Below are 57,671 nucleotides of genomic sequence, written 5' to 3'. Positions count from 1 at the left end.
CAGCTTGCGCCGCTTCATCGCCATGACACCGTCACCTCGTCTCCGAATATCCGTAGCCGAACATATCGCGACTGAGCGAAACCGTCAACACACGCGATGTATCGCGCTTCCAGGCCACCCGCGAGGACGTGAGGACTTAGGCCCGCCGCGGACATGGCCGCGTCACGCGAGCGAAACAGGCCCTCCCTAATTTCTGTCACCCGACAGGAATACCGCCGGACTACCGCCCGCCCACCCTTCCGCGCCGAAGGCAGGTGCCACCGTGACCACCACCGCCCCTTCCGACGTACGCCCGGACCCACCCGAGTCCCCCGGCGACCAATCCCTCGCCGAGTTCGGCTACCGCCAGGAACTGCACCGCAGTCTCGGCCGGTACGCCTCGTTCGCCGCCGGGTTCTCCTTCATCTCCGTACTGACGACCGTCTTCCAGTTCTTCGCCTTCGGGTACGCGTTCGGCGGCCCCGTCTTCTTCTGGACCTGGCCGGCCGTCCTGGTGGGCCAGTTGTTGGTGGCCGCGTGCTTCGCCGAACTGGCCGCCCGCTATCCGATCTCGGGCGCGATCTACCAGTGGTCCTCGCGGCTCTCGAACCTCTCCTTCGGCTGGTTCGCCGGCTGGATCATGGTGATCGGACAGATCGTGGTGGTCGCGGCGGCGGCGCTCGCACTGCAGATGGTGTTGCCCGCGATCTGGTCCGGTTTCCAGCTGGTGGGCAGCGATCCGACGCCCACCGGTGCCGACGGCGCGGCCAACGCGGCGGTCTTCGGGGTGATCCTGCTCGTCCTGACCACGCTGGTGAACCTCCTCGACAACCGGGTGATGTCCCTGGTCAACCGGGTCGGCGTGACCGCCGAAATCATCGGCGCGGTCCTGATCATCGTGCTGCTGCTGACCCACTCCGAGCGCTCCCCCGGCATCACCTTCCACACCGCCGAGGGCAGCACCGGTCTGTTCGGGGCACTGATGGTGGGCTCCTTCATGGCGGCGTACGTGATGATCGGCTTCGACAGCGCGGGCGAGATGAGCGAGGAGACCCGCGATCCACGCCGTACGGCGCCCCGTACGATCCTCACCGCGCTCGGCGCGGCGGGTCTGCTCGGCGGACTGATCGTCCTCGGCGGACTGCTCGCGGCCCCGAGCCTCACGGACGGCCGCCTCGGGGTGGAGGGCCTGAGCTACGTGCTGACGAGCACCCTCGGCGACGGAGTCGGCCGCGCCCTGCTCGCCGACGTGGTGGTGGCCATCGCGGTGGCGACCCTGGCGATCCAGACGGCCGCCTCCCGCATGCTGTTCTCCATGGCCCGCGACGGCCGACTCCCCTTCTCCGCCCGCCTCGCCAAGGTCAACCCGCGCACCGGTATGCCGAACGCCCCGGCCCTGGTCGTCGGCGTCCTCGCCGCCGCCGTACTCCTCCTCAACTTCGCCTCCCCGGAAGCCTTTCTGGCCATCGGCACCACCTGCATCGTGATGCTGTACCTGGCGTACGCGATGGTCACCGGACCACTCCTTGTGCGACGACTGCGCGGGCAGTTCCCCGGCCCTGACGGCGTCGACGAGGAGGGCCGCCCCCTCTTCTCCCTCGGCCGCTGGGGTGTCCCGGTCAACGCGATCGCTCTCGTCTACGGCCTTTTCATGACCGTCAACCTCGCCTGGCCCCGCGCCGCGGTGTACGACCCGGCGGGCGGGCACTGGTACTTCCAGTGGTTCACCGTGCTGTTCCTGCTGGTCACCGTAGGGCTCGGCTTCCTGTGGAGGGCTGTAGAGGCCCAACGACGGCGCTCGACCTCAGAACTTGCCCCTGCGGAATCCCTCCCGGCACCGACTCAATAGCGTCCGCGGTGACGTCCTCGCCCTCGGCCAGACTCCCGGCCGTCCTAAACCGCGACACCCTCACCGGAGGCGGAACGCGACTAAACACGGCGGAGTGGGGCGGGCCCCGGCCGACCGGTCGGGGCTCTGCCCTGCCTAGAACCGGTTTGTGCAGGTCAGGCAGATGCGTGCCGCACCCCACTCGGCGAACGCCATCCGGTACCGGGCCACTGTGGCCTGTATGACCGCGCCCCCCACCAAACCGCCGACCGCGACCAGCAGGCCGAGCAGGATCTCGCCCGACGCCATGAACGCGATACCCGCCAGCACAGCCAGCAGCGCCATCCACACCTTGACGTCAGGCTCCGAGGGCGGCGCGTACTCGCGCCGCAGCGGCGACTCGGCCGGCAGGCTCTGCCAGTAGTGGGCGAGCTTCTCTATGTTCCCCGACTGGCACTTCATGCAGTGCATGCCAACCCCCCGAGATTCAGCGGCAGTTGAGCGAAGGTTCGGGGGCTGGGGAGGGGGTGGCAAGGGCTACCGCCGAGTGTGTGAGCGGGGCCACAGGCCGGGCGCGGCAAGAGCCCCATATGCATCAGGCATGACCCTCGGGTAGTTGCGCGGTCACACCTCGGGAAGCTCCGGCCCAACCTTCGCGGACAGGGCCACAGGCGAGGAAAGGAGCCAAGCCGCTATGACACCCGACCCGGAGCGGGAGCGGGAGCGGGAGCGCTGGAGCGGAAGCGCTGGAGCCAGCCTCTGGACACTGGCACCACTTGGGCTGTCAGCCAGGCCTTCTTGCCGATGCCCTCGGTCGCTACGACCGTCACACCAAGTCGAGTACGACGGTCACCGAGGCCCAGGACGCGGTTCCGGCCTCGTACGCTTGACCAGGTGAGACGCAAATCCCGGATCCCGCCCTCCCCCCTGTCGCAGCGTGACGGGGTCGACCCCGTGCGGATCAGGCTGCCTGCGGGCGGGGGGTGGGTCACTGTGCGGGAGCATCTGGTGGAACGGCTCGCGCCGCGGGCCGAGGTGATCGACCGGATGCTCGGGGACGGGCTGATCGTCGGGGCGGACGGGCGGCCGGTGGCAGGCGACACGGCGTATGTGCCGGGGATGTTCGTGTGGTTCCACCGTGAGCCCCCCGACGAGGAGCGAGTGCCGTTCGCGCTCGACGTCGTGTACCGCGACGAGCACATCGTGGTGGTCGACAAGCCACACTTCCTCGCCACCAATCCGCGCGGCAGTCACGTAAGGGAGACCGCCCTCGCCCGACTGCGAGTGGACCTCGGTATCCCGGCGCTCGGCGCCGCACACCGCCTCGACCGGCTGACGGCCGGGCTCCTGCTGTTCACGGTGCGGCCCGAGGAGCGCGGCGCATACCAGTCGCTGTTCGGCGCGAGGCTGGTCAGGAAGGAGTACGAGGCCCTCGCCCCGTACTCCCCCGGCCTCGCTCTGCCACGTACCGTCCGCAGCCGGATCCTGAAGGAGCGCGGGGTGATGGCCGCCCGGGAGATCGAGGGCGAGCCGAACGCCGTCACCCGGGTCGAGCTGCGCGACCGTCGCGACGGCGTCGGGCGCTACCGGCTGACGCCCGGCACTGGGCAGACCCATCAACTCCGGGTCCATATGAACGCGTTGGGCGTGCCGATCCTCGGCGATCCCCTCTACCCGGTGGTGACCGGCCCCGTGCCATCCGATGACTTCCGGCGTCCGCTCCAACTGCTGGCGCGGAGGCTGGAGTTCACCGATCCGGTCACGGGGCACGAGCACCGGTTCGTCAGCGGGCGGGTGCTCAAGGCCTGGTCCTCGTACGACGACTGGGCGTCCCCGGGCCCTCTGGAGGAGTCGGCTCAGTAACCCCGCCACCAGCGCAGGAACCGCTGCCAGGCGCCTAGGCGGTGGGCGGGCTCCGGTGCCGGCGCGGGCTGCGGGGCCACCGGCTGCGGCGCGGGCGACTCCGTGCTCTCCGTCGTGACCTGCCAGTTCGGCCGCTGGCGCGGCATCGCGTGGAGGGCGGGCAACTGCGTGACGTCCTGCGGGGGTTTCGGCTCGAAGCGCACCGGCAGCTCCACCAGGTGGCGCGAGGACATCGACCCCCGCCAGCGCAACTCGTCCTCCTCGCAGTCGAGTTGGATGTCGGGTACGCGCATCAGCAGCGCGTCGACACCGACGTCGGCGATGGCACGGCCGATGTCCTGGCCCGGGCACTCGTGGGGGCCGCCGCCGAAGGCGAGGTGGGACCGGTTGCCCTGCATGTTGGCGGCGAGGTCGGGCCGTACCCTCGGGTCGACGTTGCCCGGCGCGATCCCGAAGAGCAGTCCGTCACCCTTGCGGATGTGCTTGCCGCCCAACTCCGTGTCCTGCTTGGCGAAGTAGCCGAGTACGGCGCTGAACGGCGGCTCGTCCCACAGGGACTGCTCGACCGCCTCGGGCACCGTCATCTGCCCGCCGTTCAACTGGGCGCGGAAACGCGGGTCGGTGAGGACCATGCGCAGCACGTTGGCGATCAGGTTGGCGGTGGCCTCGTACGCGGCGAGCAGCACGAGCCACAGGTGCTGGGTGACCTCGTCGTCGGTGAGCCGCGCCGGGTGGTTGATGAGGTGGCTGGTGAAGTCCTCCTCGGGCTGGGCGCGGCGGCGGGCTGTCTGCCGTGCCAGGACGCCCTGGACGTACTCGTTGCTGGCGATCGCCGTCTCGGTGCCCTTGAGCAGGTCGCGGGTGGCCTGCACGATGCGGTCGTTGTACTCCTCGGCCATGCCGAGGATCTCGCACATCACGGCCATCGGCAGGTGCTCGGCGAACTGGCCGACCAGGTCGGCCCTGCCCTGCTCGCAGAACTCGTTGACGAGACGCTGGGTGGCACGGTTGATGTGGCGCCGCAGACTGCGGTGGTCGATGGTCGACATGGCGCCGGTGACCGCACCGCGCAGCCGCAGATGCTCGTCGCCCTCGGCGTGGGAGCAGATGGGCTGCCAGGCGATGTGCGGCGCGAGGGGATGGTCGGGGCCCGCCGTGCCGTCCTGGACCGCGGTCCACAGACGGCTGTCGCGCGCGTAGTGCGAGGGGGTGCTCACCATGTGCAGGTTCTCGCCGTGGCCGAGCACGACCCAGATCGGCAGGTCGTTGTGGAGCAGCACGGGGGCGACGGCACCGTGTTCGGCGCGGAGTTTCTCGTACAGGGCCCCCAGGTCCTCGGCCTCGGGTCCGTACAGCCGGCGCAGCCCGCCGGGACCGAGGCCGTGGGCGGGGCAGCCGGGCGGCGGGTCGAGCGTGAGGTCGTCCGTGCCGGTCGCGGACATACCGGTCGGGGAGGGGGATTCAGGCGTCACGGTGATCGCTCCGAAGCTGAAGTGGATCCGGTGTCTTGGGAGTTGGTGTATGTGCCGGTGCGGAGGGCGCGTCTTTGTCGGTTCCGTACGGGGCTCAGGCGCTCGACGGGGTCATCGCCAGCGAGTGCAGGAAGCGCATCAGCGTCATCAGGACGTCCCGGCTGGAGGCCCTGCGCCGCGCGTCGCACTGCACGATCGGGATCTCCTCGGCCAGGTCGAGTGCGGCCCGTAGGTCCTCGATCGGGTAGTCGGGGGCGTCCGGGAAGGTGTTTATGGCGACGACGAACGGCACACCGCGTTCCTCCAGGCGGCCGATCACGTCGAAGCTGACCTCCAGGCGGCGGGCGTCGATCAGGACGACCGCGCCGAGCGCTCCTTCGAAGAGGCCGTTCCACAGGAACCAGAAGCGCTCCTGGCCCGGCGTTCCGAAGAGGTAGAGCACCAGCTGTTCCGTGATCGAGATACGGCCGAAGTCCATGGCGACGGTGGTGGCCGTCTTGGTCTCGGAGCCGTAGTTGTCGTCGACTCCGATCCCGGCCTGTGTCATGGTCTCCTCCGTGGTCAGCGGCTTGATCTCGCTGACGGAGCCCACCATGGTCGTCTTGCCGACTCCGAAGCCGCCGACGATGACGATCTTCACGGCTGCCTGGGTGGTGTGCGGCAGATGGTCCTCGGCGCGAGGGCCCGTGATGGTGTCAGAGCTTTTGAAGTCCATGCATCACCGCTTCGAGGAGGGAACGGTCGGGGAGCGCCGAGCGGACGATCGGGGCGCGCGCCTGTACCAGTTCGGCCGCCAGCAACTCGGTGAGCAGCACGGTCACCACGCTGACCGGCAGGTTGAGATAGGCCGAGAGTTCGGCCACGGACAGGGGGGCCGTACAGAGCCGGACCAGCGCCGACTTCTCCGGCTGAGCATTGGGCGGCGGCGCCTCGGCGCGCGCCACGATCAACGTGACCAGGTCGAGGGCGGCGCGGTCGCCGCCCTCGGCCCCGCCCGTGAGCAGGTACAGCCGCTCGGGGTTCTTCGGGTCCTGGCCCTCCTGGGGAGATCCCTCGTTCGGAGGTCCCCCCTGGGAGGGATTCTCGGTGGGGAGTCCCTCTCCGGGGGGTCCCGCGGGTTCTTCCTTGGGGTAGCGCCGTCGGCGTTGCGGAGGAGTCATACGGTCTGCCCGTTGCGCCGGGGCGGGCTCGTCAGATGGGCTCCGATCCGGACGACCAGGTCGCGCATGCGGTTGCTCATCAGTCCGGGCTCGGCCGTCTGGTTGGCGAGGACCGCGAGATAGGCGTTGGGCCCTGCCGACATCAGGTAGAAGTAGCCGCCGTTGATCTCGATGATGACCATGCGCATCCGGCCGTCGCTGTTGGGGATCTCGCCCGCGACGGCTCCGGCCAGGCTCTGCAGGCCCGCGCAGGCCGCGGCGACGCGGTCGGCAGCGTCCGGGTCACCGCCGTACCGGGCGATACGCAGTCCGTCGGCGGAGAGCACCACGATCTGCTGGACACCCGGTACGCCGTCTGCGAGTTCCTTCAGCATCCAGTCGAAGTTGGCGCGCTGCTGGATCACTTGAGGTCCCCTTCGTCGTCGGCCTCCACAGGGGCCGGCTTGGTATTCGTGCCGGATGCGGCCGCCGGGTCCGGGTCGCCCTTGAGCCCTTCCATGAACGCCTCGACCCACAGGCCGGGTTCGGGCTCCTTCTCCTCCGGCACGGGTGCGGCCGCCCACGCGGGCGCCGCCGCGGCGGCCGCTTCCGCGGCCTCGGCGTCCGCCCGAGCCTCGGCGATCCGCTGGCTGAAGGAGACCTTGACCCGACTGCGGCGCTGCGGCAGGCCGTTGGCCGTCCACTCGGTGACCTGCGGGACGTCGTCCTCCATGGCGCCGAGCGGGGTGGAGACCCGGGGGCCGGTGGTCGGGCGGCGCTTCTTGGGCTTGCGGTTGGGGCCCTCGACTCCGTCGGTGTCCATGGTCGGGACGGAGGCGATGCCGATGCCGTGCGCGAGACCGGGGGCGTCGTCGGTGGTGAGCATGACCCGCGGCGCGACGAGGACGGCGCGGACACCGCCGTACGCGGACTGCCTGAGGGAGACCTGCAGGTTGTACATCTTGGAGAGGCGGCCGACGACGGCCATGCCGAGCCGCGGGTTCGCGCCGAGGGAGTCCATGTCGACGCCGAGGGCGGCCTGCCGGAGCATTTCCTCGGCCTTGCCGCGGGCCTCGTCGCTGAGGCTGACGCCGCCGTCCTCGATCTCGATGGCGATGCCGGTCTGCACCTCCAGGGCGGTGACGTGCACCTTGGTGTGCGGCGGCGAGTAGCGCGTGGCGTTGTCGAGGAGTTCGGCGACGGCGTGGATGAGCGGTTCGACGGACACGCCGTTGACGGCGACCTCGACGACGTTGTGCAGCTCGATGCGGCGGTACTCCAGGATGCGTGACATCGCGCCGCGCAGCACGCTGAACAGCGGTACGGGCTCGGGCCATTGACGTCCTGGACGGCCGCCGCCGAGCACCGCGATGGAGTCGGCGAGGCGGCCGATCAGCGCAGTGCCGTGGTCGATGCGCAGGAGGTCGTCGAAGACCTCCGGGTTGCGGCCGTGGTCCTCCTCCATCTCGCGGAGTTCCTTGTTCTGCTGGTGGACGATCGCCTGGACGCGCCGGGCGATGTTGACGAAGGCGCGCTGCGCGGAGTCGCGCATCGCCTCCTCACGGTCGATGATCTTGAGCACGGTCTTCAGCAACTCGCGCTGCGGCCCGGGGAGTTCACCGAGGTCCGGATCGGTCTCGGGGAGGGTGCGGATCACCTCCGCCGGATTCGCGCCGGCGTGCAGCCGGGCGAGCCCGACGGGCAGCACCTCGTGGGTGAAGAACAGGATCTCCTGGTCATGGGCGGCGATGCGCTGTTCCAGGTATGCGGTGCGCCGGGCCAGATCCGCGCGCAGATCGCGGGCGACGCGGCCGCGCCGGACGGCTTCGGCGCCGATCGCGATGACCAGGAGCGTCGCGATGGCTCCGCACCAGCCGACGGCGGCACGGGCCGGATCGGTCACCACCGCGACGGCGGCTCCGGTCGCCACGGCCATCACTATGGCCGGCAGCAACAACACGCGCGCGTAGGGAAGTTCGCGGCCACCGGGAGGCGATTGAACACTCACCATGTATGCCCTCTGAGACAAGTCGACTGGGGGATCGGGGAGGTTTGCCGGTAAAACGGCATGGATCAAACCGAATCTTCGTAACTTTTGGGAACAAGCGCACGAATACATCTCAACTCGGTGCGCTGCGGGCGAGCTTAGTCCGACCGGATCATCGCCGTGTCATATTCAGCAAGCACCTGAAATCACCCTCGGGACTGGAGTACTCTCGGCCCCATTTACACGCTACGGGTCCATTCGAACACGGCGTGTGACGACGTACGGGCATGCGAAAGCGCACGCCGAGCGTCCCGAGTGGTCAGACTCCGGCGATGCGGAGCGCCGCGTCCGCGGTGGCCTCGGCGAACGCGGACACCGGCCGTTCAGGATCGGAGCGGTGCACGAGGATCACGCCCTCGATGAGGCCGAACACCAGATCCGTCCGAAGGTCCAGCTCACCCTTGGCGAGCACCCCCCCGGCCGCCGTGGTCGCGAGCAACTGCCGGTAGGTGTCCTTGAGTTCGGCCCGTACGGCATGGAAGCCGGCGAAGCGTTCGGCGCGCACCTCGGGCAGCAGATAGAGCCCGCCCAGATTGTGCGGACCGTCGCAGAGCAACTCGACGTCCGTGCGGCACAGCTCCCAGAGGCGGCCCTCCGCCGGGATCGCGTCGTCCGCGAGAAGTTGCCGGGCAAGGGCGAGTGAGGGCGTGACCGTGGACTCCAGGAGCTCGGCGAGGAGCTCCTCCTTGCCGGAGACGTAGTGGTACATCGACGCCTGGCGCATGCCCGCCCGTTCGGCGACGGCACGCGTGGTCGTGGCGGCGTATCCCCGGGTCGTGAACAACTCGGCGGCTGCGTCGAGCAGTTCGTCGCGCGGCGACAGACCACTGTCCGGCCGCTGATCCGCCCGCGGTCGGCCGACCCGTCGTCCACCACCGGTTCCCATGTGTTCGATCCTCGCACACCGGGTCACGCGGCGATCACCGTGAGGGATCGGTAACCGGACAGCAACGCACGAGACACGGCTCCGACTCTCCCCGCTCCTAATTTCTGTCGGGCGACAGAAATTACGTCGACCGACAGAACCACCGGAGAGCGTCGACCGACAGAACCACCCGAGAACGTCGACCGACAGAATCATCGGAGCCGGAGGACCCGCGATGGCGACAGCAACCCCACACGGCGCACGCGCCCACGCCCGCTCCCAGGACGGGACCCGCACCGAGGCCATGCCCGTGGTCCCGGCGAGCGGCTGGCCCGCGCCGCCCTGCGAGGCGGGCCATCTGGTGTGGGCGGAGACGGTGGCGGGCGGCAACTACACGCACCGGGTGCTGGCCCGCGGCACCGAGCTGCGCCTCACCGACCTGACCGGCGATGCCTGCGCACATCTGCTCCTGTACGTCGCCGACCGCCCGTGGGAGCGCCTGAACGTGGCGGACACGGTCAAGGTCCAGTGGAATGCGTACCTGGGCGAGGGACAGCTCCTGCTGTCCGACCAGGGCCGCGTGCTCGCCTCGCTGATCGCCGACACCTCCGGCCGGCACGACGCGCTGTGCGGCACCTCCACACTCGTACGCAACACCGAGCGGTACGGGGACGGGGCGCCGCAGTCCGCGTCCCCGGCCGGCCGTGAGCTGTTCAAACTGGCCGCGGCCAAGAACGGACTCGAACCGCGCGATCTGCCGCCCTCGCTCTCCTTCTTCCAGGGCGTGGAGGTACGCGACGACGGCTCCCTCGACTTCACCGGCTCGGCCGGTGAGGGCGGCAGCGTGACCCTGCGCACCGAGCAGGACGTCACCGTGCTGCTGGCGAACGTGCCGCACCCGGCCGATCCGCGTGCGGGGTACGTCAGTTCACCGCTGGAGGTGCTCGCCTGGCGCTCGGAGGCGACCAAGCCGGGCGATCCGCTGTGGGAGGCCGCACCCGAGGGCCGCCGCGCCTTCCTGAACACCGCCGAATTCCTTGCCGCGAGGGGGCTCATATGAAGACCGTGGAAGTGCCGGCCCGCGCCGCCTGGTCCGCCGTCCTGCGCGAGGGCGAGACGCTCACCATCACCGACCTGCACGGCAACCAGGCCGTCGACTTCCTGGCGTACGACGCCCACGACACGGCCGTCCGCTACAGCGCGCCCGACACGATCCACGCGCAGGGCAACCTCTTCCTCACCACCGGCAGCGTGCTCATGTCGAACGAGCACACCCCGCTGATGACCGTCGTCGAGGACGAGGTCGGCCGGCACGACACGGTCGGCGGCGCCTGCTCCAAGGAGTCGAACACCCTCCGGTACGGGCATCACACCTGGTCGCAACACGCGTGCGTGGACAACTTCCTCGCGGAGGGCGCCAAGCACGGCCTGGGCAAGCGGGATCTGGTCTCGAACATCAACTGGTACATGAACGTGCCGGTCGAGAAGGACGGCACCCTCGGCATCGTGGACGGCATCTCCGCCCCCGGGCTGAAGCTGACCCTGCGCGCCGAGCGCGATGTGCTCGTGCTGGTCTCCAACTGCCCCCAGATCAACAACCCTTGCAACGGCTTCGAGCCGACCGCGGTCCAGATGACCCTTGGGGCTCCGGAATGACCTTCGACACCCTGCTGATCGCCAACCGGGGCGAGATCGCGGTCCGGATCATCCGGACCGCGCGCGAACTCGGCCTGCGCACGGTGGCGGTGTACTCCGACCCGGACCGCTCGGCACCTCACGTACGCCTCGCGGACGAGGCGGTACGGCTCGGACCCGCGCCCGCCAAGGAGTCGTACCTCGACGCCGAACTCGTCCTCAAGGCGGCGAAGGACACCGGCGCCGGGGCGATCCACCCCGGCTACGGCTTCCTCTCCGAGGACGCGGCCTTCGCGCGGCGCTGTGAGGAGGCGGGAATCGTCTTCGTGGGCCCGACGCCGGAGCAGCTGGAGCTGTTCGGGGCCAAGCACACGGCGCGTGCGGCGGCGCAGGCGGCCGGAGTGCCCCTGGCGCCGGGCACGGGACTGCTCGCCGACCTGCCCGAGGCCCTGCGCGAGGCCGGGCGCATCGGCTATCCCGTGATGCTCAAGGCTACCGGTGGCGGCGGTGGCATCGGCATGTCGGCCTGTCGCTCGGCCGATGAGCTGGCCGCGGCCTGGGAGAGCGTGCAGCGCGTCGCCGCGGCCTCCTTCTCCTCGGCAGGGGTGTTCCTGGAGCGGCTCGTGGAGCGCGCCCGCCATGTCGAGGTGCAGGTCTTCGGTGACGGCCAGGGCCGCGTCGTCACCTTCGGCGACCGCGACTGCTCGCTCCAGCGCCGCAACCAGAAGGTGCTGGAGGAGGCCCCCGCACCCGGCCTCCCTCCCTCCGTGCGCAAGCAACTCGCCTTGGCAGCACGCGACTTGTGCGCGTCGGTGGACTACCGCTCGGCCGGCACCGTCGAGTTCGTGTACGACGCCGTCCGCGAGGAGGCGTACTTCCTGGAGGTCAACACCCGTCTCCAGGTGGAGCACCCGGTCACCGAGGAGATCTACGGGGTCGATCTCGTCGCCTGGATGCTGCGACTGGCGCGGGGGGAGTCGGATGTCGTACGGGACCCCGGGGCGCCGCGCGGTCATGCCGTCGAGGCGCGGGTGTACGCCGAGGATCCCACGCGCGAACACCGGCCCAGCGCGGGCCTGTTGACGCGGGTCGAGTTCCCCGGGGGCGTCCGCGTGGACGGCTGGGTCGAGACGGGGACGGAGGTCACCACCTCGTACGACCCGATGCTCGCGAAGGTCATCGCGTACGGCTCGGACCGGGCGCACGCGCTGGAACGGCTGGACGAGGCGCTGGCCAGGACCCGGGTCGACGGTATCGAGACGAACCTCGGGCTGGTGCGCGCGGCGCTGTCGCAGGAGTCCTTCCGGGCCGCCACACATTCGACGGCGACGCTCGCCGAGGTCGCCGATCCGACCCCGCGGGTCGAGGTCGTCTCGGGCGGAACGCTCACCACCGTCCAGGACTGGCCGGGCCGCACGGGCTACTGGCAGGTCGGAGTGCCCCCGTGCGGACCGATGGACGACCTGTCCTTCCGCCTCGGCAACCGGGCCCTCGGCAACCACGAGGGCGCACCCGGTCTGGAGTGCACGCTCCAGGGCCCGGCCCTGCGCTTCACCCACGCCACGACCGTATGCGTGACGGGCGCTCCGGCGCCGGTCACCGTGGACGGTAAGGCAGTTGCGCAGTGGGAGCCGGTCACGGTGCCTGCGGGGGCCGTCCTGAAGATCGGCGCTCCCGCCGAACACGGACTGCGCACGTACGTTCTCCTCGCGGGCGGCGGCCTGGACGTGCCCGCGTTCCTGGGCAGCGCGTCCACCTTCACGCTGGGCCGGTTCGGCGGCCACGGGGGGCGGGCGCTGCGGACGGGCGACGTACTGCACGGGGGCTCGGTGGTCCCGGGCACTCCGGTGCCGGCTGCCGACCGACCGGTCTTCGGCGCGCGCTGGTACGTCGGCGCGCTCGAAGGGCCGCACGCCGCACCGGAGTTCTTCACCGAGGAGGACATCCACGACTTCTACGCCGCCGACTGGAAGGTCCATTTCAACTCGGCGCGCACGGGCGTACGGCTGGTCGGTCCGAAGCCCCGCTGGGCACGCAAGGACGGCGGTGAGGCGGGCCTGCACCCGTCCAACATCCACGACACGCCCTACTCGGTGGGCGCCGTCGACTACACCGGCGACATGCCGGTGCTGCTCGGCCCGGACGGCCCCTCGCTCGGCGGCTTCGTCTGCCCGGCGACGGTCGCCAGCTCGGAGCGCTGGAAGCTGGGGCAGCTGCGCCCCGGTGACACAGTACGGTTCGCGCCGGTCGCCGAGGACGGCTCGACGCGGGCCGCGATCGTCGACGGCGGCGTCCTCGCGCGGGACGGCGACGTGACGTACCGGCGCAGCGGCGACGACAACCTGCTGGTCGAATTCGGCCCCATGCAGCTGGACTTGGCCTTGCGCATGCGCGTGCACGCCCTCATGGAGGCGGTGGCCGAAGCCGCACTGGACGGTGTCACGGACCTCACCCCGGGCATCCGTTCGCTGCAGATCCAGCTGGATCCGCGACGCCTCCCACAGCGCGAACTCCTCGCGGCCGTACGGCAGATCGTCGAGGACCTCCCACCGAGCGACCAACTGGTGGTCCCCTCCCGCACCGTTCATCTCCCCCTCTCCTGGGACGACCCCGTCACCCGTGAGGCGATCGCCCGCTACATGGCGGGCGTCCGCGACGACGCGCCCTGGTGCCCGTGGAACATCGAGTTCATCCGCCGTGTGAACGGCCTCGACTCGGTGGACGACGTGTACCGCACGGTCTTCGACGCCGAATACCTCGTACTCGGCCTGGGCGACGTGTACTTGGGAGCCCCGGTGGCGACACCACTGGACCCGCGGCACCGTCTCGTCACCACCAAGTACAACCCGGCACGCACCTGGACCGCCGAGAACTCGGTCGGCATCGGCGGCGCCTACCTCTGTATCTACGGCATGGAAGGTCCCGGCGGCTACCAGTTCGTCGGCCGTACGACCCAGGTGTGGTCGCCCTGGCAGCAGCGCGGCGCGTTCGAGCCGGGCTCGCCCTGGCTGCTGCGCTTCTTCGACCGCGTCAAGTGGTACCCCGTCGAGCCCGACGAACTCCTCGACCTGCGCGCCGACATCCTCTCCGGCCGCTTCGTCCCACGCATCGAGGAGGGCGAGTTCTCCCTCGCCGCGTACGAGTCCTTCCTCGCCGGGAACGCCGACTCCATCGGGGAGTTCCGGGCCCGGCAGGGCAGCGCCTTCTCCGCGGAGCGGGACGCCTGGGAGGCGGCCGGCGAGTTCACCCGGGCGGAGGCCGTGTCGGCTCCGGCATCTCCGGCCGCCGAGGTGACCGTCCCCGCGGGCGGCCGCCTCATCGAAGCCGAATTCGCCGCATCCGTATGGCAGTTGAACGTCCGCCCCGGCGACGAGGTGACCCTCGGCCAGCCCCTTCTCTCCCTGGAGGCCATGAAGATGGAGTCCAGAGTCCCCGCCCCGATGAGCGGCGTGGTGGCAGAAATCCTGGCAAAACCGGGGGACCAGGTGGAGGCGGGGACCGCTCTGATGGTGCTGGCGCCGGCGAGTCTGACAGTGTTTTGAAGTCCCCCTGGGTGTGGTGTGCGGGCAGCACCCTGAATCCCGCCGCACGACGTCCGGGCAACACCCTGAATCCCGCCGCACGACGTCCGGCCAGGCATTCCGCAGGGCGGAACGGGTGGGCACACGCCACCCACCGGCCCGCAGCCGAGCACGAGACCCCAGCCAAGGAGCACCACCGATGTCGTCTCCCACCCTCACCCGAGTCCACAGGGCCTACGCCCGCATCGAGGCAACCGACCGCCCCGAGGTCTGGATCGACCTGCGCCCCCGGGCAGAGGTCGAGATGGAGGCGCGCGCCATCGACGAGCGAGTCGCCACAGGCGAACGCCTCCCCCTCGCAGGCAAGCTCTTCGCAGCGAAGGGCAACATCGACGTGGCGGGCCTCCGCACCACCGCCGGCTGCCCGGCATACGCGTACACCCCGGAGGGCGACGCCCCGGTGGTCGCCCGCCTCCGCGCGGCCGGCGCGATCGCCCTCGGCACCACGAACCTCGACCAGTTCGCCACCGGCCTGGTCGGTACCCGCTCCCCGCACGGCGCCGTACGGAACGCCGTCGACCCGGCCCGGATCAGCGGCGGCTCCAGCTCGGGATCAGCCGTCGCCGTAGCCCTGGGAATCGTCGACTTCGCCCTCGGAACGGACACGGCGGGTTCGGGCCGCGTCCCCGCCGCCTTCAACGGCATCGTCGGCCTCAAGCCCACCCGCGGCCTGGTCCCCACGACCGGCGTCGTCCCCGCCTGCGCCTCCCTCGACTGCGTGACCGTCTTCGCCCGTACCCTCCCGGAGGCCGAGCAGGCCCTCGCGCACATGACCTCGCCGCCGGACCGCGACCTGCCCGCACTCCCCCAGCGGACGCCCGGCCCATGGCGTATCGCCGTCGCCACCCCGGCACAACTCGGCGAGCTGGACGAGGGCTGGGCGACGGCGTACGAGAGGGCGGCCAACCAACTCGGCTCGGCGGGAGCCGAGTTGCACACCATCGACCTCAGCCCCTTCACCGAGGCGGCCGCGATGCTGTACGAGGGCGCGTTCGTGGCCGAGCGCTACACCGCCGTAGGGAGCTTTGTCGACAAGTTGATCAGCGAGGGTGGCGAGGGTCTCGATCCGACTGTCGCCGGGATCATCACCCGCGCCCGGGACATTCCGGCCCACCAGCTGTACGCCGACCAGGATCGTCTGGCGGCCCTACGCACCCGCGCCCTCGCCCAACTCGCCGAGGCAGACGCCCTGTTGCTGCCGACGGCCCCGGGCCACCCCACCCTCGCCGAGGTCGCCGCCGACCCGCTGGGCGCCAACGCCCGCCTCGGCCGCTTCACCAACTCCACGAACCTCTTCGACCTCGCGGCGGTCGCCGTACCCGCCGGCACCGTGGACGGACTGCCCTTCGGCGTGATGCTGATCGGCCCGGCGTTCACCGACGAACGCCTCGCCCGAATCGCCCGCCTTCTCCAGCCGCAGCTCCGGATCGCGGTGGTGGGCGCACACCTGTCGGGCCAGCCCCTCAACGGCCAACTCCTCACCCTGGGAGCCGAGTTGGAACGAACGACAACCACGGCACCCGCCTACCGCCTGCACGCACTGTCCACCACACCGCCCAAGCCCGGCCTGGTCCACATCGGTGAAGGCGGCGCCGCCATCGAGGCCGAGGTGTGGCGTCTCCCCGCCGAGGGCCTCGGCCGCCTGCTCGCCGAACTGCCCCGCCCGATGACCCTCGGCCGCGTCGAACTGGCCGACGGCGGTCACGTCCCCGGCTTCCTGTGCGAACCATCGGCGCTCGATGGAGCCGAGGACATCACCAGGTACGGAGGCTGGCGCTCTTACCTCCGGGCCGACACCTGAAATTCTCACCCCTCCGGCGCTTGAGGAGCGGGGGCCAAGGGGGCGCAGCCCCTGGCAGGGATCCAAGGGGCGCAGCCCCTGACGGGGGTCCAGGGGGCAGCGCCCCAGAGGAACGGGAAGGGCAGGGGCGGAGGGGGCGAAAAACTCCCCCACTCCCCCTCCCCGACCCACCCGCTCCGCCAGATCCCATCCGCCCCCGCCAAGGTCACCCCACCGACGAGTACGCCACCACCCCCCGCAGCAGTCCATCCACCGCCTTACGCGCGTTCTTCGCGACCGTAGAGCCGGCCGCCGCCCCGGAAACAGGCGCAGCGGCCGAGATCTGCCCCAGCACATCGATCACCTGCTTGCACCACCGCACAAAGTCCCCCGCAGGCATCTCCGCCTCCCGCAGCACCTCATCGAGCCCCTTGCCGGAGGCCCACTCATAAGCGGCCCACGCGAACCCCAGATCCGGCTCGCGCTGCCCGACACCCTCGGTCTGGGTGATCCCGAAGTCCTCCTCCAGGGCATCGAGGCGCCCCCAGATCCGCACCATCTCACCGAGCGCGGCCTTCGCCTTGCCGGACGGCACCTTCGGCGCCATCGCATCATCGGCGACCCGGGACTCGTACACCAACGCCGAGATGCAGGCGGCGAGTTCGGGCGGACTGAGCCCCTCCCAGACGCCGGCCCGCAGACATTCACTGGCGAGCAGGTCGAGCTCGCCGTACAGCCGCGCGAGCCGCTTACCGTGCTCGGTGACGTCGTTGCCCCGCAGATAGTCGAGCTCGGTGAGGAGCGCGACGATCCGGTCGAAGGTGCGGGCGATGGTGTTCGTCCGGCCCTCGATACGCCGCTCCAGCTGTGAGGTGTCCCGCAGCAGCCGGTGGTAGCGCTCGGCCCAACGGGCGTGGTCCTCACGGTCGTTGCACCCGTGGCAAGGATGCGCCCGGATAGCCGTACGCAGCTGGGCGATCTCGCGGTCGTCGGCGGCCTCGGCCCGCTTCTTGCGGTGCCGGTCGGCGACGATGTGCCCGGCCTTGGTACGCAGCGCGGACGCCAGATCGCGGCGCGACTGCGGCGAACGCGCGTTGAAGCTCTTCGGGATCCGCATCCGCTCCAGCGCCTCGATCGGCACCGGAAAGTCCATCGAGGCCAGCCGCTTCACCTGGCGCTCGGCGGTGAGCACCAGCGGGCGCGGGCCGTCGTGCTGCTCGAAGCCCCGGTGGCCGTTGGACCGCCCGGCGGGCAGCCCGGGGTCCAACACCAGTGCGAGACCTGCGTACTTGCCGGTCGGGACGTGGATGACATCGCCGGGCTTGAGCTTCTCGAGCGCGACGGCCGCCTCCGCGCGGCGCTGTGCCGCGCCCTGTTTGGCCAGCTCGGTCTCACGGTCCTTGAGCTCGCGGCGCAGCCGCATGTACTCCTCGAAGTCCCCGAGGTGGCAGGTCATCGACTCCTTGTAGCCGTCGAGACCCTCCTCGTTGCGCTGCACCTGCCGGGAGATCCCGACGACCGACTTGTCGGCCTGGAACTGCGCGAAGGACGTCTCGAGCAGTTCGCGCGAGCGGTGCCGCCCGAACTGCTCGACCAGGTTGACGGCCATGTTGTACGACGGCTTGAAGCTGGAGCGCAGCGGGTACGTGCGGGTGCCCGCGAGTCCCGCCAGGTGATCGGGGCTGATGCCGCGCTGCCACAGCACCACCGCGTGGCCCTCGACATCGATGCCGCGGCGTCCCGCGCGGCCGGTCAGCTGGGTGTACTCACCGGGTGTGATGTCGGCATGCTGCTCGCCGTTCCACTTGACGAGCTTCTCCAACACCACTGAACGGGCAGGCATGTTGATGCCGAGCGCGAGGGTCTCGGTCGCGAACACCGCCTTCACCAGGCCGCGTACGAAGAGTTCCTCGACGACCTCCTTGAACGTCGGCAGCATGCCCGCATGGTGGGCCGCGATGCCGCGCTCCAGGCCCTCAAGGAACTCGTAGTAGCCCAGGACGTGCAGGTCCTCGGTGGGGATGGAGGCCGTGCGCTGCTCGACGAGTTCGCGCACCCTTACGCGCGCGTCGTCGTCGTTCAGCCGCAGGCCCGCGTACAGGCACTGCTGGACAGCGGCCTCGCAGGCCGCGCGGCTGAAGATGAACGTGATGGCGGGCAGCAGCCCTTCGGCGTCCAGCCGTTCGATGACCTCGGGCCTGCTCGGCGTCCACACCCGTGAGCGCTGTCTGCGCTCGCGCTCCCGGTCCGCGTCGCGCATCGCGCGGCCCCGTTTGCGGTCCTGGTACGACGGGCGGCTCGCTTCCATCCGCGCCAGCCGCGTGAGGTCGGGGTTGACCGCCTTCTTGTGGCCCTCCCCCTCCTCGAAGAGGTCGTACATCCGCCGTCCGGCCAGTACATGCTGGAACAGCGGCACGGGCCGGTGCTCGGAGACGATCACCTGGGTGTCACCGCGTACGGTGTCCAGCCAGTCGCCGAACTCCTCCGCGTTCGACACCGTCGCCGAGAGCGACACCAGGGTCACCGACTCGGGAAGGTGAATGATCACTTCTTCCCAGACGGCCCCACGGAACCGGTCGGAGAGGTAGTGCACCTCGTCCATCACGACGTAGCCGAGTCCGAGGAGGGTCTGCGAGCCCGCGTACAGCATGTTGCGCAGCACCTCGGTGGTCATCACGACCACGGGAGCCTCGGAGTTGACACTGTTGTCGCCGGTGAGCAGGCCGACCTTGTCCGCGCCGTAACGTCGGCAGAGGTCGGCGTACTTCTGGTTGGAAAGTGCCTTGATCGGCGTCGTGTAGAAGCACTTCTTGCCCTGCTGGAGGGCGAGATGGACGGCGAACTCGCCGACGATCGTCTTGCCGGAGCCGGTGGGCGCGGCCACAAGTACACCCTTGCCCGCTTCGAGCGCCCGGCAGGCCTCGATCTGGAAGGGGTCGAGGCCGAAGTCGTACATCTCGCGGAAGCCGGCGAGAGCGGTGGCCTGCTCGACAGCGCGCTTCCGTGCTGCCGCGTACCGCTCGGCCGGAGAGAGTTCCTCTGTCATCGTGCTTTTGAGACTACCGGCAGCCACTGACAACACAACGATCAATATCCGGATCCACACCCGCGAAACCCGGAGGTCCCCGCAGCTCAGGCAATCGCCACCCGCACCGCACCACGCACACACTCCGCCGTGAGCGGCAGCGGCCCCAGCGGCTCCCCGTCCGCATACCCCGTGACAGCGTCGGCGACCAGCCCGACCCTGGCCACCTGGTCCACGGCGACCCTGGGATGATCGAGATGCGTACCCCGGTAGGCCCTCGGGAGCAGCTTGAGCAGTGTCGTACGACTGCATGCGGCTGCCCGCGGTCGTTGACCCGTGAGTCGTAGCCGGAGGCGAGGACGGTGCCGAACCAGGTGCCGCCGGATCGCCTCCGGGCAGGCCCAGAGTCCGCGCGAAGTCGTTCCCGGTGCCCACGGCGACCAGGCCAAGCGGGGTGCGCGTCCCGGCGGAAGGACCGCACGGACGGAGAATCCCGCCGCCCGCAAAGCGGAAGCGGCCGGCTGCGCCGCGTGGACGCCCCGGCCGCGGCCCGCGGTGGGGTTGACGAAAAAGGTGATCTCGCTGGTCACGAGCCCGACCCCATGATCACTGCGCGCGTGGTCAGGTCACGTCGTCATAACCGTTGACGCGCTCCGAGCTCGCCTGCTCGGGCAGGGCCGCCCGGCCGGCCGACACCGCCTCGACCTCGCCGATGGCCTCGGGGGTGAGGTCCAGTTCGGAGGCCTCGTCGTCGGCCGGTCCCGAGGCCTCGCGCCGACGCCTGCGCCGGTCGTTCAGCAGCGAGAAGGCGACCGCGCCGAAGTACAGGACCCAGATCGGACCGGCGAGCGCCAGCATGGTCAGCGGGTCGGTGCTGGGCGTGGCCACGGCCGCGAAGACCGTGATGCCCATGATCATGCCGCGCCACCAGCCGAGCATCCGCTTGCCGGTGATCGCGCCGGTGAGGTTGAGGAAGACCAGCAGCAGGGGCAGTTCGAAGGAGAGCCCGAAGACGAGCACCATGCGCGTGACGAGGTCGAGCAGATCGTCCAGCGGCAGGAGGTTGGAGGTGCTCTCCGGCGTGAATTCGAGCAGCACCTTCGCCGTGGTGGGCAGCACGGTGTAGGCGAAGTAGGCGCCACCCAGGAAGAGCGGGGCACCCGTGCCGACGAACGCGTAGGCGTACTTCTTCTCGTGCCGGTGCAGACCGGGGGCGACAAAGCCCCACAGCTGGTAGAGCCAGACCGGCGAGGCGAGCACGACACCGGCCGTCAGCGACACCTTCAGTGCCAGCGTGAAGGGGGTGAGCAGACCGTTGATGGTGATCTGCGCACACGGCGCGGTGGACGACGACTTCGCCAACTGCTCGAAGCTCTGCTCGCAACCGACCGAGTCGAGGATCGGCTTGGTGATGAGATTGATGATGTCGTTGTAGAAGAAGGCGGCGACGACAGTGATAGCGATGATCGCCAGCATCGCCTTCGCAAGCCGGTTGCGGAGCTCACGAAGGTGTTCCGCAAGGGGCATCCGCCCCTCGGGATCCTTCTCCTTCTGGCGGGCAGGCTTCAGCAACCCACGTTCCCATCTCGTGCGGCGGGCCGGAGGTCACCGGCCCTGCGTCAGCGCTTGGTCGTCGAGTCCGTCGGCTCGGTGACCGGGCGGGAGCTGGTCACGTCGCCGGGTGCGGCCTGGATGGTGCGCTGAGCCGGGGGCTGCTCGTCGGTGGCCGGCGGGGCGGCCGGAGCGGCGGCCGTGTCCTGGCCCTCCGTCTTCATGGCCTTGGCCTCGCTCTTCAGGATGCGCGCCGACTTGCCCAGGGAGCGCGCCATGTCCGGAAGCTTCTTCGCGCCGAACAGCAGGATGATGACGACGAGGATGAGAATGATCTCGGGAGCTCCGAGCCTTCCGAACATAAGTCTTTACCTTCTCACCGAGGCGGCATGGATTGGGGGCTGTCCGATCGATCGGACTTCTGTCCGAGCGTCGCGCTGACAGCGATCGTAACGCTCAGGGGTAAACGCGGGGCAATCCCTGTGCGTACTCCCAGTTCGCGACCCGCGCCTCGTTTATCGGGGCCGCGACCAGCAGCGTACCTGCCGTTCCGGCAAAGGTGACAGGGCGAAAGCCACTCAAAGCGCGGCGAACCCGTGACTTACAGCGCGTCCACGGAGCGCGCCGTGGTCACGGCCGCGCGCTCCAGATCCTCGGCGGCCCTGTTGATGCGCTGTGCGGAATCGGAAACCTGTCTGCCCAGACGCTCGGCTTCGAGGAACACACGGACCGACAGCACACCGAGAACCGCGATTCCCAGAAAACCCACAGCGATCGCAAACATCGGCCAGAACATGACGACGACCCTAGACGACCCCGGCTGGCCCGGGGACCGCCCTCGGCCATCCCCCAGGACCCGTGCAGGCCCAGGACCCGTGCAGGCCCAGAACCCGTGCAGGCCTAGGAGCTGTGCAGGCGCAGTGTCCGCACCCCGCCCCCGGTGAGGAGTTCGACAATGCGCTCACCGGCCGGCTTGCGGACGGCAGCGCCGCACTCCGGGCAGGTGAAGGAGTAGAAGGTGGTGCGGCTCGACGCGCCGATGGCCAGCATCAGGGCGCTCGCCCTGAGCTCGAAAGCGGCCCGGCAGTCGGGACAGCCGGCCCTGAAGACCGTCTCGACCACCCTTCTCATCCCGGCGAAGGCCGTGACGGCGGACACTTCCGAACCGCCCGCAGAGGCACCGGCAGCCCGATCCGCCACGCCGGTCCTCTCGGGCACACCAGACATCGTCGACGTGCTCAAAGCCCTTGCTCCTGCCTGTCGTACGGCCCGTCCTGAGCTCCCTGAGGCCCGTCGTAGGCCACGAGTGCCTCGCGGGCCGCCTGCTGGGCGCTGACCGCGAGGTCCCGCGGTGAGACGATCCGGCCGTCGCGGCCCAGACGCAGCGCCAGTCTTCGCAGCGAGGTGGGATCGGGGGTCCGCAAGGTGATCCGCAGTCCGCCGTCCGGTAGCTCGTCCGCACTGTCGTGCGGGTAGTACTCGGCGACCCAGCGTCCGCCGGGGCCGACCTCCACGACCACCTCGGGGTCCTCGGCCGCCGGCTGCACCAGCCCTTCGGAGAGGTCCCGCATCTCGATCTCGGGCGGCGCGGACGGCTCGTCCAGGATGCGGATCTCGGCTACCCGGTCCAGCCGGAAGGTGCGGCGCGCCTCGGAGCGACGGCACCAGGCCTCCACATAGGTGTGGCCGACGCTGACCAGGCGGATCGGGTCGATCTCGCGCTCGGAGAGCTCGTCGCGCGAGGGCGAGTAGTAGCGGATCCACAGCCGGCGGCGCTCCGAGATGGCCCGGTCGACGTCCGCGAAGACCCCGCCCTCGGACTCGAAGGTGACCGAGAGCCGGGAGCTGGCCCCGGCCGCCTCGCCCGAGGCGGCCTCCACCTTGGCGGTGGCGCGCAGCAGCGCCTGCCGGTCGCCCTCGCGCAGGCCGGGCAGCGTGGACACCGCGCGGGCGGCCACCAGCAGCGCGGTCGCCTCGTCGGCGGCGATCCGCAGCGGCTCGGCCGCGTCCGCGCCGAGGGCACCGGGGTTGCGCCACCAGATCCGGTCGCCGTCGGTGTCGATGTCGAGCAGGTCGCCGCCGCGGAAGCTGGTCCCGCACAACGGCAGTACGTCGAGGTCGGAGATCAGCTCGTCCTCGGTGATCCCGAAGGCCCGGGCGACGTCGCTGACGCGCGCGCCGGGGCGCTCACGCAGATACGTCACCAGCGAGAGCATCCGCCGGGTCTGATCGATCGCGTTCGTGGGCCTGGCCGGTTTTCCTGCCACTTTCTTGATTTCTCCCTCAGCCCTTGGCCACGGCGCGCAGCCGGTCCACGACGTCCGCCCGCAGCTCGGCCGGTTCCAGGACCACCACGTCGGGCCCGAACTCGACCAGCCAGGCGTCCAGACCATGCCCGTACGGAATCTCCAACTCGTCCCACCCGCCCCCGAGTTCCCGTACGGAGACGGCCTTGGCCCGCAGCGGGTAGCCGGCGCCGGTGCGCAGCCGGATCAGCGCGGAGCGGTCGGCGATCTCGCCGGCCCAGCTCGCGACGGTCTCGCGCACCGTGACGACATCGGGCACGTCAGCGGTGTACCGGCCCGCCCGGGTGCGGACCTTGCCGGTGATCCGCGAGAGCCGGAAGACGCGCTCGGCTCCCCGGTCGCGGTCCCAGCCCGCCAGGTACCAGTGGCCGCGCCAGCATTCGAGGGCCCACGGTTCGACATGGCGGGGCTCGGGGCGCACCGCGGTGGCCTTGCGGTAGTCGAAGGCGACCGGGCGGTGGTCGCGACAGGCGAGCATCAGCGGCTCGAAGGCGGCCTCGTGCACGGGGATGTACGGTTCCAGGGCGCCATGTGGCTCGTACGGGTCGACGTCCTCGGGCAGGCCCGCGGCGCGCAGCTTCTGCAGAGCGCCGCTCGCGGCACCGGCGAGGCGGGCCTGTTGCCAGACCTTGGCGGCGAGGCCGAGGGCGGCGGCCTCCTCGGCGTCGAGCGTGATGGCCGGCAGCCGGTTGCTGTCCCGGCGTGCGAGATAGCCGACCTCGCCGTCGAGGTTCTCCACCGTCTCGATGACCAGGCCGAGTTCGCGCAGATCGTCCTTGTCTCGTTCGAACATCCTGTTGAAGGAGTCGTCCGAACTCGCCTCCAGATAGGCCTCGATGGACTCGCGAAGTTCGCGCTTGCTGAGCGGCCGCCGTGTCCCGAGCAGACACAGCGCCAGGTTCATCAGCCGCTCGGCCTTGGCAATGGCCATCGACGCCCTTCCTATGGTGCTTCCGACCGATGACCGTACCGCTCCGGAGTGTCGTGGCAAAAGCCGAGGGCCCATGCCCGGACAGGCATGGGCCCCAGATGATCAAGTCCGGTCAGACCTCGCCAGATGATGTACGACGATCAGACCGCGACTCTCTCGACCCGCGACTCTGTCGATCAGACGGCGACTCAGACAGACGGCGACTCAGACCGCGACGAGGTCGCAGACGAAGATCAGCGTCTCGCCGGGGCCGATTCGGCCACCGGCGCCGCGGTCGCCGTACGCGAGGTGCGCCGGGATGACCAGCTGGCGGCGGCCGCCGACCTTCATGCCCTGCACGCCCTTGTCCCAGCCACTGATGACCTGGCCGACGCCGAGCTGGAACTCGAGCGGGGTGCCGCGGTTCCAGGAGGCGTCGAACTCCTCGCCGGTGGAGAAGGCCACGCCCACGTAGTGGACCTTGACGAAGTCGCCGGCCTTGGCCACCGCCCCGTCGCCCTCCCAGAGGTCCTTGATCTCGAGGTCCGCCGGGGGCTCGCCGCCCGGGAAGTCGATCTCGGGCTTGTCGATGCTCACGTCTCTTGCTCCTGCTTGTTCGCGTAAAGGCCTTTAAGCAACTCCGACAGTCTCACATCCCCGCATGCGTTACATCTTCGCCAGGATGTCGACCGAGAACACCAGTGTGGAGTCCTTCTGGATGCCGCTGCCCTCCGGCGGGCTGTCGCCGTAGCCAAGGCTCGGCGGTACGACGATCAGGACGCGGCTGCCGACCTTCCTGCCGGTCAGACCCTGGGCCCAGCCCTTGACTACCTGCGTGAGCGAGAACGACGTCAGCGAGTCCCTGCTGTAAGTCGAGTCGAACTCCTTGCCGTCCGCCCAGAGCACGCCCTTGTACTGCACCAGGACGGTGCTGTCGGCCGCGACCTCCGCGCCGTCGCCCTCGATGACGTAGTTCGCCACGAGCTTCGTCGGGGCGTCCGACTTCGGTACGTCGATGGAGGGGGCCTTGCCGTCGGTGTTGGTGCCGACCTTCGGGAGGTCGATGTTGTCCTGCGCGACCGTCTTGCCCTGGGCGGAGCTCTTGGAGTTGAACGTGTTCTGCACGTCGACGACGAACACCAGGGTGTCGGTGCCCTTGATGCCCGCCTGCGTGTTCCCCTCGGTGCCGTAGCCCCAGGTCGGCGGCACCGACAGCTCGACGCGGCTGCCGACCTTCTTGCCCACCAGGCCGTAGCGCCAGCCGTCGATGATGCTGCCCTGTGCGAGCTGGATGAGCAGCGGGGTCTTGCGGTCGTAGGAGTTGTCGAAGACCTTCGCGGTCGCCCAGACCTGGCCGAGGTAGTGGGCCTCGATGTAGTCGTTCTCCGCGACCGTCTTGCCGCTGCCCGCGATGACCGTCTTGACGGCCAGGTCCTTCGACGGGTCGCCGCTGCCCTTGGCGACGGTCGGCTTCTCACCGAACTTCGCACCGGCCGTGATGGCCGGGAGCGGACCGTCGACGATCTTCGGCGGCGGGGGTGCCGAGGCGGAGGCCGAAGCCGACGGGCTGCTGCTGGACTCAGCCGTGTCCGACTTGTCGTCACCGCAACCGGCGAGTGTGACAAGTCCAGCGGGTACGGCTAGAAGAAGTGAGCGTCGGCGCACGGTGGGGGCCCTCGTTCGGTCGATCTTGGTTGATGGCGTGCGCGCTACCTTACTGACGTTTGGGCGCCGCCCGGGGTTCCGGCCCGCCCCGGATTCCGGTCGGGGCTCCGGGGGTTGTCACCCGGGGCAGCACTGTCAACATGAGAAGGGCGCCGTACGTAAAACGTACGACGCCCCACGTTGCGTTCCCGATCATGCCGGAACGCTTCGCTCATGCCGGAACGCTCCGCTCACATTCCCGCGATCAACTTCTCCACCCGGTCGTCGACGCTGCGGAACGGGTCCTTGCACAACACGGTGCGCTGCGCCTGGTCATTGAGCTTGAGATGCACCCAGTCGACCGTGAAGTCCCGGCGCTGCTCCTGAGCACGCCGGATGAAGTCGCCACGCAACCGCGCCCTAGTGGTCTGCGGGGGCACGGACTTGCCCTCGAAGATCTTCAAGTCGTTGCAGATACGGGCGGCTTGTCCCTTCCTCTCCAGGAGGTAGTAAAGACCTCGCCGACGGTGGATGTCGTGGTAGGCGAGGTCTATCTGCGCGACGCGCGGGTTGGACATGGTCATGTTGTGCTTCGCCCGGTACCGCTCGATGAGCTGGTACTTCATGACCCAGTCGATCTCGGTACCGATCCGGTCGAGGTCCCCGGACTCGATCGAGTCGAGCGTGCGGCCCCACAGTTCGAGGACCTGCTCGACCACTCCGGTGCGGATGCCGCGGCGCTCCACGAAGTCCACGGCCTTCTCGTAGTACTCGCGCTGCACGTCGAGGGCTGAGGCCTCCCGGCCGCTGGCCAGACGCACCTTGCGCCGGCCCGTGATGTCGTGGCTGACCTCGCGGATCGCCCGGATCGGGTTCTCCAGGGTCAGGTCGCGCATCACCGTGCCCGCCTCGATCATGCGCAGCACCAGGTCGGTGGCGCCGACCTTGAGGAGCATGGTCGTCTCGGACATGTTCGAGTCGCCGACGATGACGTGCAGCCTGCGGTAGCGCTCGGCGTCCGCGTGCGGTTCGTCGCGTGTGTTGATGATCGGCCGGGAGCGGGTCGTCGCGGAGCTGACACCCTCCCAGATGTGCTCGGCGCGCTGACTGACGCAGTACACGGCGCCCCGCGGGGTCTGTAGCACCTTGCCGGCACCGCAGAGGAGCTGCCTCGTCACGAGGAACGGAATGAGGATGTCTGCGAGCCGGGAGAACTCCCCGTGCCGGGCCACCAGATAGTTCTCATGGCACCCGTAGGAGTTTCCTGCCGAGTCGGTGTTGTTCTTGAACAGGTAGACGTCGCCCGCGATTCCTTCCTCGTGCAGGCGTCGTTCGGCGTCTACCAGGAGTCCTTCGAGAATGCGCTCGCCGGCCTTGTCGTGGGTGACCAGTTCGATCAGGTTGTCACATTCGGGTGTGGCGTATTCCGGATGTGATCCCACGTCGAGATACAGGCGGGCACCGTTCCGCAGAAAGACATTGCTGCTGCGGCCCCATGACACGACACGGCGGAAGAGGTACCGCGCCACCTCGTCGGGAGACAGGCGGCGCTGTCCCCTGAACGTACACGTGACGCCGTACTCGTTCTCCAGCCCGAAAATGCGGCGGTCCATGACTGAACATTACGCCCGATCCACTGACCGCAAACGGGGTTCGACGGCACGGTTTGGATCATTTTCCGATGAGACCGCAACCACCTCCGTGTTCCCGGTAGCTGCGAGGACCCGTCCCGTGGACAGCAGAACCACCAGCGCGGCGGCGCCGGCGGCCCCCGGTACGGCGTAGCCCCACACCGCCCCGCCCGACTCGACGACGGGGCCCGCCAGGCCCGTTCCGACGGACGCTCCCACAGTGAACGTGGTCACGAGCCAGGAGAACGCCTCGGTGACCGTGCCCTTGGGAGCATGCCGGTCGACGAGCACGAAAGCGCAGGCGATACAGGGCGCCAGGAACACCCCGGCGAGGGTGGTGAGGGCCGTCATGGCGACCGGACCCGGCACCAGCAGCAGTGGCACGTAACACACCGCCAGGAGAGCCACGAGGAGCCGCAGGCGCCGCTCCGGCGCACCGGTCCACTGACGTGCGCCGTACACGGTGCCACCGACGAGCGCACCGAAGCCGATCCCCGCCATCAGCCACCCGTACACCGCGTCCCCGCCATGTCCGTCCGCGTACGAGACGGAGGCGACCGTGATCGAGCCGAGCGCGATCCCGACGAACAGGAAGGCGCCGAGCAGGGCCACCAGCCCGGCCGAACGCAGCGCGCCGAGCCAGTGCGCCTCGCGCGGAGCCGACCGCCACGCGCGCGAGGGGGGCGACGCGACCACAGAAAGGGCACCCAGGACGCCTATGACGTTCAGGACGAGCAGCGCGGCCTGGGCGGACCAGAGCGCCACGCACAGCGTCACGAGCAACGGCCCGACGGTGAACATGATTTCCTGCGCCACGGCGTCCATCGCGTACGCGGTGTGCACCTGCTCCTCCTTGCGGAGGATCGAGGGCCACAGCGCCCGCAGACCGCCCTCCAGGGGCGGCGTGAAGAGCCCGGCGATCACCATGGCGACATACGCGAGCGGCAGCGGGTCCGTACCCGAGAACGCGAAGAGAGCCATCCCGAGGGCCGAGACGAGCGCGGCGGGCAACTGGACTCGCGGCTGCCCGTACAGGTCCACGAGCCGCCCGAGCAGCGGCTGCCCCACGGCGTTGGACACCCCGTACGCGGCGGCCAGCGCACCCGCCAGGCTGTACGTGCCGCCCTCCGCGCGGATGAAGAGCACGACGGCGATGGCGGCGGTCGCGTTCGGCAGCCGCCCTATGAGCGTCCCGGTGAGCAGCCGGGCCGCATGCCGCGCCCGGAGGATCTCCACATATCCCGCGGCCATGAGGCGCCCTTCTCGTAATCCCGTGGCGTCCGAAGTTTTACGTATAACTTCCTCTCCCATACGTACCATGTGCGCAGTCCGCGAGTCCAGACGAGGGAGCAGGTCGACGGTGGCACGAGGTAGCACGCGCCCCACGAGCCGGGACGTCGCCCAGGCCGCCGGGGTCTCCCAGGCCGCCGTCTCGCTGGTGCTCGGGGACAAATGGCGCGGCCGGGTCTCCGAAGCGACGGCCGAACGGGTCCGGGAAGCCGCCCAGGAACTCGGCTACCGCCCCAACCTTGCCGCCCGCAACCTGCGCCTGGGCCGCACCCGCACCGTCCTCCTCGTGGTCCCCGCCCTGACCACCGAGTTCTTCGCGGGCGTCTACACGGGCGCCGCCCGGGTGGCTGCCGAGCACGGCTTCGGCGTCGTCCTCTACCCCTCCCCCGAGGGCATCGGCCCCGCCCGCGACCCCTTCGGCTCGGCACGCGCCGCCCTGGACGGCGTGATCGCCTCCTCCATGGCCGCCGACGCCCTCACCGCAATCCGCGGCGACCAACTCCCCCTGGTCATGCTCGACAGCAACCCCGAGGGCAGCCTGGGCGCCGCAACCGTCAACCTCGACATCAAGGACGGCGTACGCCAGGTCGCCGAGCATCTCCTGGCCCTCGGCCACCGCCACTTCCTGCACCTGGCGGCCGACATCCCCTCCTGGACCTTCGAGGTACGCGCTCAGGAACTCACCACACGCCTGGCCGAGGTCCCCGGCACCCACCTCCGCACCGCCCGCGCCCCGCTCTCCATCGAGGGTGCCCTGAAGGCCGCCGAAACCGCCCTGGCAGCCCCCGGCCCCCGCCCCACCGCCCTCGTCTGCGACGACGACAACCTGGCCGCCGGCGCCTACAAGGCGGCCCGCCGTCTGCACCTCCGGATCCCCGACGACCTCTCCATCACCGGCCTGGACGACCTGGCCCTGTCCAGAGCCATCGACCCCGAACTGACCACAGTCCACCTGAACGCCGAACTCTTCGGCGAACGCGGCATGCAGGCCCTCCTGGCCGTCCTGGAGGGCCATACCCCCCTCCAAGGCGACATCCCAGTACACCTGGTCGTACGAGGCTCCACAGCCCCACCACGCCCCCCAGAGCCCTAAATCCCAGGCCCCGCCACCCCATCAGCAAGCCGAGATACCGGCAGCCGCAACCCGAGAGACCCACCACCCACGCACCCACCCGCCCACCGGCGGCAGGACCCGGATGGCCGAGAGACCGGCACCCGCCCACCGGCGGAAGGGGCCGAGGGCCGGTACATCAAATGCCCGTCGCCAACGTGGTCACACCGCCTCCAGCCCTACAACACACGACAGTGCCCCTCGGCGACGGGCGGATGTACCGGCCCCCGGCCCCGACCCCCCACCGGACCGCAGACGCCCGGACCGCAGACGCCCGGACCACAGGCGCCCGGACCACAGGCGCCCAACCCGCAGACGCCCCAAACGCCGCGCGCCCCGGCCACTACGGACCGGGGCACGCGATAAGCAAGGTCAAAGACGAGATCACTCGTCGTCCTCAGGATCCTCCGCCTCGGTAGCCGTAGACGCCCCATCCGCCTCAAGCAGCCGAGCCAACTGCCGCCCAACAATCCGCTTGAACTTCCGCTGCTGCGGCCGCGTCCGGTCCAGAATCGCCACCTCGAGCCGCTCCGCCGGAATCTCCCGCTCCCCCCCGTTCGCCTCACGCGACAGGGACTGCACGGCCAGCTTCAACGCCTCGGCAAGCGACATGCCGTCTTCATGGCGCTGATCCAGATACGTACTGATCTGCTCGGCATTACCACCCACCGCGACCGACCCGTGCTCATCCACGATCGACCCGTCGTGCGGCAGCCGGTAGATCTGGTCACCCTCGGGGGTGTCCCCCACCTCGGCGACCACGAGCTCCACCTCGTACGGCTTCTCGGCCGCACTGGAGAAGATCGTGCCCAGCGTCTGGGCATAAACGTTGGCGAGACCGCGGGCGGTCACATCGTCACGGTCGTAGGTGTAACCCCGCAGATCGGCATAACGCACGCCGCCGATCCGCAGATTCTCGTACTCGTTGTATTTGCCGGCGGCGGCAAAGCCGATCCGGTCATAGATCTCGCTGAACTTGTGCAGCGCACGGGACGGGTTCTCGCCGACGAACACGATGCCGTCGGCATACTGCAGCACAACAAGGCTGCGGCCACGGGCAATGCCCTTGCGGGCGTATTCCGCCCGGTCGGCCATCGCCTGCTGGGGTGAGACATAGAACGGCGTCGACACCGGCTATCCGTCCCTTTCTGTCGAAGTCACTGGATCACCTTCCAAGAAGTCGCTGTCAGAGCGACCACCAGGCAGCAACCACCAAGCAGCAACCACCAAGCAGTCACTACCAGGCAGCCACTGTCAGAGCAGCGCCGCCCGCGGACCGTCGGGCTGCTCAAGACGCCGCTCCAGGATCGAGCGGGCGATCTCGGAGGACTCCTCGTCGCCCAGACGGCGGAATCCGTCCTCAGTGATCACGGTGACGATCGGGTAGATCCGGCGGGCGACGTCAGGACCACCGGTCGCCGAGTCGTCGTCGGCCGCGTCGTACAGGGCCTGGACGACGAGGGTCGTGGCCTCCGCTTCGGAAAGGTCCTTGCGGTAGAGCTTCTTCATGGCACCGCGCGCGAAGACCGAGCCGGAGCCGGTGCCGGCGAAGCCGTGCTCCTCGGAGCGGCCGCCGGTGACGTCGTACGAGAAGATGCGGCCCCTCTCGCGGTCCACGTCGTAGCCCGCGAAGAGGGGGACCACGGCGAGGCCCTGCATGGCCATGCCGAGGTTCGAACGGATCATCGTGGACAGGCGGTTGGCCTTGCCCTCCAAGGAGAGCGTGGCGCCCTCCACCTTCTCGAAGTGCTCCAGCTCCAGCTGGAACAGCTTCACCATCTCGACGGCCAGACCCGCCGTACCGGCGATGCCCACCGCCGAGTACTCATCGGCCGGAAAGACCTTCTCGATGTCACGCTGCGCGATGACATTTCCCATGGTCGCCCGCCGGTCACCGGCGAGAACCACACCACCGGGGAACGTGACGGCCACGATGGTCGTGCCGTGCGGAGCCTCGATCACGCCCTGGGTGGGCGGCAGCTGCCGCCTGCCCGGGAGCATGTCCGGCTGGTGGTCGGAGAGGAAGTCCATGAAGGACGACGACCCGGGCGTCAGGAAGGCAGCCGGCAGACGCCCGGTGCTACGAGGGTTGGCTTCCACGCGATTCCTTCCACGTAGGCTGCGGCCCGCCGTCGACGGCCGAGCCGATCATCAAATCTGTGCACGGACCATACCCGCGCGAACGCCGATCATCCGTCCCGGCGCCGACCCGCTGGATCAGGCCGACTCCGGGGCGGACAACTGGCGTTATTCTCCGCCCTTTTGAACGAAGGACCTCACGAAGTCCTCAGCGTTCTCTTCGAGGACGTCATCGATTTCGTCGAGGACGGAGTCCACGTCGTCGCTCAGCTTCTCCTGGCGTTCCTTGAGGTCCTCGGAACCCTGCGCGTCCTGCGCCTGCTCCTCGGCCTCCTCGGTGGAACGCGTGGCCTTCTGCTGTCCGCCGTCGGTGTCCTTGGTCGCCATAAACCCTCACCCCGCTCGGTTCGACGTTCTTGATCAGACCCTACAAGCAGGGTCCGACATCGGCCCCGCAGTTGCTACAACGTCCGGGAGCCACCTCGATGATTCCCGGACACGGCTTCTTTCCACCCCGATCCGCCGCTCCGGCCCCTTGGGCCCGTGCGGGCCCCGCCGTGACCGCTCAGCCGCCCGACAGGACCTTGACCAGGTCTTCGGCCGTACGGCAGCGGTCGAGGAGCTCCTTGACGTGATTACGCGTTCCGCGAAGCGGCTCCAGGGTTGGGACGCGCTGGAGCGAGTCCCTGCCCGGCAGATCGAAGATCACCGAGTCCCAGGAGGCCGCCGCGACGTCGTCCGCGTACTGCTCCAGGCAGCGCCCACGGAAGTACGCGCGCGTGTCCTCCGGCGGCTTCGTACGGGCCCGCTCGACGTCCTGCTCGTCCAGGAGGCGCTTCATCTTGCCGCGCGCCGCCAGGCGGTTGTAGATGCCCTTCTCGGCCCGTACGTCGGCGTACTGGAGATCGACCAGGTGCAGCCTGGCGGCGTCCCAGTCGAGGCCGTCACGGCGCTGGTAGCCCTCCATGACCTCCCGCTTGGCGACCCAGTCGAGCTCTCCGGAGAGGCTCATCGGGTCGTTCTCCAGGCGGTTCAGGGTGTCCTCCCAGCGGAGCAGGACATCCACGGTCTGATCGTCGGCGTCCGACCCGAACCGTTCCTCCACGTACTTGCGGGCCAGCTCGAAGTACTCCATCTGGAGCTGCACAGCGGTGAGTGTCCGGCCGCTGCGGAGCGTGACCAGGCGCTTGAGTGTCGGATCGTGCGAGACCTGGTGCAGGGTGCGTACGGGCTGGTCGACCGCCAGGTCCACGGCGATGAAGCCGTCCTCGATCATCGAGAGGACCAGGGCCGTCGTGCCCAGTTTCAGATAGGTCGAGATCTCGGAGAGGTTCGCGTCGCCGATGATCACGTGCAGCCTGCGGTACTTCTCGGCGTCCGCGTGCGGCTCGTCGCGCGTGTTGATGATCGGGCGCTTCAGGGTGGTCTCCAGGCCCACCTCGACCTCGAAGTAGTCGGAGCGCTGGCTGAGCTGGAAGCCGTGCTCGTGCCCGTCCTGCCCGATACCGACGCGGCCCGCTCCGGTGACGACCTGACGTGAGACGAAGAACGGCGTGAGGTGGCGCACGATGTCCGAGAAGGGGGTCTCCCGCTTCATCAGGTAGTTCTCGTGCGTGCCGTACGAGGCGCCCTTGTTGTCGGTGTTGTTCTTGTAGAGGTGGATCGGCTGGGCGCCCGGAAGCTGGGCCGCGCGCTCCGCGGCCTCCGCCATGATGCGCTCGCCGGCCTTGTCCCACAGGACGGCGTCCAGCGGGTTGGTGACCTCCGGCGAGCTGTACTCCGGATGTGCGTGGTCCACGTAAAGCCGCGCACCATTGGTGAGGATGACATTGGCCAGGCCGATGTCCTCGTCGGTGAGCTGGCTGGAGTCGGCGGCCTCGCGGGCGAGGTCGAAGCCCCGCGCGTCCCGCAGCGGATTCTCCTCCTCGAAGTCCCAGCGGGCGCGGCGCGCCCGGTGCATCGCCGCCGCGTACGCGTTGACGATCTGGGACGAGGTGAGCATGGCATTGGCGTTCGGGTGGCCGGGGACGGAGATCCCGTACTCCGTCTCGATGCCCATTACTCGCCGTACGGTCATGCGGCCCTCCTTGCCCGGCAGTGCCCTCGGTCGGGGGCGCTGCTCAAGTACCGCTGGTGCTCCGGCGCGTGTGCGGTGCCCGTCCCCGCACTGCGCGACTCGGCGGTACGAAAGAGCCTAGAACGCCTTTGCACTGGTGGGGAGATCATTTGCGTCATTGCCTCGCTCCAGCCGTGACCCGGAAAGCAGTCGGCTGCGGGTACCCACGGAGGGCACCCGCAGCCGCCCTGTCTTTTACAGGTACTGACCGGTGTTGGCCACCGTGTCGATGGAGCGTCCGGTGTCCGCGCCCTGCTTTCCGGTGACCAGCGTACGGATGTAGACGATCCGTTCGCCCTTCTTGCCGGAGATTCGGGCCCAGTCGTCCGGGTTGGTGGTGTTCGGCAGGTCTTCGTTCTCCTTGAACTCGTCCACGCAAGCCTGGAGGAGGTGGGAGACCCGAATGCCCTTCTGGTTCTGGTCGAGGAAGGCCTTGATGGCCGCCTTCTTGGCGCGGCCGACGATGTTCTCGATCATGGCGCCGGAGTTGAAGTCCTTGAAGTACAGGACTTCCTTGTCGCCGTTGGCGTAGGTGACCTCGAGGAAGCGGTTCTCCTCGGACTCGTCGTACATGTGCTCAACGGCAGTCTGGATCATGTTGTTGACCGTGGCCGCCCGGTCGCCGCCGTGCTCACCGAGGTCGTCGGAGTGCAGCGGAAGGCGCTCTGTGAGGTACTTCGCGAAGATGTCCTTCGCCGCTTCGGCGTCCGGGCGCTCGATCTTGATCTTCACATCGAGTCGTCCGGGGCGCAGGATCGCGGGGTCGATCATGTCCTCGCGGTTCGAGGCGCCGATCACGACCACGTTCTCCAGGCCCTCGACGCCGTCGATCTCGGCGAGCAGCTGGGGGACGATGGTGTTCTCCACGTCCGAGCTGACGCCTGATCCACGGGTCCGGAACAGGGACTCCATCTCGTCGAAGAAGACGATGACGGGGGTGCCCTCGCTGGCCTTCTCACGTGCACGCTGGAAGACCAGGCGGATCTGCCGCTCGGTCTCGCCGACGTACTTGTTCAGGAGCTCGGGGCCCTTGATGTTGAGGAAGAAGCTCTTGCCGGCGCCCTGACCGGTGACCTCCGCGACCTTCTTGGCCAGCGAGTTGGCGACGGCCTTGGCGATGAGGGTCTTTCCGCATCCGGGGGGGCCGTACAGCAGGACGCCCTTGGGCGGCCGCAGTTCGTGCTCCTTGTACAGATCGGGGTGGAGGTACGGGAGCTCGACCGCGTCGCGGATCATCTCGATCTGGTTGCCCAGGCCGCCGATCTGCTCGTAGCCGATGTCCGGGACCTCTTCGAGGACGAGCTCCTCGACCTCGCTCTTCGGAACAACTTCGTAGACATAGCCGGAACGGGGTTCGAGAAGCAGGGCGTCGCCAGGGCGGATGACGACGTCCAGGAGTGGCTCGGCGAGCCGTACCACCCGTTCCTCGTCGGTGTGCCCCTGCACAAGGGCGCGCTCTCCGTCCTCAAGGATCTCCTTGAGGGTGACGATCTCGCCGATGCTCTCGTACTCCAGGGCCTCGACCACGTTGAGAGCTTCGTTGAGCATCACTTCCTGGCCGCGCCTGAGCTCTTCGAGCTCCACGCTGGGGCTGACGTTCACCCGGAGCTTGCGGCCCCCGGTGAAGATGTCCGCCGTGCCGTCCTCGTTGGCCACGAGGAAGACACCGAAGCCTGCCGGCGGCTGTGCGAGCCGGTCGACCTCTTCCTTGAGGGCCACGATCTGGTCGCGGGCCTCACGGAGCGTGTTGGCGAGCCGCTCGTTCTGTGCGGACACGCCTGCCAGATTCGTCTGCAACTCGACGATTCGCTCTTCGAGAATCCTCGTGTGTCGCGGAGAGTCGGCGAGCTTGCGTCGCAGGACGGCGATCTCCTGCTCAAGGTAGGCAATCTGCCCGGCGGGGTCATCGGACCCTCTTCCCGGGCGGATGCCGCGGTTCATGTCGTCGTCGTGGGCTGCCACGGTCCTCACCTCCTCCAAGGGGAGCTGGACGCTTCCAGACCCTACCTGGGTGGGTGTCGATTGAAACCCCTAGATCACAAAGACTGTCGGGGTGTGTCCGATCTTCACCCTTGCGCTCTCCCTCACGCCAGTGGAATACCCACCCAACATGATTGGGAAGCGGACGGAGGTAGGGTCGAAGTGTTCAACACCCGTCAGGGCTGGCCCGACTTGCAGGGATATCGGGTCACTCGGCACAGGAAACGGCAGGAGAAAGACCGTGCAGCAGGAGGCCGGAGTCGACGGCGAGGCGCTTGAGGTCTGGATCGACCAGGATCTCTGCACCGGAGACGGGATCTGCGTCCAGTACGCGCCCGAGGTCTTTGAGCTGGACATCGACGGCCTGGCGTACGTGAAGGGCTCCGGCGACGAACTGCTGCAGAACCCGGGCGCCACAACGCCCGTACCGCTGCCGCTTCTGCACGATGTGACGGACTCGGCGAAGGAGTGCCCGGGCGACTGTATCCACGTACGTCGGGTTTCGGACAGGGTCGAGGTTTACGGTCCTGACGCGGAGTGATGCCATGAGCGCCCTGTGTCACCAGTGTCTGCTTGCTCACACCCTTCGCCGCGCGGAGGGTGTTTTCATATGTCCGGAGCCGCGGAGGGCGTTCACACGCCCTGGGCTCCGGAGGGTGTCGAGCGGACGAACGCAGCGTTCTTCCACTGCCACTTGGCGAGATCCTTCACGTCCGGGCAGCAACTCGGCACGTCGGACGAGGAGTACCCGAGAAGGGTGGCGGTCACGACGCCGTCACTCAGCGCGAAGTCGGTGACGCTCAGGCGGTCCTTGGGGTCGACCAGGGTGGCCACGACGCGGGGCTTGGACTCGTCCGTGGCCTGGGTGAGGACGTAGACACCGTTGGGCGGCGTGCCCGAGCCCGCGTCGCAGCGGACCACGGCCACGGTCTCGGGGCGTCCGTCGCCGTCGAGGTCTCCGGACGCCTTCTTCTGGACGAGGACTTTCGTGGGCCCGCACTCGATCGGGAAGTCGACGGCGGACGGATCGGGGGCCGCGGCGGCGGCCAGGGCCGGCTTCGCATCGGAGCCGGCCTGAGCCGCCGTGGCCGGGTCGGGCTGCAGCAGGGAGGAGAACGCGACGACTCCGGCGACGGCGGTGGCCGTGGCGACCCACTGGATGGGGCTGGTGTGCGTGTGTGCCAATTCCGGGACGGCGGATTGCTGCACTAGGAGTGTCTCCCGTGAGGGCTGTGCCGGTGGGGGTGCCCCGCATGGTGCCACACGTCACAGTGCGGCGGAACGGCGGGGTCCGCACTTCTGACGGACATTTGGCGGACTTTTGGCGGCGCGCCAACAGGAGAGCACTGTGGCCGAGTTCCCCGGCTGTCCCGGGAACTCGGCCACAGTTGTGGTGCGTTGGTTACGTCAGCGGCTCATGCCGCCGTCGGCGTTCGGACCGGTGTAGTCGTCGCCGTAGGCGCCCTTGGAGGGCCGGCGGCGGCGCATGGGCGGTTCGACACCGTCCGCGAGGCGGCGGGCGGTGAGCAGGAAGCCGGTGTGGCCGATCATCCGGTGGTCGGGGCGGACGGCCAGGCCCTCGACGTGCCAGTTGCGGACCATCGACTCCCAGGCGGTCGGTTCGTTGAAGGAACCGATCTCGCGGATGGACTCGACGGTCCGCGCGAGCTGGGTGGTGGTGGCGACGTAGCAGCAGAGGATGCCGCCGGGGACGAGCGCCTTGGAGACGGCCTCCAGGCACTCCCAGGGGGCCAGCATGTCGAGGATGACGCGGTCCACGTCGGTGTCCGACAGGTTGTCCTGGAGGTCGCCGACGGTGAGCTGCCAGGCGGGGTGCTTGTCGCCGAAGTAGCGCTCCACGTTCTGCTGGGCGATCTCGGCGAAGTCCTCGCGGCGCTCGTAGGAGTGCAGCATTCCCTGGTCGCCGATGGCGCGCAGCAGGAAGGCACTGAGTGAGCCGGAGCCGACACCCGCCTCCACGACACGGGCGCCGGGGAAGATGTCGGCGAAGGCCAGGATCTGACCCGCGTCCTTGGGGTAGACCACGGCGGCGCCGCGGGGCATGGACAGGACGTAGTCGGGGAGCAGGGGGCGCAGCGCGAGATAGGCGACGTTCCCCGTGGTGCGGACAACGCTGCCCTCGGGAGCACCGATCAGCTCGTCGTGCGGGAAAGAACCCTTGTGGGTGTGAAAGTTCTTTCCGGCCTCGAGCGTGAACGTGTAGTGGCGGCCCTTGGGGTCGGTCAGCTGAACCTGGTCCCCGACCTTGAAGGGCCCGCGCCTGCGGGCGGCACCGGTCGGTTCGGACATGTGACCAGCCTACCGGTCCGGCAAGGAGCACCCGACCACCGCCCGGAGCACCGCTAGGTCCTGTCGTCACCTTCCCGTCGTCGCCCGGAGGGCGGCCTCGCGCCCGCTGCGCCAGCAGCCTGTGTCGCAGTAGGTGCGTGCTCTCGGTGTGCCGGGCGTGGACCCTCGTACCGGACGTACTTGGGTCTGCGCCCAGTGCGGCGAGAGGGCGTGCATGGCGTCGCGAGGCAGACGGGAATGGGACGACAGGACCTAGGCGGGCCGGGCCATGGCTTTCACGAAGGCGCGCTCCACGTCGGCGGCGGACAGGACGCCGTAGATCTCGCCGGAGTCCTCGATGACCAGGTACTCGGTGGCGGGGTTGGCGCGCAGGGCGTCGAGGAGGTCCTCGCCGGCGAGCTCGGCGGAGACCCGCATGCCGTCGGTGAGGTCCTGGGCGAGGCCACTGACCGCGACCCAGGGACGGCGGTGTTCGGGTACGCCGACGATGGCGGCCTCACGCACCAGGGAGAGTGGCTGGCCGTCGGCGTCGACCACGACCAGGGCCCGGGCGCCGGCGTCGTTGGCGCGGCGCAGCGCTTCCGAGAGCGGGGTGCTGGTCTCGACGGGGACCGCGCGCCGGGTGAGCGCGCGGGCGCGCAAGTCCGGGAGGTGCTCGCGCAGGCGGGCCATCCGGAGGCTGTTGCCGGCGCCGGTCCAGATGATGGCGGCGAGGATGGCGGCGAGCAGGGCGTCCGTGACGGTGTCCATGCCGCCGATGTCGGCGGGGGCCCCGCCGATCGCGCCGGACTGGGTGAGCAGGGGCAGTCCGATGAGTACGGCGACGGCGAGGGCGCGGCCCACCCAGGCGGCGGCGATCGTGCCGCTCATCGGCCTGCCGGTGATCTTCCAGACCACCGCGCGGAGCATCCGGCCGCCGTCGAGGGGCAGTCCGGGCAGCAGGTTGAAGGCGGCCACGATGAGGTTGGAAATCATCAGGCCGCCCAGCAGGACACCCGGCACGGTGCCCGGGTCGACGGTCTGCATGGCGAGGTAGAAGACGCCCGAGAGGACGAGGGAGAGCAGCGGCCCGACGAAGGCCAGGACGAACTCCCGGCCCGGGGTCTCGGACTCCTTCTCGATCTCCGATACCCCGCCGAAGAACTGCAGCTGGATCCGGCGCACCGGCAGCCCGAAGCGCAGGGCGGCGACCGTGTGGGCCAACTCGTGGACGAGTACGGAGGCGTAGAAGGCGACCGCGAAGAAGAGAGAGACGAGGTAGCGCAGGGCGCCGAGTTCGGGCAGCACCCGGTCGAGCTGGCCGCCGAACACCCAGGTGATCAGGGCGGCGACGAGAAACCAACTGGGCGCGACGTACACGGGCACCCCGAACGGGCGGCCCATGAGCAGTCCACCGCCGGGCCCCTTCTCGCGGCGCGGCGACCGCCCCTTGCCGGACCCGGACTCGGCACGTGTCCTGACACCGTCCTCGGCCCCGGCTTCACGTGCAGCACCGGCGTCCGGACGGGCGTCGTCAGTGGGGGCTCGGCCGACTTGGGGCTCGTCCGAAGGACGGGGGGTGGCGGGCTCGGTCCCCGCCACGGGTCGGGAGGTGTCCGCAGGCTCATCCGAAGGACGCGAGATGGCCACAGACTCATCCGAAGGACCGGAGGTGGTCGCAGGCTCACCCGGGGCGGCCGAGGCGGGCTCGGTCCCGGCCGCGGGCCGGGGAACCTCGGCGTCGGCGTCCGGCTCCGTAGGGGTGGGCCCGGTGGAGCCCTCCGGGCGTTCCCGTTCTGGGCGCGTGGCGTCCGCGGCCGGGCCGCCGGAGGCCTGGGGCCCCTCGTGGCGCTCGGTCGCTTCGTCGGTACCGGAGCGCGGCTTCCCGCTCTCGCCGCTCTCGTCCACGATGTCCCCTTGTTCGAAGCGTCCTCCGCTCCCGATCATGCAGAGCAGGGTCTGTGGTCGATGGTATGCGGCCGTCGCGGCACGTTCCGCCCCGGCACCCCCTCTGTTTTCCGCGGTGTTGCAGGAGCCGCTGCCGTATCACTGTCAGTGGCGAGCCGTAAGGTCTGTCGTCATGGAAACCAGCACCGAGGGCGCGGCCGGGACCGGCACCGCGGACGCACCCGCCGAAGCCGTGGCGACGGTGGCGGCCCTGCCGCCCGTGTCCCTGTCGCCGTCGCGCGCCAGCGACTTCATGCAGTGTCCGCTGCTCTACCGGTTCCGGGTGATCGACAAGCTCCCCGAGAAGCCGAGCGAGGCGGCCACCCGCGGCACGCTGGTGCACGCGGTGCTCGAGCGGCTCTTCGACGCACCGGCGACGGAGCGTACGGCGCCGCGGGCGAAGTCCTTGATCCCCGGCCAGTGGGACAGACTGCGCGAGACCCGGCCGGAGGTCGTGGAGCTGTTCGCCGACGACCCCGAGGGCGAGCGACTGGCGCGCTGGCTCACCGAGGCCGAGCAGCTGGTGGAGCGCTGGTTCACGCTGGAGGACCCGACCCGGCTGGAGCCCGCCGAGCGGGAGCTGTTCGTCGAGGCGCAACTCGACTCCGGGCTCAAGCTGCGCGGCATCATCGACCGCGTCGACGTGGCGCCGACGGGCGAGGTGCGGATCGTCGACTACAAGACAGGCAAGGCCCCCAGGCCGGAGTACGCCGAGGGTGCCCTGTTCCAGATGAAGTTCTACGCCCTGGTGGTGTGGCGGCTGAAGCAGGTGGTCCCGCGCCGGCTCCAGCTCGTCTATCTCGGCAGCGGCGACGTAGTGACGTACGACCCGGTGATCGCGGACCTGGAGCGCGTCGAGCGCAAGCTGCACGCGCTGTGGGAGGCGATCCGGGAGGCCACCGACTCGGGTGACTGGCGGCCCCGGCCCACCAAGCTCTGTGGCTGGTGCGACCACCAGCCGGTATGTCCGGAATTCGGCGGTACTCCCCCGCCGTATCCTCTGCCGGTCAGGGCGCCGGAGTCCGGGGGCGCCCAGCAGGGCAGAATGGGGCCGGACTAGCGAAGGAGACTCACGTGGCCATCCGCGTCCTACTCGTCGACGACCAACCGCTGTTGCGCACCGGCTTCCGGATGATCCTGGAAGCGGAGCAGGATCTTGCGGTCGTCGGCGAGGCCGGTGACGGTCTCCAGGCACTCGACCAAGTCCGTGCCCTGCAGCCCGATGTGGTTCTGATGGACATCCGTATGCCGAGGATGGACGGCGTCGAGGCGACCCGGCAGATCACCGGCCCCGGCCGGGACGGTCCGGCGAAGGTGCTGGTGCTGACGACCTTCGACCTCGACGAGTACGTGGTGGAGGCGCTGCGCGCGGGCGCCAGCGGCTTTCTGCTCAAGGACGCGCCGGCCAACGAGCTGGTGCAGGCGATCCGGGTGGTCGCCTCGGGCGAGGCGCTGCTCGCGCCGAGCATCACGCGCCGCCTGCTCGACAAGTACGCGAGCCATCTGCCGTCCGGCGACGACCCGGTGCCGGACACACTGCACACGCTGACCGAGCGCGAGGTCGAGGTGCTGAAGCTGGTGGCCCGCGGACTGTCCAACGCCGAGATCGCTGCCGACCTGTTCGTCAGCGAGACCACGGTCAAGACGCACGTGGGGCACGTCCTGACCAAGCTGGGGCTGCGCGACCGGGTGCAGGCCGCGGTGTACGCGTACGAGAGCGGGTTGGTGCGCCCCGGCGCACAGTAACCGCACGCACGGCACAGAGGGCGGCCCCTTTCTCCTGGAGGAAGGGGCCGCCCTCTGTGTACGCCGGTCCATGTACGCCGGTCTGTGTACGCCGGGCCGGGATCAGTCCTTGCTGATCTCCCAGAAGCGGAAGACCGTCGAGGCGTCGAGGCAGTACTCCAGGCCGTAGACGTTGTCGCGGACGACCGCGTACTGCTTGGCCTGCCAGAGCGGGATGAGCGGCAGTTCGTCGGCCACGATGTCCTGGAGCTTGCCGTAGTCGGCTTCGGTCGAGCCGCGGTTGCTCTCGGCGGCGGTCTCCGGGATGAGCTGTCCGGTGATCGTGCTGTCGGTGTAGTTGTTGCTCAGCACGTTGCCCTCGCCGAAGAAGGGGGCCGTGAAGTTGTCCGGGTCCGGGTAGTCGGGCACCCAGCCCTTCACGTACACGCCGTACTTGCCGCTGGCGATGTCCTTCTCGTACTGGTCGAAGGCGACGGACTTGACGGTCGCGTCGAAGAGACCGCTGGCGTTGAGCTGCTCGGCTATCGCCCTGAACTCCTGGTCGGTGGAGGGCCCGTAGCGCGACGGCGTCGACCAGAGGGTCAGCTTCACCTTGTCGGTGATGCCGTCGGCGCGCAGCTCGGCCTCGGCCTTGGACCGGGAGGGGCTGGCGCCGTAGGTGTCGAAGAAGGCCGTGTTGTGGCCCACGATGCCGGCCGGGATGATCGAGTAAAGCGGTGTCGCCGTGTCCTTGTAGACCTCGTCGACCAGGGCCTGGCGGTCGAGCAGATAGGCGACGGCCTTGCGCACCGAGAGCTTGCCCGCCACCGGGTCGTTCATGTTGAAGACCAGGTGCTGCACCTCGGCGCTGGTGCCCTCGACGACGTTGACGCCCGTGCCGGTGGAGGTGTCGTTCTCGATGTCCGCGATGTCGTCGGCGGCGAGGCCTCGGTAGGCGATGTCGATCTCGTTGCTCTCCAGGGCTTTCTTCAGCGCGGTCCGGTCGCCGTGGAAGAACTTCAGTGTCACACCGGAGTTCTTGACCTTGGCGGTCCCCCGGTAGCTCGTGTTGACGGAGAAGACGGCCTCGTCCTTGCCATACGAGTCCAGCTTGTACGGGCCCGAGCCGACCGCCTTGTTGTCGGTACGCAGACCGTTGTCGGCGTACTGCCGGTGGTCCACGATCGAGCCGGCGCCGGAGGCGATCTTGCTGGGGAAGGTGGCGTCGGCGTACTTGAGCTTGAAGACGACGGTCTTGGCGTCCGGTGTCTCCACCTGGTCGAGCATGGGGAACATGATCGCGGGACCGGCGTCGTCGTTGATCTTCAGCATGCGGTCGAAGGAGAACTTGACGTCCTCGGAGGTGAGCGCGTCACCGTTGCTGAACTTCAGCCCGCTCTGCAAAGTGCACGAGTAGACCGTCGTGGTGGCGTCTATGAACGAGCACTCCTTGGCGGCCTCCGGCTCCGGCTCCGTACCGCCCTTGGGGAAGCTCAGCAACGACTGGAAGACGTTGTTGAACAACAACCACGAGCCCGGGTCGTAACCAGACGCCGGGTCGGTGGCCAGGACGTCGTCGGACATCCCCATCACGATGGAGGAGCCGGTGCCCCCCGAGCCGCCGGACTGCGAACCGCAGCCGGTGAGCAGGCCGACAGCCAGCCCTGTCGTGACGGACAGGACTGGCCACTGATTGCGGAGGTTCACGTGCTGCGCCTTGTCGTTGGTCCTCGGGGGTGGCCGGAACTCGCCGATGCCGGGCCCGGCATCGGGCCCGGCGAGGGCAGGTCCGTCAGCCGCTCACTCCACGACCGAGCTCCCACAGCTGCAGGGTCGAGGAGGAGTTGAGCGCCCACTCGGCGCCGGTGATGTCGTCCCGCGCGGCGATGTACTGCTTGCCCTGCCACAGCGGCAGCATGGGTACGTCGTCGGCCACGATGTCCTGGATCTCGGTGATGCTCTTCGAAGCGGTGAGACGGTCGGCCTCGCGGCGGGACTCCGGGATCAGGGTGCTGCGGATCTCGGTGTTCGCGTAGGGCGAGCCGAGGAAGTTGTCCTTGTCGAGGAACGGCGCCAGGTAGTTGTCGGCGTCCGGGAAGTCCGGGAACCAGCCCATGCCGTAGACCTGGTACTCGCCCTTCTGCTCAGCCGGGCGGAACGTCTCCCAGGGCGCGCCCTTGATGTCGACGTCGAACAGGCCGCTGGCGTTGAGCTGCTGCTTCAGCTGCTCGAACTCGTCGGCGGTGACCGAGCCGTAGTGGTCGGTCGTGTAGTTCAGGGTGAGCTTCACCGGTGTGGTGATGTCGGCCTGCTCCAGCAGCGTCTTGGCCTTGCTCACGCTCGGCTCGCCGTACTTGTTGAAGAACGAGTTGGAGTGGCCGGTGATGGTGGCCGGGACCAGCGAGTAGAGCGGGTCGGCCGAGGTGCCGTAGACCTTGGAGACGAGCTCGCCGCGGTTGATGACCTGGGCCATGGCCTGGCGGACCGCCGCGGACTTCACCGAGGGGTCGTCTGTGTTGAAGGCCAGGTAGCGGATCTCAAGGCCGGGCATCTCGATCAGGTCGATGTTGCTGTCCGTGGCGCTGCCGAGCTTCTTGATCTGCTCCGGCGTCATCGAGCGGGTCATCAGATCGATGTCGCCCTTGTTCAGCGAGTCGCCCATCGTGTCGGCGTCCGCGAAGGAACGCATCTCGACCTGGCTGTTCTTGATCGACAGAACACCCTTGTAGTTGGGGTTCTTGGTGAAGACGGCGTTGACGAGCTCGTCGTCCTTCACCTCGGCCTTGAACGTGTATGGGCCGGAGCCGTCGATGCTGAAGCCGTCGCGCAGCTTGCCCTTGTCGTAGTCGTCGGGGTTGACGATGCCGGCGACCGGGGTCGACAGCTTGAAGGGGAAGGTGGCGTCCGCGGTCTTGAGGTGGAAGATCACGTCGCGGTCGCCCTGGGTCTCGACGGTGTCGATGGTGGACAGCAGCGCGAACACACCACTGTCGGCCTGGATCGACAGGGCCCGGTCGATCGAGAACTTGACGTCATTCGCGGTGACGGGATCGCCGTTCGCGAACTTCAGATCTTTGCGCAGCTTGCAGGCGTAGCGCTCGTTGCCCGTGTCGGTGAAGCCGCATTCCTCGGCGGCCTCGGGCTGTGGTTCGCCGTCACCGCGCGGAATGATCATCAGCGTCTGCACGGTCTGGCGGAGAATGTTCCAGGTACCGACGTCGTACGCGTACGCCGGGTCGACGGGAGCGGGGGCATCCTTCGATGCGATGAACCGGTCGGTGGTGCCGACAACGATCGGGTCGCCACTGCCGCTCCCGCCGTCGGACCCCCCACACGCGGCGAGCACCGGGGCGAGCAGGCCGATCACGGCCGGCAGCACCAAAGTCTTGCGGTTCATGCTCGAGTTTCTCCAGAGCTGTAGATTCCGCGAGCCCGGCATGCAGGGGTGGTGCTGCGGGTCACGGGGATACGGCGATGTTCTCGCGACGACATTAGTCCGCACCGCCACCCCGGCTCCCAGGGACTGGAGTTGAGTTCCCATCACGCTGTGATACCGGGCATGGACACACCGACAACCCGACAGCGGAAGGATTCGTGCAGCGATTCACCAATCAGGACACAAGGGCACGTCACCCACCCCTGGATGGGAGTTGGCGGCATATGCCAGACCCGATGTCGACCCCTGGTTGAGTGGCGAACGTCACACAGGTAACTCAGGTAGAGGGCACCGGAATTCGGCCATCCAGCCCTCGTTCAATTTCCTCGGCGGATTCACCGCGGATCCACCGAGGGGCACTCGGGGCCCCTCGCGTATTCAGTTCCGCACGCTGGGTGAACGCCTAGCGCATTTCCGTCATCAGGCCCCGGAGAAAAGGCAGGTCGACCTCTTCCAGAGAGGCCACGACCGTGCGTCGGGCCGCCGGCGCGATGGGAGCCAGGGAGGGAACCGCGACCACCCGGCAGCCGGCCGCCTCGGCGGCGGCGACCCCCGTCGCGGTGTCCTCGATGACAGCGCACCGGGCCGGTGTCGCGCCCAGTCCCGCGGCCGCCAGCAGATACGGGTCGGGGAACGGCTTGGTCCGCTCCACCTCGTCGCCCGCCACGGTGAGCGCGAAGTACTGGGGACCGATGGAGGCCAGGATGCGGTCGATGATCCGCCGGTGCGAGGCGGAGACCAGGGCGGTGGGAATCTCGTGCGCCGCCAGCTCGGCGAGCAGTCTGGCCGCCCCCGGCATCAGCGGCAGCGAGTGGCCGATCCGGGCCTCGAAGCCGTCGTTCAGCAGCACCGTGAGCTCGGCGAGGGTGATGTCGGCTCCCGTGGCCTCGATGAGGAACCCGCCGCTGCGGGTCATCGGACCTCCGATCACCACATGCCGCCAGGAGTCGTCGAGCACATGGCCGAGGGATGCGAAGACCTCTGCTTCGACGTCCCACCAGAAGCCCTCGGTGTCCACCAGAGTGCCGTCCATGTCGAGGAGCACAGCCTCCAGGGCAGAGCCTTCGGCCGTACGGGTACCGAGCGCGGGGACAGTGCTTGTCATCCTGGCGCACCTCCTTGAGGGACAACCAGGCCGGTCGCCCCTCTGTAGCAAGGGGGCAACCGGCCTGCGGTGGACCGACCAGTCTACGTCGTGTCCGATCAGCGCGCGTTAAAGTACTTCGCCTCCGGGTGGTGGATCATGATCGCGTCCGTGGACTGCTCCGGGTGGAGCTGGAACTCCTCGGAGAGCACGACGCCGATGCGCTCCGGCTCAAGCAGCTGAGCGATCTTGGCGCGGTCCTCCAGATTGGGGCAGGCACCGTAGCCGAGGGAGAAGCGGGCGCCCCGGTACTTCAGGGCGAACATGTCCTCCATCGCGTCCGGGTCCTCGCCGGAGAAACCGAGTTCGGAGCGCACCCGGGCGTGCCAGTACTCGGCGAGGGCCTCGGCCAACTGGACCGACAGGCCGTGCAGTTCGAGGTAGTCCCGGTAGGAGTTGGACTCGAAGAGTTTGGCGGTCTCCTCGCCGATCCGCGAGCCCATGGTGACGACCTGGAGGCCGACGACGTCGGTCTCGCCGGACTCCTCCGGGCGGAAGAAGTCGGCCAGGCACAGCCGACGGCCGCGGCGCTGGCGAGGGAAGGTGAAGCGGGTGCGCTCGTTGCCCTGTTCGTCCAGGATGATCAGGTCGTCGTCCTTGGAGACGCACGGGAAGTAGCCGTAGACGACGGCCGCTTCCAGCAGGTTGTCGGTCTGCAGCTTGTCCAGCAGGCCGCGCAGCCGGGGCCTGCCCTCGGTCTCGACCAGTTCCTCGTACGTCGGCCCGTCGCCCGCGCGTGCCTGCTTCAGGCCCCACTGGCCCTTGAACAGCGCGCCCTCGTCGAGCCAGGAGGCGTACTCCTTGAGCTGGATGCCCTTGATGACGCGGGTGCCCGCGAAGGGCGGGGTAGGCACCGGGTTGTCGATGGCGACGTCGGAACGCACATGCCCCTCTTCCGGGCGCTCCTCGACCTCGGTGACCGCGGCCGCGGGCCGCACCCGGCGCTGCTTCAGCTCGGGCAGCACCGCTCCGGGCACCCCCCGCTTCACCCCGATCAGCGCGTCCATCAGGCGCAGGCCCTCGAAGGCGTCGCGGGCGTAGCGAACCTCGCCCTGGTAGATCTCGTACAGGTCCTGCTCGACGTACGCCCTGGTCAGTGCTGCGCCGCCGAGGATCACCGGGTAGTCGGCGGACATTCCACGCTGGTTGAGCTCCTGAAGGTTCTCCTTCATGATCACCGTGGACTTGACCAGCAGTCCTGACATGCCGATGACGTCGGCCCGGTGCTCCTGGGCGGCGTCCAGGATCGCCGAGACCGGCTGCTTGATGCCCAGGTTGACGACGTTGTAGCCGTTGTTGGACAGGATGATGTCGACGAGGTTCTTGCCGATGTCGTGGACGTCGCCGCGGACCGTGGCCAGCACGATGGTGCCCTTGCCCTCCGCGTCCGACTTCTCCATGTGCGGCTCCAGGTAGGCCACCGCGGTCTTCATGACCTCGGCGGACTGGAGCACGAACGGAAGCTGCATCTGGCCGGAGCCGAAGAGCTCACCGACCACCTTCATGCCGTCCAGGAGCGTTTCGTTGACGATGTCGAGGGCGGGACGGAGCTCCAGGGCGTCGGCCAGATCCTGTTCGAGGCCGTTCTTCTCGCCGTCGATGATGCGCCGCTTGAGCCGCTCGTCCAGCGGGAGGGCGGCCAGTTCCTCGGCCCTGCCCGCCTTCAGCGACTTGGTGGTGGCGCCCTCGAACAGCGCCATCAGCTTCTGCAGCGGGTCATACCCCTCGGCGCGACGGTCGTAGATCAGGTCCATGGCCGTCTGGACCTGCTCGTCGTCGAAGCGCGCGATCGGCAGGATCTTCGACGCGTGGACGATCGCCGAGTCCAGACCCGCCTTGACACACTCGTCGAGGAAGACCGAGTTCAGCAGGACGCGGGCGGCCGGGTTGAGGCCGAAGGAGATGTTGGACAGGCCCAGGGTGGTCTGTACGTCCGGGTGGCGGCGCTTGAGTTCGCGGATGGCCTCGATGGTGGCGATGCCGTCCTTGCGGGACTCCTCCTGGCCGGTGCAGATGGTGAAGGTCAGGGTGTCGATGAGGATGTCCGCCTCGTGGACGCCCCAGTTCGTCGTCAGGTCCTCGATCAGCCGCTGGGCGATGGCGACCTTGTGCTCGACGGTGCGGGCCTGGCCCTCCTCGTCGATGGTCAGCGCGATCAGCGCGGCGCCGTGCTCGCGGGCCAGTTGGGTGACCTTCGCGAAGCGGGACTCGGGGCCGTCGCCGTCCTCGTAGTTGACCGAGTTGATGACCGCCCGGCCGCCCAGCTTCTCCAGGCCCGCGCGGAGCACGTCGACCTCGGTGGAGTCCAGCACGATCGGCAACGTGGAGGCGGTGGCGAAGCGGCCGGCCAGCTCCTTCATGTCGGCGACACCGTCACGGCCGACATAGTCGACGCAGAGGTCGAGCATGTGCGCGCCCTCACGGATCTGGTCGCGGACCATCTCCACGCAGTCGTCCCAGCGGGCCTCCAGCATCGCCTCACGGAACTTCTTCGACCCGTTGGCGTTCGTCCGCTCGCCGATCGCCATGTAGGCGGTGTCCTGACGGAACGGCACCGTCTGGTAGAGGGAGGCGGCACCCGGCTCCGGGCGCGGGTCGCGGGTCCCCGGCGCCATGTCGCGCACGCGCTCGACAACCTGGCGCAGGTGCTCGGGCGTCGAACCGCAGCAGCCGCCGACCAGTTGGAGGCCATAGTCGCGTACGAAGGTCTCCTGCGCGTCGGCCATCTCGGGTGCGGTCAGCGGGAAGTAGGCGCCGTCCTTGGTCAGTACGGGCAGACCGGCGTTCGGCATGCACATCAGCGGCGTACGCGAGTGGCGGGCCAGATAGCGCAGGTGCTCGCTCATCTCGGCCGGACCGGTGGAGCAGTTCAGCCCGATCAGGTCGATGCCGAGCGGCTCAAGCGCGGTGAGCGCCGCGCCGATCTCCGAGCCGAGCAGCATGACGCCCGTGGTCTCGAAGGCGAGCGAGCAGATCAGCGGCACTTCCAGGCCGAGGGCCTCCATCGCGCGGCGCGCGCCGACCAGGCTGGACTTGGTCTGGAGGAGGTCCTGCGTGGTCTCCACGATCAGGGCGTCCGCGCCGCCGGCGAGCAGGCCCTCGGCGTTCTTCTGGTAGCCGTCGCGCAGGACGTCGTACGCGATGTGGCCGAGCGACGGCAGCTTGGTGCCCGGTCCGATCGAACCGAGGACCCAGCGCTGGCGGCCGTCCTTGGCGCCGAACTCGTCGGCGACCTCGCGGGCGATCCGGGCGCCCGACTCGGACAGTTCGAAGATGCGGTCGGCGATCTCGTACTCGGTCGCCGCCGAGTGGTTGGCGCCGAAGGTGTTGGTCTCCACGCAGTCGACGCCCACGGAGAAGTACTCCTCGTGGACGGACCGGACGATGTCGGGGCGGGTGAGGTTCAGGATTTCATTGCAGCCCTCGAGCTGCTGGAAGTCCTCCAGAGTCGGGTCCTGCGCCTGGAGCATCGTGCCCATCGCTCCGTCGGCCACCACGACGCGGGTGGCGAGGGCCTGGCGGAGTGCTCCGGCACGCGCCCGGCTCTCGGCAAGCTCGGACGAAAGGGACGGGTTCGGCAACGAGGCCATGAAGATGCTCCCTGGAGTGCGACGGCTGTCGGCTTTGCGCTTCCCATGGAACGCGCACCCGGTCAGGGTAGCCCGGAGCACGGCCATAGGGTCGGGGCGTCCAGGAGACGGACGGGCGTGGCGGATGCGGCTGCGGTGTCCGGACGGACGAAATATGTGGCGACCATCCATTAGCGGGAGGTCAACAGGGAACGGTAGTGTTCGACATTGCCGAACTGCGGCAGTGAATCGACCGCCGACGGTCGAAGGGGACGGAGGCAGCACGGCGATGGCACGGAACATCCAGTCGCTCGAACGGGCGGCAGCGATGCTGCGGCTCCTCGCGGGCGGCGAGCGACAGCTCGGTCTGTCCGACATCGCCTCCTCGCTCGGCCTGGCGAAGGGTACGGCCCACGGCATCCTGCGCACTCTTCAGCAGGAGGGCTTCGTCGAACAGGACGGTCTCTCCGGGCGCTATCAGCTGGGCGCCGAGCTGCTCCGGCTCGGCACCACCTATCTCGACGTGCACGAGCTGCGGGCGCGCGCCCTGGTCTGGACGGACGATCTGGCCCGCTCCAGCGGTGAGAGCGTCTATCTGGGCGTGCTGCACCAGCAGGGCGTGCTGATCGTGCACCACGTGTTCCGGCCGGACGACAGCCGCCAGGTCCTGGAGGTCGGGGCCATGCAGCCGCTGCACTCCACGGCGCTGGGCAAAGTCCTGTCCGCATACGACCCGGTGGCGCACAGCGAGGTCCTGGAGGCCGAGCGCAAGGCGTTCACGGCGCGCACCGTGAGCGAGCTGGAGCAGTTCGAGGGCGTGCTCGACCTGACCCGCGCGCGCGGGTACGCGGACGACGTCGAGGAGACCTGGACAGGCGTCGCCTCGGTCGCCGCCCCCATCCACAACCGGCGGCGGATGCCGGTCGGCGCGGTCGGCATCGCCGGGGCCGTGGAGCGGGTCTGCACGGACGGGGAGCTGCGCCCCGAGCTGATCGCGGCGGTACGGGACTGCGCCCGCGCGGTGTCGCGGGACCTGGGCGCCGGGCGCTTCTGAAACCCACAGATTTCTTACGTTCGTACAGGAGAAGGCCGGGATGCCAAGGGCGTCCCGGCCCTCGTCGTTCGCTCGCAAGATCGATGGCTCACAGCAATCGATAACGATCGTGTTTTCGATAACAGTGCTCTTGACGTGCCGGTAACACGAGAGCGAGACTCCCGTCCATCGGTCGGCATTGTCGAACAACTAACGGCAATACGCGTTAGAGTGTGACAACGCCAAGGGCCGCATCGCTCTCTCTCCCTGAGAGCACGAACCACCGGAGGGACCCGGGGTTCGGCTTCCCCTGGACGAACGACAAAGGAGTCGCGGGTGTCCAGCTCCGACATCTTCATCGGCGAGACCATCGGTACCGCCGTTCTCATCCTGCTGGGCGGTGGCGTGTGCGCCGCCGTCACGCTGAAGGCCTCCAAGGCACGCAACGCCGGATGGCTGGCCATCGCCTTCGGGTGGGGCTTCGCGGTACTGACCGCGGTCTACATCTCGGCGCCCCTTTCCGGCGCACACCTCAACCCGGCCGTGACTCTCGCGCTCGCCATCAAGGACGGCGGATGGGACAACGTCCCCATCTACTGGGGCGGCCAGCTGCTCGGCGCCATGATCGGTGCCACCCTGGTCTGGGTCGCGTACTACGGCCAGTTCCACGCGCACCTCACCGACCCCGAGGTCGTCGGCGAGCCGGGCGAGAAGGTCGTCAAGACCAAGGCCGTCGAGGCCGAGGAGAAGGGCGCGGGCCCCGTGCTCGGCATCTTCTCCACCGGCCCGGAGATCCGGAAGGCGTGGCAGAACCTCGCCACCGAGATCATCGGCACCTTCGTGCTCATCCTGGCGATCCTCACGCAGGGCCTGAACGGCAACGGCGACGGCCTCGGCACCCTGGGCGCCCTGATCACCGCGCTCGTCGTGGTGAGCATCGGCCTCTCCCTCGGTGGCCCGACCGGCTACGCGATCAACCCGGCCCGTGACCTCGGCCCGCGCATCGTGCACGCCCTGCTCCCCCTGCCCAACAAGGGCGGTTCCGACTGGAGCTACGCCTGGATCCCGGTCGTCGGTCCACTGATCGGCGGCGCGATCGCTGCGGGCATCTACAACGTCGCCTTTGCTTAGAGCACCGCTTGTGAGCACCGTTTGTGAGCACCGCCCGAGAGCCGCACGCTTCACTGCACCGCTTCACACAGCACCGCCGCAGAGCACAGCGCCGTAGATACAGCCCCTTCACACGGAATCTTCAGGAGCACACCGTGACCGAAGCACAGACCACAGGCACTTCCTCCCACGGCACAGGGCCGTTCATCGCCGCGATCGACCAGGGCACCACGTCCAGCCGCTGCATCGTCTTCGACCGGGACGGCCGTATCGTCTCCGTCGACCAGAAGGAGCACGAGCAGATCTTCCCGAAGCCGGGCTGGGTCGAGCACGACGCCACCGAGATCTGGACCAACGTCCAGGAGGTCGTCGCCTCAGCCATCGAGAAGGCCGGCATCACCCGCGACGACATCAAGGCCATCGGCATCACCAACCAGCGTGAGACCACGCTGCTGTGGGACAAGAACACCGGTGAGCCCGTATACAACGCCCTCGTCTGGCAGGACACCCGCACCGACGCGCTCTGCAAGGAGCTCGGCCGCAATGTCGGCCAGGACCGCTTCCGCCGCGAGACGGGCCTGCCGCTCGCCTCGTACTTCGCGGGGCCCAAGGCCCGCTGGCTGCTCGACAACGTCGAGGGCCTGCGTGAGCGCGCCGAGGCCGGCGACATCCTCTTCGGCACCATGGACAGCTGGGTCATCTGGAACCTGACGGGCGGTGTCAACGGCGGCAGGCACGTCACCGACGTCACCAACGCCTCCCGCACCATGCTGATGAACCTGCACACCATGAAGTGGGACCCGAAGATCGCCGAGTCCATCGGCGTTCCGCTGAACATGCTGCCCGAGATCCGCTCCTCCGCCGAGGTCTACGGCGAGATCACCGGCGGCAGGCTCGGCGAGCTGCTCGGCGGCATCCCCGTCGCCTCCGCGCTCGGCGATCAGCAGGCGGCCCTGTTCGGCCAGACCTGTTTCTCCGAGGGCGAGGCCAAGTCCACGTACGGCACCGGCACCTTCATGCTGATGAACACCGGTGAAAAGATCATCAATTCCTACAGCGGGCTGCTGACCACCGTGGGCTACCAGATCGGCGACCAGAAGCCGGTCTACGCCCTTGAGGGCTCCATCGCCGTCACGGGTTCGCTGGTGCAGTGGATGCGCGACCAGATGGGCCTGATCAAGTCCGCCGCCGAGATCGAGACGCTCGCGTCCTCGGTCGAGGACAACGGAGGTGCCTACTTCGTGCCGGCCTTCTCCGGCCTGTTCGCCCCGTACTGGCGTCCGGACGCCCGCGGCGTGATCACCGGGCTGACCCGCTATGTCACCAAGGCGCACATCGCACGCGCCGTCCTGGAGGCCACCGCCTGGCAGACCCGTGACGTCAGCGACGCCATGACCAAGGACTCGGGCGTCGAGCTCACGGCCCTCAAGGTCGACGGCGGCATGACCTCCAACAACCTGCTGATGCAGACCCTGGCCGATGTCCTGGACGCCCCCGTGGTGCGCCCGATGGTCGCCGAGACCACCTGCCTCGGCGCCGCCTACGCCGCCGGTCTCGCCGTCGGCTTCTGGACCAACACCGAGGACCTGCGCGCCAACTGGCGCCGGGCCGCGGAATGGACCCCCAACATGGCCGCGGAGACGCGTGACCGTGAGTACAAGAGCTGGCTCAAGGCCGTCGAGCGGTCCATGGGCTGGCTCGACGACAACACTGGCGAGGAGTAAGAACCCGCATGACTACCCAGTCCACCCTGCAGTCCGTACCTGCCCTCGGTACGCGCCCGGCCCCCGGCTCGAACCCCAGTCGCGCCGAAACCCGGGAGCAGCTTTCCAAGGCCTCGTACGACCTTCTCGTGATCGGCGGCGGCATCCTGGGCATCTCCACCGCCTGGCATGCGGCGCAGTCCGGGCTGCGGGTGGCCCTGGTGGACGCGGGCGACTTCGCCGGAGCCACCTCTTCCGCCTCCTCCAAGCTCCTCCACGGCGGTCTGCGTTACCTGCAGACCGGCGCGGTCAAGCTGGTGGCGGAGAACCACTTCGAGCGCCGTGCGGTCTCCCGCCAGGTGGCCCCCCACCTGGCGAACCCGCTGACCTTCTACCTCCCCGTGTACAAGGGCGGCCCGCACGGCGCCGCGAAGCTCGGTGCCGGTGTGTTCGCGTACTCGGCGCTGTCCGCCTTCGGCGACGGCGTCGGGCACCTCCTGAGCCCCTCGAAGGCCGCACAGGACGTGCCCGAGCTGCGCACCGACAACCTCAAGGCCGTGGCCGTGTACGGCGATGACCAGATGAATGACTCCCGGATGGCCCTGATGACGGTCCGCGCGGCCGTCGAGTCCGGTGCCGTCGTCCTCAACCACGCCGAGGTCACCGGGCTGCGCTTCACCAAGGGCCGGGTGACCGGTGCGGAGCTCAGGGACCGGCTCTCCGGTGACGAGTTCGGGGTGTCGGCGCGCCTGGTGCTGAACGCCACCGGCCCCTGGGTCGACCACCTGCGCAAGCTGGAGGACCCCGACTCGGCTCCCTCCATCCGCCTTTCGAAGGGCGCGCACCTGGTCCTCAGGCGCACCGCCCCCTGGAAGGCCGCGCTCGCCACCCCCATCGACAAGTACCGCATCACCTTCGCTCTCCCCTGGGAGGACATGCTGCTGCTCGGCACCACCGACGAGGAGTACGAGGGTGACCCGGCGGATGTCGCGGTCAACGAGAAGGACATATCCCAGATCCTGGACGAGGCCGCGTTCTCCATCCGCGACCAGCAGCTCTCCCGTGACCTGATCACGTACTCCTTCGCGGGGCTTCGTGTGCTGCCCGGCGGCCCCGGCGACACCTCGAAGGCCAAGCGCGAGACGGTCGTCACCGAGGGCCGCGGCGGGATGTTGTCCGTCGCGGGCGGCAAGTGGACCACCTTCCGCCACATCGGCCGTACGGTCATGAAGAAGCTGGAGTCGCTGCCCGGGCACCCGCTGGGCGACGACTTCGAGCCGATCTCCTCGCTGCCGAAGAAGATGCCGCTGCCCGGTGTCGCCAACCCGCGTGCGGTCGCGCACCGTCTGCTCGCCGACGGCCCGGCGCCGGGCCCGCGGATGGCGGCCGACACCGCCAGGCACCTGGCGACCCACTACGGTTCGCTGGCCTTCGACATCGCGCGCCTCGCCAACGACAACACGGAGCTCGCCGGGCGCGTCCACCCCGATGCGCCGGAGATCTGGGCGCAGGTCGTCTACGCCCGGGACAACGAGTGGGCCGAGACGGCGGACGACGTGCTGCGCCGTCGTACGACGCTGACGATCCGTGGGCTTGCCACGGACGAGGTACGGGGCAAGGTGCAGGATCTGCTCGACAAGAAGTAGACCTTGCTGTGCGTGTGAGGGGCGGCTGCGACGGGAGCCGCCCCTCACACACGCTTCCGGTGACAAAGGGCCCCTCGACGAGGCCGGCCTGCCTGCCCTCGGCTGAGCCGGCGTCGGATTCCGTGTCCTGGTCAGCCCGCCGACCCGCATAATGAGCTGAGACATCGGATGTCTGAGCGGATGCCTTGGCGACATCCCGAACGGCATGCTGAACGACAGGGAGACCCGCCATGGCAGTCACCGACGAGGCGATCGAGAAGATCAAGGAAATGATCGTCTCCGGCTCGCTGCGCCCCGGCGACCGGCTTCCCAAGGAGAGCGAACTCGCCGCCGAACTCGGGCTGTCCCGCAACTCCCTGCGCGAGGCGGTACGCGCCCTGTCGCTCATCCGCATTCTGGACGTCCGACAGGGCGACGGCACGTACGTCACCAGCCTGGACCCCCAACTCCTCCTGGAGGCGGTGAGCTTCGTCGTCGACTTCCACCGCGACGACACGGTGCTGGAATTCCTCGCGGTCCGCCGCATTCTGGAGCCGGCCGCCACGGCGATGGCCGCCTCGCGCATCAGCGAGCAGCAACTGAAGGCACTGGCTGCCCAGTTGGACGCGCTCGGCGAGGCACCCTCGGTGGAGGAACTCGTCGCCAGCGACCTGGAGTTCCATCGTGGCATCGTGCAGAGCTCGGGGAACTCGGTGCTCTGCTCGCTCCTCGACGGCCTCTCCGGGCCCACCACCAGAGCCCGCATCTGGCGGGGACTCACCCAGGAGGACGCGGTCAGCCGCACCCTGCACGAGCACCGCGCGATCCTCACGGCCCTGCGCGACCGCGACGCGGAGGCGGCCCGCTCATGGGCGACGGTGCATATCGCGAGCGTGGAACAGTGGCTGCGCTCGACCCTGTGAAGCGCCCCGGGCATCCACCAGGTCCCTCGGCAGCCCGACGAGGCCGGGTGGCGGTCACGCGTGTTTCCGGCCCCCCGGTGGGGCAGTGATCCGTTCACTCCCCCGTGCAAGGGGGCTGCGGAGGCCCCCTTCGTACGCCGTAAGGTTGAGGCGTACGTGAGGGCACGTCGGAAGGAGGCACTGGGTGATCGAGCTCGAGGGGGTTCCCGAGCTGATCGACCCGGTCATGGTGGCCGCGTTCGAAGGCTGGAACGACGCCGGCGACGCCGCTTCCACCGCGGTCGCACATCTGGACAAGGAATGGAAGGGCGAGGTGTTCGCGGCGCTGGACGCCGAGGACTACTACGACTTCCAGGTGAACCGCCCCACCGTGTGGCTGGACGGCGGTGTCCGCAAGATCACATGGCCGACGACAAGGTTGTCGGTGGTCCGGGTCGGCGGTGAGAAGCCGCGCGACCTGGTACTGGTCAGGGGTATCGAGCCGTCGATGCGATGGCGCTCGTTCTGCAACGAGCTGCTCGGCTTCGCGCACGAGCTCGGCGTGGAGCTGGTGGTGATCCTGGGCGCGTTGCTCGGCGACACCCCGCACACGCGTCCGGTACCGGTCAGCGGGGTGACGTCGGACGCGGATCTGGCCCGCACGATGGACCTGGAGGAGACCAAGTACGAGGGCCCCACGGGCATCGTCGGCATCCTCCAGGAGGCGTGCACGCACGCGGGCGTACCGGCCGTGTCGCTGTGGGCGGCCGTACCGCACTACGTGTCGCAGCCGCCGAACCCGAAGGCCACGCTGGCCCTCCTCAACCGCCTGGAGGACCTGATCGACCTGCGCATTCCGCTGGGCGAGCTGCCCGAGGACGCGCGGGCCTGGCAGCTGGGCGTCGACCAGCTGGCCGCCGAGGACAGCGAGGTCGCCGAGTACGTGCAGTCGCTGGAGGAGGCCCGGGACACCGCCGACCTGCCGGAGGCGTCCGGCGAGGCGATCGCCCGGGAGTTCGAGCGCTATCTGCGCAGACGGGACGGCGGCGGGCCTGCCGCGCAGGCCGGGGGCCACGCGACCGAGACCGGCGACACAGCCGCCTCCTTCCTCCGGGACGGCCCCGGCGGCCGCCCTCGGCCACCGAAGCCGCAGCTGCCGGGTGCGGAGGCCGGAACCGGGTCGGACGAGACCGGGACGGAGGACGAGGGTCCCGACGACACGCCCACGGACTCCAAAGAGCCCACGGATTCCAAGGATTCCAAGGAATCCAGGGAATCCTCGGATCCCTCTGATTCCTCGGAGGACTGACTGAACGACGGCTCGACGGCTGAGGGGTGGTACGCAGTACGCGTACT

47 protein-coding genes and 1 pseudogene (1 of these 48 running past the window's edge) are annotated in these 57,671 nt (G+C 69.0%); 16 read left to right on the top strand and 32 right to left on the bottom strand.

Annotated elements, in window-relative coordinates; translation table 11 throughout:
* Window positions 1-24 carry the 5' portion of a PadR family transcriptional regulator gene (locus ACFWP7_RS12030; RefSeq protein ID WP_384380008.1) on the bottom strand. The gene continues 651 nt to the left of window position 1, outside the view, so the window shows 24 of its 675 coding nt (coding positions 1-24); the start codon lies at window positions 22-24; its stop codon lies beyond the left edge, outside the window.
* A 238-nt stretch (window positions 25-262) separates the two neighbouring features.
* On the opposite strand from ACFWP7_RS12030, the gene ACFWP7_RS12025 reads away from it, so the two are divergent.
* Window positions 263-1,828: an amino acid permease gene (locus tag ACFWP7_RS12025; RefSeq protein ID WP_384380005.1), complete on the top strand. Its 1,566-nt coding sequence runs from the start codon at window positions 263-265 to the stop codon at window positions 1,826-1,828.
* 135 nt (window positions 1,829-1,963) lie between these two features.
* On the opposite strand, the gene ACFWP7_RS12020 is transcribed toward ACFWP7_RS12025, so the two are convergent.
* Window positions 1,964-2,269 carry a hypothetical protein gene (locus ACFWP7_RS12020; RefSeq protein ID WP_384380002.1) on the bottom strand — a complete coding sequence of 102 codons (306 nt, stop codon included), beginning with the start codon at window positions 2,267-2,269 and terminating at the stop codon, window positions 1,964-1,966.
* 432 nt (window positions 2,270-2,701) lie between these two features.
* Here ACFWP7_RS12020 and ACFWP7_RS12015 point away from each other — a divergent pair, with 432 nt between their 5' ends.
* Window positions 2,702-3,670: an RluA family pseudouridine synthase gene (locus ACFWP7_RS12015; RefSeq protein ID WP_384379999.1), complete on the top strand. Its 969-nt coding sequence runs from the start codon at window positions 2,702-2,704 to the stop codon at window positions 3,668-3,670.
* Here ACFWP7_RS12015 and ACFWP7_RS12010 read toward each other — a convergent pair.
* The 6 genes from ACFWP7_RS12010 to ACFWP7_RS11985 all read right to left on the bottom strand — a co-directional run bounded on the left by ACFWP7_RS12010 (window position 3,664) and on the right by ACFWP7_RS11985 (window position 9,214).
* Complete coding sequence (locus tag ACFWP7_RS12010; RefSeq protein WP_384379996.1) at window positions 3,664-5,142, bottom strand: cytochrome P450; 1,479 nt, start codon at window positions 5,140-5,142, stop codon at window positions 3,664-3,666. The two genes, ACFWP7_RS12015 and ACFWP7_RS12010, sit on opposite strands and share 7 nt — an antisense overlap.
* Before the next feature lie 94 nt (window positions 5,143-5,236).
* Window positions 5,237-5,857, bottom strand: coding sequence for an ATP/GTP-binding protein (locus ACFWP7_RS12005; protein WP_384379993.1), 621 nt, complete (start codon window positions 5,855-5,857; stop codon window positions 5,237-5,239).
* On the bottom strand, window positions 5,838-6,302 hold the full coding sequence (locus ACFWP7_RS12000) for a DUF742 domain-containing protein (protein ID WP_384379990.1): 465 nt from the start codon (window positions 6,300-6,302) through the stop codon (window positions 5,838-5,840). Before ACFWP7_RS12000 ends, ACFWP7_RS12005 begins: the two co-directional genes overlap by 20 nt.
* The gene (locus tag ACFWP7_RS11995) at window positions 6,299-6,706 is read right to left on the bottom strand and encodes a roadblock/LC7 domain-containing protein (RefSeq protein ID WP_365434670.1); all 408 of its coding nucleotides are present in this window, start codon (window positions 6,704-6,706) and stop codon (window positions 6,299-6,301) included. Before ACFWP7_RS11995 ends, ACFWP7_RS12000 begins: the two co-directional genes overlap by 4 nt.
* Entirely contained in the window at window positions 6,703-8,292 is a 1,590-nt protein-coding gene (locus tag ACFWP7_RS11990) for a sensor histidine kinase (RefSeq protein ID WP_384379986.1), read from the bottom strand. The genes ACFWP7_RS11995 and ACFWP7_RS11990 overlap by 4 nt, the downstream gene beginning before the upstream one ends.
* 295 nt (window positions 8,293-8,587) lie before the next feature.
* Entirely contained in the window at window positions 8,588-9,214 is a 627-nt protein-coding gene (locus ACFWP7_RS11985) for a TetR/AcrR family transcriptional regulator (protein WP_384379983.1), read from the bottom strand.
* A gap of 214 nt (window positions 9,215-9,428) precedes the next feature.
* Between ACFWP7_RS11985 and ACFWP7_RS11980 the strand changes: the two genes are divergently transcribed.
* The 4 genes from ACFWP7_RS11980 to atzF all read left to right on the top strand — a co-directional run bounded on the left by ACFWP7_RS11980 (window position 9,429) and on the right by atzF (window position 16,210).
* A complete protein-coding gene (locus ACFWP7_RS11980) occupies window positions 9,429-10,253 on the top strand; it encodes an urea amidolyase associated protein UAAP1 (protein ID WP_384379980.1) in 825 nt (274 codons plus the stop codon).
* Window positions 10,250-10,849 carry an urea amidolyase associated protein UAAP2 gene (locus tag ACFWP7_RS11975; protein ID WP_384379977.1) on the top strand — a complete coding sequence of 200 codons (600 nt, stop codon included), beginning with the start codon at window positions 10,250-10,252 and terminating at the stop codon, window positions 10,847-10,849. The genes ACFWP7_RS11980 and ACFWP7_RS11975 overlap by 4 nt, the downstream gene beginning before the upstream one ends.
* On the top strand, window positions 10,846-14,370 hold the full coding sequence (locus ACFWP7_RS11970; protein WP_384379974.1) for a 5-oxoprolinase/urea amidolyase family protein: 3,525 nt from the start codon (window positions 10,846-10,848) through the stop codon (window positions 14,368-14,370). Before ACFWP7_RS11975 ends, ACFWP7_RS11970 begins: the two co-directional genes overlap by 4 nt.
* Before the next feature lie 178 nt (window positions 14,371-14,548).
* Window positions 14,549-16,210, top strand: coding sequence for an allophanate hydrolase (gene atzF, locus ACFWP7_RS11965; protein WP_384379971.1), 1,662 nt, complete (start codon window positions 14,549-14,551; stop codon window positions 16,208-16,210).
* Window positions 16,211-16,415: 205 nt separating this feature from the next.
* On the opposite strand, the gene ACFWP7_RS11960 is transcribed toward atzF, so the two are convergent.
* From ACFWP7_RS11960 to ACFWP7_RS11905, 12 genes and pseudogenes are all read right to left on the bottom strand, one after another.
* Window positions 16,416-19,280 carry a DEAD/DEAH box helicase gene (locus ACFWP7_RS11960; protein WP_384379968.1) on the bottom strand — a complete coding sequence of 955 codons (2,865 nt, stop codon included), beginning with the start codon at window positions 19,278-19,280 and terminating at the stop codon, window positions 16,416-16,418.
* Between the two features lie 41 nt (window positions 19,281-19,321).
* Window positions 19,322-19,804 (bottom strand): annotated as a pseudogene (locus tag ACFWP7_RS11955) (diacylglycerol kinase family protein).
* Window positions 19,805-19,835: 31 nt separating this feature from the next.
* Window positions 19,836-20,786, bottom strand: a complete 951-nt coding sequence (gene tatC / locus ACFWP7_RS11950; RefSeq protein ID WP_384379965.1) for a twin-arginine translocase subunit TatC — start codon at window positions 20,784-20,786, stop codon at window positions 19,836-19,838.
* Window positions 20,787-20,833: 47 nt separating this feature from the next.
* Window positions 20,834-21,127, bottom strand: coding sequence for a Sec-independent protein translocase subunit TatA (tatA, locus tag ACFWP7_RS11945; protein ID WP_266467080.1), 294 nt, complete (start codon window positions 21,125-21,127; stop codon window positions 20,834-20,836).
* A gap of 239 nt (window positions 21,128-21,366) precedes the next feature.
* Window positions 21,367-21,561, bottom strand: a complete 195-nt coding sequence (locus ACFWP7_RS11940; protein ID WP_384379961.1) for a hypothetical protein — start codon at window positions 21,559-21,561, stop codon at window positions 21,367-21,369.
* 104 nt (window positions 21,562-21,665) lie between these two features.
* Window positions 21,666-21,896 carry a hypothetical protein gene (locus ACFWP7_RS11935; protein ID WP_384380239.1) on the bottom strand — a complete coding sequence of 77 codons (231 nt, stop codon included), beginning with the start codon at window positions 21,894-21,896 and terminating at the stop codon, window positions 21,666-21,668.
* Window positions 21,897-22,003: 107 nt separating this feature from the next.
* A complete protein-coding gene (locus ACFWP7_RS11930; protein ID WP_384379958.1) occupies window positions 22,004-23,032 on the bottom strand; it encodes a helix-turn-helix transcriptional regulator in 1,029 nt (342 codons plus the stop codon).
* A gap of 16 nt (window positions 23,033-23,048) precedes the next feature.
* Window positions 23,049-24,002 (bottom strand): helix-turn-helix transcriptional regulator, encoded by a 954-nt coding sequence (locus tag ACFWP7_RS11925; RefSeq protein ID WP_384379956.1) that lies wholly within the window; start codon window positions 24,000-24,002, stop codon window positions 23,049-23,051.
* Window positions 24,003-24,206: 204 nt separating this feature from the next.
* On the bottom strand, window positions 24,207-24,578 hold the full coding sequence (locus ACFWP7_RS11920) for an FKBP-type peptidyl-prolyl cis-trans isomerase (RefSeq protein WP_384379953.1): 372 nt from the start codon (window positions 24,576-24,578) through the stop codon (window positions 24,207-24,209).
* A gap of 69 nt (window positions 24,579-24,647) precedes the next feature.
* Window positions 24,648-25,646 (bottom strand): FKBP-type peptidyl-prolyl cis-trans isomerase, encoded by a 999-nt coding sequence (locus tag ACFWP7_RS11915; protein WP_384379950.1) that lies wholly within the window; start codon window positions 25,644-25,646, stop codon window positions 24,648-24,650.
* A gap of 230 nt (window positions 25,647-25,876) precedes the next feature.
* Window positions 25,877-27,238: a Pup--protein ligase gene (gene pafA / locus ACFWP7_RS11910; RefSeq protein WP_384379947.1), complete on the bottom strand. Its 1,362-nt coding sequence runs from the start codon at window positions 27,236-27,238 to the stop codon at window positions 25,877-25,879.
* A 9-nt stretch (window positions 27,239-27,247) separates the two neighbouring features.
* On the bottom strand, window positions 27,248-28,507 hold the full coding sequence (locus ACFWP7_RS11905) for an MFS transporter (protein ID WP_384379944.1): 1,260 nt from the start codon (window positions 28,505-28,507) through the stop codon (window positions 27,248-27,250).
* 109 nt (window positions 28,508-28,616) lie between these two features.
* Between ACFWP7_RS11905 and ACFWP7_RS11900 the strand changes: the two genes are divergently transcribed.
* The gene (locus tag ACFWP7_RS11900) at window positions 28,617-29,639 is read left to right on the top strand and encodes a LacI family DNA-binding transcriptional regulator (protein WP_384379941.1); all 1,023 of its coding nucleotides are present in this window, start codon (window positions 28,617-28,619) and stop codon (window positions 29,637-29,639) included.
* Between the two features lie 402 nt (window positions 29,640-30,041).
* Here the strand turns inward: ACFWP7_RS11900 and prcA are convergent, their stop codons facing one another.
* From prcA to arc, 5 genes are all read right to left on the bottom strand, one after another.
* Complete coding sequence (gene prcA / locus ACFWP7_RS11895) at window positions 30,042-30,788, bottom strand: proteasome subunit alpha (RefSeq protein WP_384379938.1); 747 nt, start codon at window positions 30,786-30,788, stop codon at window positions 30,042-30,044.
* Between the two features lie 123 nt (window positions 30,789-30,911).
* Entirely contained in the window at window positions 30,912-31,757 is an 846-nt protein-coding gene (gene prcB / locus ACFWP7_RS11890) for a proteasome subunit beta (RefSeq protein WP_371550911.1), read from the bottom strand.
* Window positions 31,758-31,904: 147 nt separating this feature from the next.
* The gene (locus tag ACFWP7_RS11885; protein ID WP_365434733.1) at window positions 31,905-32,123 is read right to left on the bottom strand and encodes a ubiquitin-like protein Pup; all 219 of its coding nucleotides are present in this window, start codon (window positions 32,121-32,123) and stop codon (window positions 31,905-31,907) included.
* 178 nt (window positions 32,124-32,301) lie between these two features.
* Window positions 32,302-33,813, bottom strand: coding sequence for a depupylase/deamidase Dop (gene dop, locus ACFWP7_RS11880; RefSeq protein ID WP_384379933.1), 1,512 nt, complete (start codon window positions 33,811-33,813; stop codon window positions 32,302-32,304).
* Between the two features lie 234 nt (window positions 33,814-34,047).
* Window positions 34,048-35,814, bottom strand: coding sequence for a proteasome ATPase (gene arc / locus ACFWP7_RS11875; protein WP_384379930.1), 1,767 nt, complete (start codon window positions 35,812-35,814; stop codon window positions 34,048-34,050).
* Window positions 35,815-36,073: 259 nt separating this feature from the next.
* Between arc and ACFWP7_RS11870 the strand changes: the two genes are divergently transcribed.
* Window positions 36,074-36,373, top strand: coding sequence for a ferredoxin (locus ACFWP7_RS11870; protein WP_384379927.1), 300 nt, complete (start codon window positions 36,074-36,076; stop codon window positions 36,371-36,373).
* A gap of 92 nt (window positions 36,374-36,465) precedes the next feature.
* On the opposite strand, the gene ACFWP7_RS11865 is transcribed toward ACFWP7_RS11870, so the two are convergent.
* The 3 genes from ACFWP7_RS11865 to ACFWP7_RS11855 all read right to left on the bottom strand — a co-directional run bounded on the left by ACFWP7_RS11865 (window position 36,466) and on the right by ACFWP7_RS11855 (window position 40,029).
* On the bottom strand, window positions 36,466-37,041 hold the full coding sequence (locus tag ACFWP7_RS11865) for a hypothetical protein (RefSeq protein WP_384379924.1): 576 nt from the start codon (window positions 37,039-37,041) through the stop codon (window positions 36,466-36,468).
* A 198-nt stretch (window positions 37,042-37,239) separates the two neighbouring features.
* Window positions 37,240-38,142, bottom strand: a complete 903-nt coding sequence (locus ACFWP7_RS11860; RefSeq protein ID WP_384379921.1) for a tRNA (adenine-N1)-methyltransferase — start codon at window positions 38,140-38,142, stop codon at window positions 37,240-37,242.
* Between the two features lie 252 nt (window positions 38,143-38,394).
* Complete coding sequence (locus ACFWP7_RS11855; RefSeq protein WP_384380236.1) at window positions 38,395-40,029, bottom strand: site-2 protease family protein; 1,635 nt, start codon at window positions 40,027-40,029, stop codon at window positions 38,395-38,397.
* A gap of 172 nt (window positions 40,030-40,201) precedes the next feature.
* On the opposite strand from ACFWP7_RS11855, the gene ACFWP7_RS11850 reads away from it, so the two are divergent.
* Together ACFWP7_RS11850 and ACFWP7_RS11845 are read left to right on the top strand one after the other, a co-directional pair.
* The gene (locus ACFWP7_RS11850) at window positions 40,202-41,128 is read left to right on the top strand and encodes a RecB family exonuclease (RefSeq protein WP_384379919.1); all 927 of its coding nucleotides are present in this window, start codon (window positions 40,202-40,204) and stop codon (window positions 41,126-41,128) included.
* A 14-nt stretch (window positions 41,129-41,142) separates the two neighbouring features.
* Complete coding sequence (locus tag ACFWP7_RS11845; protein ID WP_384379916.1) at window positions 41,143-41,814, top strand: response regulator; 672 nt, start codon at window positions 41,143-41,145, stop codon at window positions 41,812-41,814.
* A 102-nt stretch (window positions 41,815-41,916) separates the two neighbouring features.
* Here ACFWP7_RS11845 and ACFWP7_RS11840 read toward each other — a convergent pair whose 3' ends face one another.
* The 4 genes from ACFWP7_RS11840 to metH all read right to left on the bottom strand — a co-directional run bounded on the left by ACFWP7_RS11840 (window position 41,917) and on the right by metH (window position 49,963).
* Window positions 41,917-43,500, bottom strand: coding sequence for an ABC transporter substrate-binding protein (locus ACFWP7_RS11840; RefSeq protein ID WP_384379913.1), 1,584 nt, complete (start codon window positions 43,498-43,500; stop codon window positions 41,917-41,919).
* 85 nt (window positions 43,501-43,585) lie between these two features.
* A complete protein-coding gene (locus ACFWP7_RS11835; protein ID WP_384379910.1) occupies window positions 43,586-45,190 on the bottom strand; it encodes an ABC transporter substrate-binding protein in 1,605 nt (534 codons plus the stop codon).
* A gap of 442 nt (window positions 45,191-45,632) precedes the next feature.
* Complete coding sequence (locus ACFWP7_RS11830) at window positions 45,633-46,334, bottom strand: HAD family hydrolase (protein WP_384379907.1); 702 nt, start codon at window positions 46,332-46,334, stop codon at window positions 45,633-45,635.
* A 98-nt stretch (window positions 46,335-46,432) separates the two neighbouring features.
* A complete protein-coding gene (gene metH, locus ACFWP7_RS11825; protein ID WP_384379904.1) occupies window positions 46,433-49,963 on the bottom strand; it encodes a methionine synthase in 3,531 nt (1,176 codons plus the stop codon).
* A 268-nt stretch (window positions 49,964-50,231) separates the two neighbouring features.
* Between metH and ACFWP7_RS11820 the strand changes: the two genes are divergently transcribed.
* The 6 genes from ACFWP7_RS11820 to ACFWP7_RS11795 all read left to right on the top strand — a co-directional run bounded on the left by ACFWP7_RS11820 (window position 50,232) and on the right by ACFWP7_RS11795 (window position 57,624).
* A complete protein-coding gene (locus ACFWP7_RS11820) occupies window positions 50,232-50,996 on the top strand; it encodes an IclR family transcriptional regulator (RefSeq protein ID WP_384379901.1) in 765 nt (254 codons plus the stop codon).
* 315 nt (window positions 50,997-51,311) lie between these two features.
* On the top strand, window positions 51,312-52,106 hold the full coding sequence (locus ACFWP7_RS11815) for an MIP/aquaporin family protein (protein WP_384379898.1): 795 nt from the start codon (window positions 51,312-51,314) through the stop codon (window positions 52,104-52,106).
* A gap of 134 nt (window positions 52,107-52,240) precedes the next feature.
* Window positions 52,241-53,809 (top strand): glycerol kinase GlpK, encoded by a 1,569-nt coding sequence (gene glpK, locus ACFWP7_RS11810; RefSeq protein WP_384379895.1) that lies wholly within the window; start codon window positions 52,241-52,243, stop codon window positions 53,807-53,809.
* A gap of 8 nt (window positions 53,810-53,817) precedes the next feature.
* Window positions 53,818-55,434 carry an FAD-dependent oxidoreductase gene (locus ACFWP7_RS11805; RefSeq protein ID WP_384379892.1) on the top strand — a complete coding sequence of 539 codons (1,617 nt, stop codon included), beginning with the start codon at window positions 53,818-53,820 and terminating at the stop codon, window positions 55,432-55,434.
* Between the two features lie 230 nt (window positions 55,435-55,664).
* On the top strand, window positions 55,665-56,336 hold the full coding sequence (locus ACFWP7_RS11800; protein WP_384379889.1) for a FadR/GntR family transcriptional regulator: 672 nt from the start codon (window positions 55,665-55,667) through the stop codon (window positions 56,334-56,336).
* Window positions 56,337-56,520: 184 nt separating this feature from the next.
* Complete coding sequence (locus ACFWP7_RS11795; protein ID WP_384379886.1) at window positions 56,521-57,624, top strand: PAC2 family protein; 1,104 nt, start codon at window positions 56,521-56,523, stop codon at window positions 57,622-57,624.
* Window positions 57,625-57,671 lie beyond the last annotated feature (47 nt).

It is taken from the genome of Streptomyces sp. NPDC058470, assembly GCF_042721055.1.
Classification (GTDB): Bacteria; Actinomycetota; Actinomycetes; order Streptomycetales; family Streptomycetaceae; genus Streptomyces.
The sequence above is the reverse complement of the archived record's forward strand: the minus strand, read 5'-3'. Positions and strand labels throughout refer to the sequence as shown.

Bases quoted from the DNA above. Each gene is read 5' to 3' on its own strand.
- ACFWP7_RS11940 (WP_384379961.1), bottom strand. From the start codon at position 21,561: ATGTTCTGGCCGATGTTTGCGATCGCTGTGGGTTTTCTGGGAATCGCG.
- ACFWP7_RS11820 (WP_384379901.1), top strand. From the start codon at position 50,232: ATGGCACGGAACATCCAGTCGCTCGAACGGGCGGCAGCGATGCTGCGG.
- ACFWP7_RS12020 (WP_384380002.1), bottom strand. From the start codon at position 2,269: ATGAAGTGCCAGTCGGGGAACATAGAGAAGCTCGCCCACTACTGGCAG.
- ACFWP7_RS11805 (WP_384379892.1), top strand. From the start codon at position 53,818: ATGACTACCCAGTCCACCCTGCAGTCCGTACCTGCCCTCGGTACGCGC.
- ACFWP7_RS12005 (WP_384379993.1), bottom strand. From the start codon at position 5,857: ATGGACTTCAAAAGCTCTGACACCATCACGGGCCCTCGCGCCGAGGAC.
- ACFWP7_RS11885 (WP_365434733.1), bottom strand. From the start codon at position 32,123: ATGGCGACCAAGGACACCGACGGCGGACAGCAGAAGGCCACGCGTTCC.
- ACFWP7_RS11985 (WP_384379983.1), bottom strand. From the start codon at position 9,214: ATGGGAACCGGTGGTGGACGACGGGTCGGCCGACCGCGGGCGGATCAG.
- metH (WP_384379904.1), bottom strand. From the start codon at position 49,963: ATGGCCTCGTTGCCGAACCCGTCCCTTTCGTCCGAGCTTGCCGAGAGC.
- tatA (WP_266467080.1), bottom strand. From the start codon at position 21,127: ATGTTCGGAAGGCTCGGAGCTCCCGAGATCATTCTCATCCTCGTCGTC.
- ACFWP7_RS11830 (WP_384379907.1), bottom strand. From the start codon at position 46,334: ATGACAAGCACTGTCCCCGCGCTCGGTACCCGTACGGCCGAAGGCTCT.
- ACFWP7_RS11800 (WP_384379889.1), top strand. From the start codon at position 55,665: ATGGCAGTCACCGACGAGGCGATCGAGAAGATCAAGGAAATGATCGTC.
- ACFWP7_RS11905 (WP_384379944.1), bottom strand. From the start codon at position 28,507: ATGGCCGCGGGATATGTGGAGATCCTCCGGGCGCGGCATGCGGCCCGG.
- ACFWP7_RS11835 (WP_384379910.1), bottom strand. From the start codon at position 45,190: ATGAACCGCAAGACTTTGGTGCTGCCGGCCGTGATCGGCCTGCTCGCC.
- ACFWP7_RS11925 (WP_384379956.1), bottom strand. From the start codon at position 24,002: ATGGCCATTGCCAAGGCCGAGCGGCTGATGAACCTGGCGCTGTGTCTG.
- ACFWP7_RS11970 (WP_384379974.1), top strand. From the start codon at position 10,846: ATGACCTTCGACACCCTGCTGATCGCCAACCGGGGCGAGATCGCGGTC.
- ACFWP7_RS11850 (WP_384379919.1), top strand. From the start codon at position 40,202: ATGGAAACCAGCACCGAGGGCGCGGCCGGGACCGGCACCGCGGACGCA.
- ACFWP7_RS11980 (WP_384379980.1), top strand. From the start codon at position 9,429: ATGGCGACAGCAACCCCACACGGCGCACGCGCCCACGCCCGCTCCCAG.
- ACFWP7_RS11990 (WP_384379986.1), bottom strand. From the start codon at position 8,292: ATGGTGAGTGTTCAATCGCCTCCCGGTGGCCGCGAACTTCCCTACGCG.
- ACFWP7_RS11860 (WP_384379921.1), bottom strand. From the start codon at position 38,142: ATGTCCGAACCGACCGGTGCCGCCCGCAGGCGCGGGCCCTTCAAGGTC.
- ACFWP7_RS12000 (WP_384379990.1), bottom strand. From the start codon at position 6,302: ATGACTCCTCCGCAACGCCGACGGCGCTACCCCAAGGAAGAACCCGCG.
- ACFWP7_RS11975 (WP_384379977.1), top strand. From the start codon at position 10,250: ATGAAGACCGTGGAAGTGCCGGCCCGCGCCGCCTGGTCCGCCGTCCTG.
- pafA (WP_384379947.1), bottom strand. From the start codon at position 27,238: ATGGACCGCCGCATTTTCGGGCTGGAGAACGAGTACGGCGTCACGTGT.
- ACFWP7_RS11935 (WP_384380239.1), bottom strand. From the start codon at position 21,896: ATGAGAAGGGTGGTCGAGACGGTCTTCAGGGCCGGCTGTCCCGACTGC.
- atzF (WP_384379971.1), top strand. From the start codon at position 14,549: ATGTCGTCTCCCACCCTCACCCGAGTCCACAGGGCCTACGCCCGCATC.
- dop (WP_384379933.1), bottom strand. From the start codon at position 33,813: ATGACCGTACGGCGAGTAATGGGCATCGAGACGGAGTACGGGATCTCC.